This is a genomic window from Hamadaea sp. NPDC051192 (assembly GCF_040682475.1).
Taxonomy (GTDB): Bacteria; Actinomycetota; Actinomycetes; order Mycobacteriales; family Micromonosporaceae; genus Hamadaea; species Hamadaea flava.
The window spans coordinates 1-56594 of sequence record NZ_JBFBAZ010000017.1 but is presented as its reverse complement, the minus strand read 5'-3'; the positions used below and the strand labels follow the sequence as shown (position 1 = coordinate 56594).

At 69.9% G+C, this 56594-nt stretch carries 55 protein-coding genes (1 of these 55 running past the window's edge); 27 read left to right on the top strand and 28 right to left on the bottom strand.

Annotated elements, in window-relative coordinates; translation table 11 throughout:
• From AB0M47_RS10275 to AB0M47_RS10240, 8 genes are all read left to right on the top strand, one after another.
• Window positions 1-363, top strand: the 3' portion of a protein-coding gene (locus AB0M47_RS10275; RefSeq protein ID WP_363411409.1) for an ACT domain-containing protein. 129 nt of this gene lie to the left of the window's left edge; the window shows 363 of its 492 coding nt (coding positions 130-492); the start codon falls outside the window, past its left edge; it ends in the stop codon at window positions 361-363.
• A 39-nt stretch (window positions 364-402) separates the two neighbouring features.
• Window positions 403-906 carry a hypothetical protein gene (locus AB0M47_RS10270; RefSeq protein ID WP_363411407.1) on the top strand — a complete coding sequence of 168 codons (504 nt, stop codon included), beginning with the start codon at window positions 403-405 and terminating at the stop codon, window positions 904-906.
• A gap of 26 nt (window positions 907-932) precedes the next feature.
• Window positions 933-1883, top strand: a complete 951-nt coding sequence (pheA, locus tag AB0M47_RS10265) for a prephenate dehydratase (protein ID WP_363411405.1) — start codon at window positions 933-935, stop codon at window positions 1881-1883.
• Window positions 1884-1887: 4 nt separating this feature from the next.
• Entirely contained in the window at window positions 1888-2241 is a 354-nt protein-coding gene (locus AB0M47_RS10260) for a metallopeptidase family protein (protein WP_253759045.1), read from the top strand.
• A gap of 83 nt (window positions 2242-2324) precedes the next feature.
• On the top strand, window positions 2325-3062 hold the full coding sequence (locus AB0M47_RS10255) for an AIM24 family protein (protein WP_363411403.1): 738 nt from the start codon (window positions 2325-2327) through the stop codon (window positions 3060-3062).
• Between the two features lie 68 nt (window positions 3063-3130).
• Window positions 3131-3733: a hypothetical protein gene (locus AB0M47_RS10250; RefSeq protein ID WP_363411401.1), complete on the top strand. Its 603-nt coding sequence runs from the start codon at window positions 3131-3133 to the stop codon at window positions 3731-3733.
• 63 nt (window positions 3734-3796) lie between these two features.
• Complete coding sequence (serS, locus tag AB0M47_RS10245; RefSeq protein ID WP_363411399.1) at window positions 3797-5056, top strand: serine--tRNA ligase; 1260 nt, start codon at window positions 3797-3799, stop codon at window positions 5054-5056.
• A gap of 71 nt (window positions 5057-5127) precedes the next feature.
• The gene (locus tag AB0M47_RS10240) at window positions 5128-5895 is read left to right on the top strand and encodes an HAD hydrolase family protein (RefSeq protein ID WP_363411397.1); all 768 of its coding nucleotides are present in this window, start codon (window positions 5128-5130) and stop codon (window positions 5893-5895) included.
• 3 nt (window positions 5896-5898) lie between these two features.
• Here AB0M47_RS10240 and AB0M47_RS10235 read toward each other — a convergent pair whose 3' ends face one another.
• The 5 genes from AB0M47_RS10235 to AB0M47_RS10215 form a co-directional block, all read right to left on the bottom strand.
• A complete protein-coding gene (locus tag AB0M47_RS10235) occupies window positions 5899-6504 on the bottom strand; it encodes a response regulator transcription factor (protein ID WP_363411395.1) in 606 nt (201 codons plus the stop codon).
• Window positions 6501-7682 (bottom strand): sensor histidine kinase, encoded by a 1182-nt coding sequence (locus AB0M47_RS10230; RefSeq protein WP_363411393.1) that lies wholly within the window; start codon window positions 7680-7682, stop codon window positions 6501-6503. The genes AB0M47_RS10235 and AB0M47_RS10230 overlap by 4 nt, the downstream gene beginning before the upstream one ends.
• Before the next feature lie 6 nt (window positions 7683-7688).
• Window positions 7689-8417: an ABC transporter permease gene (locus AB0M47_RS10225; protein WP_253759057.1), complete on the bottom strand. Its 729-nt coding sequence runs from the start codon at window positions 8415-8417 to the stop codon at window positions 7689-7691.
• Between the two features lies 1 nt (window position 8418).
• Entirely contained in the window at window positions 8419-9330 is a 912-nt protein-coding gene (locus AB0M47_RS10220; RefSeq protein WP_363411391.1) for an ABC transporter ATP-binding protein, read from the bottom strand.
• 115 nt (window positions 9331-9445) lie between these two features.
• A complete protein-coding gene (locus AB0M47_RS10215) occupies window positions 9446-10024 on the bottom strand; it encodes a bacterial proteasome activator family protein (RefSeq protein ID WP_363411389.1) in 579 nt (192 codons plus the stop codon).
• A 192-nt stretch (window positions 10025-10216) separates the two neighbouring features.
• On the opposite strand from AB0M47_RS10215, the gene AB0M47_RS10210 reads away from it, so the two are divergent.
• Complete coding sequence (locus tag AB0M47_RS10210) at window positions 10217-11410, top strand: ABC transporter substrate-binding protein (protein WP_363411387.1); 1194 nt, start codon at window positions 10217-10219, stop codon at window positions 11408-11410.
• 4 nt (window positions 11411-11414) lie between these two features.
• Here AB0M47_RS10210 and ddaH read toward each other — a convergent pair whose 3' ends face one another.
• Window positions 11415-12200 carry a dimethylargininase gene (gene ddaH / locus AB0M47_RS10205; RefSeq protein WP_363411471.1) on the bottom strand — a complete coding sequence of 262 codons (786 nt, stop codon included), beginning with the start codon at window positions 12198-12200 and terminating at the stop codon, window positions 11415-11417.
• Window positions 12201-12280: 80 nt separating this feature from the next.
• On the opposite strand from ddaH, the gene AB0M47_RS10200 reads away from it, so the two are divergent.
• Window positions 12281-12724 carry an Lrp/AsnC family transcriptional regulator gene (locus tag AB0M47_RS10200; protein WP_253763736.1) on the top strand — a complete coding sequence of 148 codons (444 nt, stop codon included), beginning with the start codon at window positions 12281-12283 and terminating at the stop codon, window positions 12722-12724.
• 46 nt (window positions 12725-12770) lie between these two features.
• On the opposite strand, the gene AB0M47_RS10195 is transcribed toward AB0M47_RS10200, so the two are convergent.
• Window positions 12771-13790 carry a hypothetical protein gene (locus AB0M47_RS10195; protein ID WP_363411385.1) on the bottom strand — a complete coding sequence of 340 codons (1020 nt, stop codon included), beginning with the start codon at window positions 13788-13790 and terminating at the stop codon, window positions 12771-12773.
• Between the two features lie 95 nt (window positions 13791-13885).
• Here AB0M47_RS10195 and AB0M47_RS10190 point away from each other — a divergent pair, with 95 nt between their 5' ends.
• Window positions 13886-14488 (top strand): molybdenum cofactor guanylyltransferase, encoded by a 603-nt coding sequence (locus AB0M47_RS10190; protein ID WP_363411383.1) that lies wholly within the window; start codon window positions 13886-13888, stop codon window positions 14486-14488.
• On the opposite strand, the gene AB0M47_RS10185 is transcribed toward AB0M47_RS10190, so the two are convergent.
• The gene (locus AB0M47_RS10185) at window positions 14443-15324 is read right to left on the bottom strand and encodes a fructosamine kinase family protein (protein WP_363411381.1); all 882 of its coding nucleotides are present in this window, start codon (window positions 15322-15324) and stop codon (window positions 14443-14445) included. The two genes, AB0M47_RS10190 and AB0M47_RS10185, sit on opposite strands and share 46 nt — an antisense overlap.
• 10 nt (window positions 15325-15334) lie before the next feature.
• Window positions 15335-16363, bottom strand: a complete 1029-nt coding sequence (locus tag AB0M47_RS10180; protein ID WP_363411379.1) for a DUF4192 domain-containing protein — start codon at window positions 16361-16363, stop codon at window positions 15335-15337.
• 168 nt (window positions 16364-16531) lie between these two features.
• On the opposite strand from AB0M47_RS10180, the gene moaA reads away from it, so the two are divergent.
• The 5 genes from moaA to AB0M47_RS10155 all read left to right on the top strand — a co-directional run bounded on the left by moaA (window position 16532) and on the right by AB0M47_RS10155 (window position 22882).
• Window positions 16532-17527 carry a GTP 3',8-cyclase MoaA gene (gene moaA / locus AB0M47_RS10175; RefSeq protein ID WP_363411377.1) on the top strand — a complete coding sequence of 332 codons (996 nt, stop codon included), beginning with the start codon at window positions 16532-16534 and terminating at the stop codon, window positions 17525-17527.
• Complete coding sequence (locus tag AB0M47_RS10170) at window positions 17528-17758, top strand: MoaD/ThiS family protein (RefSeq protein WP_363411375.1); 231 nt, start codon at window positions 17528-17530, stop codon at window positions 17756-17758. It abuts the gene before it with no gap.
• An 11-nt stretch (window positions 17759-17769) separates the two neighbouring features.
• Window positions 17770-18987 (top strand): metallophosphoesterase, encoded by a 1218-nt coding sequence (locus AB0M47_RS10165; RefSeq protein WP_363411373.1) that lies wholly within the window; start codon window positions 17770-17772, stop codon window positions 18985-18987.
• A gap of 96 nt (window positions 18988-19083) precedes the next feature.
• Window positions 19084-22161: a UvrD-helicase domain-containing protein gene (locus tag AB0M47_RS10160; RefSeq protein ID WP_363411371.1), complete on the top strand. Its 3078-nt coding sequence runs from the start codon at window positions 19084-19086 to the stop codon at window positions 22159-22161.
• Between the two features lie 106 nt (window positions 22162-22267).
• Entirely contained in the window at window positions 22268-22882 is a 615-nt protein-coding gene (locus tag AB0M47_RS10155; protein ID WP_253759081.1) for a response regulator transcription factor, read from the top strand.
• 22 nt (window positions 22883-22904) lie between these two features.
• Here AB0M47_RS10155 and AB0M47_RS10150 read toward each other — a convergent pair whose 3' ends face one another.
• The 10 genes from AB0M47_RS10150 to AB0M47_RS10105 all read right to left on the bottom strand — a co-directional run bounded on the left by AB0M47_RS10150 (window position 22905) and on the right by AB0M47_RS10105 (window position 32356).
• Window positions 22905-23834 carry a type II secretion system F family protein gene (locus AB0M47_RS10150; RefSeq protein ID WP_363411369.1) on the bottom strand — a complete coding sequence of 310 codons (930 nt, stop codon included), beginning with the start codon at window positions 23832-23834 and terminating at the stop codon, window positions 22905-22907.
• A gap of 1 nt (window position 23835) precedes the next feature.
• Window positions 23836-25749 (bottom strand): VWA domain-containing protein, encoded by a 1914-nt coding sequence (locus AB0M47_RS10145; protein WP_363411367.1) that lies wholly within the window; start codon window positions 25747-25749, stop codon window positions 23836-23838.
• 1 nt (window position 25750) lies between these two features.
• On the bottom strand, window positions 25751-27193 hold the full coding sequence (locus AB0M47_RS10140) for a CpaF family protein (protein ID WP_363411365.1): 1443 nt from the start codon (window positions 27191-27193) through the stop codon (window positions 25751-25753).
• Between the two features lie 5 nt (window positions 27194-27198).
• A complete protein-coding gene (locus AB0M47_RS10135; protein ID WP_363411363.1) occupies window positions 27199-28404 on the bottom strand; it encodes a P-loop NTPase in 1206 nt (401 codons plus the stop codon).
• A 41-nt stretch (window positions 28405-28445) separates the two neighbouring features.
• Window positions 28446-29219, bottom strand: a complete 774-nt coding sequence (locus tag AB0M47_RS10130) for an RcpC/CpaB family pilus assembly protein (protein ID WP_363411361.1) — start codon at window positions 29217-29219, stop codon at window positions 28446-28448.
• Between the two features lie 28 nt (window positions 29220-29247).
• A complete protein-coding gene (locus AB0M47_RS10125) occupies window positions 29248-30405 on the bottom strand; it encodes a Tad domain-containing protein (RefSeq protein ID WP_363411359.1) in 1158 nt (385 codons plus the stop codon).
• Entirely contained in the window at window positions 30393-30806 is a 414-nt protein-coding gene (locus tag AB0M47_RS10120) for a TadE family protein (RefSeq protein WP_363411357.1), read from the bottom strand. Before AB0M47_RS10120 ends, AB0M47_RS10125 begins: the two co-directional genes overlap by 13 nt.
• Window positions 30803-30997: a Flp family type IVb pilin gene (locus AB0M47_RS10115; RefSeq protein WP_363411355.1), complete on the bottom strand. Its 195-nt coding sequence runs from the start codon at window positions 30995-30997 to the stop codon at window positions 30803-30805. The genes AB0M47_RS10120 and AB0M47_RS10115 overlap by 4 nt, the downstream gene beginning before the upstream one ends.
• 105 nt (window positions 30998-31102) lie before the next feature.
• On the bottom strand, window positions 31103-31291 hold the full coding sequence (locus AB0M47_RS10110) for a Flp family type IVb pilin (RefSeq protein WP_253759105.1): 189 nt from the start codon (window positions 31289-31291) through the stop codon (window positions 31103-31105).
• A 345-nt stretch (window positions 31292-31636) separates the two neighbouring features.
• Entirely contained in the window at window positions 31637-32356 is a 720-nt protein-coding gene (locus tag AB0M47_RS10105) for an A24 family peptidase (RefSeq protein WP_363411353.1), read from the bottom strand.
• A gap of 51 nt (window positions 32357-32407) precedes the next feature.
• Here AB0M47_RS10105 and AB0M47_RS10100 point away from each other — a divergent pair, with 51 nt between their 5' ends.
• The 8 genes from AB0M47_RS10100 to AB0M47_RS10065 all read left to right on the top strand — a co-directional run bounded on the left by AB0M47_RS10100 (window position 32408) and on the right by AB0M47_RS10065 (window position 41875).
• Window positions 32408-32794 (top strand): hypothetical protein, encoded by a 387-nt coding sequence (locus AB0M47_RS10100; RefSeq protein WP_363411351.1) that lies wholly within the window; start codon window positions 32408-32410, stop codon window positions 32792-32794.
• Window positions 32795-32902: 108 nt separating this feature from the next.
• On the top strand, window positions 32903-33370 hold the full coding sequence (locus AB0M47_RS10095) for a DoxX family protein (protein ID WP_363411349.1): 468 nt from the start codon (window positions 32903-32905) through the stop codon (window positions 33368-33370).
• Window positions 33371-33577: 207 nt separating this feature from the next.
• The gene (locus tag AB0M47_RS10090; protein WP_363411347.1) at window positions 33578-35104 is read left to right on the top strand and encodes a glycosyltransferase 87 family protein; all 1527 of its coding nucleotides are present in this window, start codon (window positions 33578-33580) and stop codon (window positions 35102-35104) included.
• Window positions 35105-35137: 33 nt separating this feature from the next.
• On the top strand, window positions 35138-36094 hold the full coding sequence (moaCB, locus tag AB0M47_RS10085; RefSeq protein ID WP_308197742.1) for a bifunctional molybdenum cofactor biosynthesis protein MoaC/MoaB: 957 nt from the start codon (window positions 35138-35140) through the stop codon (window positions 36092-36094).
• Between the two features lie 86 nt (window positions 36095-36180).
• Complete coding sequence (locus tag AB0M47_RS10080) at window positions 36181-37269, top strand: molybdopterin molybdotransferase MoeA (RefSeq protein ID WP_363411469.1); 1089 nt, start codon at window positions 36181-36183, stop codon at window positions 37267-37269.
• Window positions 37266-37682 carry a molybdenum cofactor biosynthesis protein MoaE gene (locus AB0M47_RS10075; RefSeq protein ID WP_363411345.1) on the top strand — a complete coding sequence of 139 codons (417 nt, stop codon included), beginning with the start codon at window positions 37266-37268 and terminating at the stop codon, window positions 37680-37682. The genes AB0M47_RS10080 and AB0M47_RS10075 overlap by 4 nt, the downstream gene beginning before the upstream one ends.
• Window positions 37683-38027: 345 nt before the next feature.
• Window positions 38028-40541, top strand: coding sequence for a bifunctional diguanylate cyclase/phosphodiesterase (locus AB0M47_RS10070; protein ID WP_363411343.1), 2514 nt, complete (start codon window positions 38028-38030; stop codon window positions 40539-40541).
• An 83-nt stretch (window positions 40542-40624) separates the two neighbouring features.
• Entirely contained in the window at window positions 40625-41875 is a 1251-nt protein-coding gene (locus tag AB0M47_RS10065) for a glycosyltransferase family 87 protein (protein ID WP_363411341.1), read from the top strand.
• Here the strand turns inward: AB0M47_RS10065 and dnaB are convergent.
• Window positions 41820-43208 carry a replicative DNA helicase gene (dnaB, locus tag AB0M47_RS10060; protein WP_253763740.1) on the bottom strand — a complete coding sequence of 463 codons (1389 nt, stop codon included), beginning with the start codon at window positions 43206-43208 and terminating at the stop codon, window positions 41820-41822. The genes AB0M47_RS10065 and dnaB overlap by 56 nt on opposite strands.
• A 510-nt stretch (window positions 43209-43718) precedes the next feature.
• On the opposite strand from dnaB, the gene AB0M47_RS10055 reads away from it, so the two are divergent.
• Window positions 43719-45206 (top strand): von Willebrand factor type A domain-containing protein, encoded by a 1488-nt coding sequence (locus AB0M47_RS10055; protein ID WP_363411339.1) that lies wholly within the window; start codon window positions 43719-43721, stop codon window positions 45204-45206.
• A gap of 50 nt (window positions 45207-45256) precedes the next feature.
• Here AB0M47_RS10055 and rplI read toward each other — a convergent pair whose 3' ends face one another.
• From rplI to AB0M47_RS10030, 5 genes are all read right to left on the bottom strand, one after another.
• The gene (rplI, locus tag AB0M47_RS10050; protein ID WP_253759123.1) at window positions 45257-45709 is read right to left on the bottom strand and encodes a 50S ribosomal protein L9; all 453 of its coding nucleotides are present in this window, start codon (window positions 45707-45709) and stop codon (window positions 45257-45259) included.
• A gap of 14 nt (window positions 45710-45723) precedes the next feature.
• The gene (rpsR, locus tag AB0M47_RS10045) at window positions 45724-45963 is read right to left on the bottom strand and encodes a 30S ribosomal protein S18 (protein ID WP_363411337.1); all 240 of its coding nucleotides are present in this window, start codon (window positions 45961-45963) and stop codon (window positions 45724-45726) included.
• A gap of 21 nt (window positions 45964-45984) precedes the next feature.
• Complete coding sequence (locus AB0M47_RS10040; RefSeq protein ID WP_253759126.1) at window positions 45985-46503, bottom strand: single-stranded DNA-binding protein; 519 nt, start codon at window positions 46501-46503, stop codon at window positions 45985-45987.
• Window positions 46504-46601: 98 nt separating this feature from the next.
• Entirely contained in the window at window positions 46602-46892 is a 291-nt protein-coding gene (gene rpsF / locus AB0M47_RS10035; protein WP_359994518.1) for a 30S ribosomal protein S6, read from the bottom strand.
• 280 nt (window positions 46893-47172) lie between these two features.
• Window positions 47173-47940, bottom strand: coding sequence for a hypothetical protein (locus AB0M47_RS10030; protein WP_363411335.1), 768 nt, complete (start codon window positions 47938-47940; stop codon window positions 47173-47175).
• A 188-nt stretch (window positions 47941-48128) separates the two neighbouring features.
• Here AB0M47_RS10030 and AB0M47_RS10025 point away from each other — a divergent pair, with 188 nt between their 5' ends.
• Both AB0M47_RS10025 and AB0M47_RS10020 read left to right on the top strand, forming a co-directional pair.
• Window positions 48129-48905, top strand: coding sequence for a deoxyribonuclease IV (locus tag AB0M47_RS10025; RefSeq protein WP_363411333.1), 777 nt, complete (start codon window positions 48129-48131; stop codon window positions 48903-48905).
• 17 nt (window positions 48906-48922) lie between these two features.
• Window positions 48923-50848, top strand: coding sequence for a hypothetical protein (locus tag AB0M47_RS10020; RefSeq protein WP_363411331.1), 1926 nt, complete (start codon window positions 48923-48925; stop codon window positions 50846-50848).
• A 40-nt stretch (window positions 50849-50888) separates the two neighbouring features.
• Here AB0M47_RS10020 and AB0M47_RS10015 read toward each other — a convergent pair whose 3' ends face one another.
• From AB0M47_RS10015 to AB0M47_RS10005, 3 genes are all read right to left on the bottom strand, one after another.
• On the bottom strand, window positions 50889-53282 hold the full coding sequence (locus tag AB0M47_RS10015; RefSeq protein ID WP_363411329.1) for a transglycosylase domain-containing protein: 2394 nt from the start codon (window positions 53280-53282) through the stop codon (window positions 50889-50891).
• A gap of 44 nt (window positions 53283-53326) precedes the next feature.
• Entirely contained in the window at window positions 53327-54751 is a 1425-nt protein-coding gene (locus AB0M47_RS10010) for a hypothetical protein (RefSeq protein ID WP_363411327.1), read from the bottom strand.
• Between the two features lie 28 nt (window positions 54752-54779).
• A partial coding sequence (locus AB0M47_RS10005; protein ID WP_363411325.1) for a transglycosylase domain-containing protein occupies window positions 54780-56594 on the bottom strand: 1815 nt, incomplete at its 5' end.

The following is a 56594-nucleotide window of genomic DNA, read 5'->3' as shown; positions in this document are numbered from 1 at the left end:
GAGCTGCTGCCGTCTGCCTCCCGGCCCGGTGCGCGCGCCCGCTCGGCGGCCGGTGGCGCCGCCGACTCCGGGGTCGTCTCGTTGACGTGGACCCCGACGGAGACCTCGGTCATCTGCCGGGCCGACCGCGTACCGGCCGGGGCGGTGGTGGAAACCGGCTGGCGCTGCTTCGAGGTGAACGGGCCGATGGCGCTGACCCTGACCGGGATACTGGCCTCGATCGCCACGCCGCTGGCCCAGGCGCGGGTGAACATCTTCGCGTTCTCCACCTTCGACACGGACTACGTCCTCGTCCCGGCGGTACGCCTGAACGCCGCCCTTGCCGCGTTGACGGGCGCGGGACATAGGATCAATACGGCCTGATCCTCCAGGCCGTAAGCCGCCCCCGAGAGGACTTCCCCGGTGCCTCGGATCCGCCCGCTCGTCGTCCTCGCCGCCACGGCCGCCGCCACCCTGCTCGCCGCAGGCTGCGGAAAGCCACCAGACCTGCGGGAACAGGGCGTTCCGGTGCCCAGCCCGTCGGTGCTGGCGGAGTCCACCAGGCCGCCGCTGCCGCAGGCCACGGCCACGCCGAGCACCGCGCCGACGTTCTCCGAGAGCTACTACGTGGCCTGCCTCGGCAATCCGAGCGGCGATCAGGTCGTGGCCACGCTGCGGTCGAAGACGAGGCTGCTGCCGAAGTCCGGGACGATCTCGGTGACCACCGGCCCGCTCTGCTCCGGCACCTGGCAGTACACGATCGTCCAGGCGCCCGGGAAGGACGCGCTCGTCGTCGTCACCAAGGCCGCCGCCACCACGGCAGCGCCGGCCGCCCTGCAGATCGTCACCGCCGGTTCCGACGTCTGCACGATCACGGTACGCACCCAGGCTCCGGCCGGGCTGCTGGCCGCTGCCCGCTGTAGCTGAGCCGTCCGCGCCGTAAGGTGGGGGTCATGCCAGGCGTACCACCGACCCGATTCGTCTATCTCGGCCCGGAGAGCACCTTCACCGAGCAGGCGCTGCTGACCATCCCGGCGGCCGAGCGCGGCACGCGTACGCCGTCGCGGTCCGTCCCGGAGGCGCTGGACGCGGTCCGCCAGGGCGAGGCGGACGCCGCGCTGGTGCCGATGGAGAACTCCGTCGGCGGCCAGGTCGGGGTGACGCTCGACGAACTGGGCGTCGGCGATCCGCTGGTGATCACCCGGGAGGTGGTGATCCCGGTCGAGTTCGTGCTGGCCGCCCGCCCCGGGACGACGATGGACCGGGTGACCTCGGTGGCCGCTCACCCGCAGGCCGGCGCGCAGTGCCGGGCGTGGCTGCGGGCGCATCTGCCGGACGCCACCGTCATCGACGTGCTCTCCAACGGCGCGGCCGCGCAGGACGCCCTGGCCGGCACGGTGGACGCGGCGATCTGTGCGCCGATCGCGGTCGACCGATTCCGGCTGGCCCTGCTCGCCGACAAGATCGCCGACCATCCCGACGCGGTGACCCGATTCGTGCTGCTCTCCCGCCCGGCTCCGCCGCCCGCGCCGACCGGCGACGACATCACCTCGCTCGCGGTCTTCATCGCCCACGACCGGGTCGGCGCGCTCCTCGCCGTCCTCACCGAGCTGGCGGTCCGGGGCGTGAACCTCATCCGCATCGAGTCGCGCCCCACCGGTGAGGCCCTCGGCCGGTACGCCTTCTTCCTGGACTGCACCGGTCACGTGGCCGACGCCCGGGTGGGGGAGGCGCTGCAAGGGCTGCGTCGGATCTGCGCCGCCGTACGCTTCCTCGGCAGCTACCCGCGTGCGGTGCCGCCCGGCGCGGTGGACCGTCCGGTGCCGCCGCCCGGCGGCCTGGCCGACGCCGATTACGCCGACTCGGCCGCCTGGCTGGCCCGCCTGCGTACCGACGGCGCGTGACGCGATGCCGGTCGAGATGTCCCGCGAACGCTTCGAGGAGCTGGTCGGCGAGGCGCTCGACGAGGTGCCGCAGGAGTTGTTGCGGCACCTCGACAACGTCGTGATCCTGGTCCAGGACGAACCTCCGCCCGGCGAAGGCAACCTGCTGGGTCTCTATGAAGGCCATGCGCTGACCGACCGCGGCTGGGACTACGCGGGCGTACTGCCTGATCGGATCCTCATCTTCCGCGGCCCGACCCTGCGGATGTGCGAGGACGAGGAGCACGTCGTGGAAGAGGTCGCCGTCACTGTCGTGCATGAGCTGGCCCACCATTTCGGCATCTCCGATGAACGGCTCCACCAGCTCGGCTGGGACTGATCCGGCAGGGCCCGCAGGTGTTGCGAGTCCGTCGTAGGCTGCGGGTCCACACCCCTGTCACCCCCCGGCCAAGGAGCCACCTCATGCGCAGTGCGCTGTTTTCCGCGGAGAACCTGGAGAAGGAGTCCACCGAACCCGGACTGCGGCTCCAGAACTCGAAGATGCTGAAGGTCGAGCTGAACGGCGAGGTCATGGCCCGCACCGGCGCCATGGTCGCGTACCAGGGCCAGATGCAGTTCCAGGCGCTCGGTTCGGGCGGCGTCGGCAAGTGGATCAAGAAGGCGATCACCGGCGAGGGTGTCCCGCTGATGAAGGTCACCGGCCGGGGCGACCTCTTCCTCGCCGACCGCGCCGCCGACATCCACCTGATCGACCTGGACCAGGGGGACGCCCTGTCCATCAACGGCGCCAACGTGCTCGCCTTCGAGCCGACCCTGAACTACGACATCAAGATGGTTCAGGGCATGGGCATGCTCTCCTCGGCGGGCCTGTTCAACTGCGTCTTCAGCGGCAAGGGCCGGATCGCGATCACCACCGCGGGCACCCCGGTCGTCCTCACCGTCGACGCGCCCACCTTCGTCGACCCCCAGGCCGCGATCTGCTGGTCGGCGAGCCTGCAGACCGGCTACCACCGCGCCGACCAGCTCGGTCTGGGCACGCTGATCGGCCGGACCACGGGTGAGGCGTTCACGATGAGCTTCACCGGTCAGGGCTTCGTCGTCGTGCAGCCGTCCGAGGAGCCGCCGCAGGGCTTGGCGGGACACGGCTCGGGTCAGCAGGCCGGCGGCGGCGGGATGCTGGGCGGCCTGCTCGGCAACTGATCCCCGCAGAACTTCGACGGCCCGCCGAGCGGACAGCGCGGCGGGCCGTTCTTCGTCAGAATGAAGTGATGTCGGAAGACGTCTTGGAGTTCGGATCGCCCGCCCACGCCGAGTCCCGGTTCGCCGGCCCCCGGTTCGCGACGCCACCGGCGGTGCCCCCGATCTTGGCCGCACTGAGCGCCGCGTTCTTCTTCGGGTCGCTGATGTACCCGTGGCAGACGACCCGTCTCATCGCGGGAGCCGACTACGCATCCCTCAACGCCACCGACATCGTCACGTACGCCGTGAACACCGCGGTCGGATCCGCGTACGTGGTCGGCATGATGGGCCTCGGCGCGATCACGGCGACCACCATCCTCGGACGGCGCCGGCAACGGCGGCCGCTGATGCTGGCCGGTGTGGGTCTGAGCACGATGCTGCTGGTCCTGCTCGTCTCGTTGATCGCGCTCGGCGGCCGGCAGATCGCGGCGACCTACATCATCGGCATTCCGGCCACCGCGGCCACCCAGGTGGAGGTCGGCCTCTACCTCGCCCTGGCCGCGCCCTTCGCGGCCATGCTGGCCATGTTCCTGAGCCCGGCCGCACGCCGTCGGCGGATCACGCCGGTCGAGGCGAGCTATGACGAGGAGGACGACGCGATCTCCGACCTCACCGTGACCCCCGTACGCTGACCGGAGCGATCAAGCATCGAAACCGAGGTGAGACAGATCAACGGCGCTCGGTAGGCTTGTCGCATGATTGATCTGCGCCTGCTCCGGGACGACCCGGACCTCTTCCGAGCCAGCCAGCGCGCCCGCGGCGAGAGCGAATCGTCCGTGGACCGGCTGCTGAGTGCGGACGAGGCGCGCAGGTCCGCGGTCCAGCGTTTCGAAGCGCTGCGGGCCGAGCAGAAGACGCTGGGCAACTCGATCCGGCATGCGCAGGGCGAGGAGAAGACCGCTCTGCTGGAGCGGACCAAGCAGCTTGCCGCGGACGTGAAGGCGGCCGAGACGGCGGCCGGGGAGGCCGAGGACGAGCTGCGCCAGGCTCAGCTCGCGGTGGCGAACCTGGTCGAGCCGGACGCCCCGCCCGGCGGCGAGGACGACTATGTCGTGCTCAAGGAGGTCGGGGTCAAGCCCGACATCGCCGACCCGAAGGATCACCTCGCGCTCGGCGAGCTGCTCGGCGCCATCGACACCCCGCGGGGGGCGAAGGTCTCGGGCGCCCGCTTCTACTACCTGACGGGGATCGGCGCGCTCCTGGAGAACGCCCTGCTCCAGCTCGGCATCCAGCAGGCCGTGGAGAACGGCTTCATCCCCATGGTGCCGCCCGTCCTGGTCAAGCCGGAGTCGATGGAGGGCACCGGTTACCTCGGTGCGCACGCCTCGGAGGTCTATCACCTCCCGGCTGACGACCTCTACCTCGTCGGCACGAGCGAGGTGCCGCTGGCGGCGTACCACAAGGACGAGATCCTGGACATCGACGGACCGCGACGCTACGTCGCGTGGTCGACCTGCTTCCGCCGCGAGGCCGGGTCCTACGGCAAGGACACCCGGGGCATCATCCGCGTGCACCAGTTCAACAAGGCCGAGATGTTCGTGTTCTGCGCTCCGGAGGACGCGCAGGCCGAGCACAAGCGCCTGCTGGCCTGGGAGGAGGAGCTCCTCGGCAAGCTGGAGCTGCCCTACCGCGTGATCGACACCGCCGCCGGCGACCTCGGTTCCAGCGCCGCCCGCAAGTACGACTGCGAGGCGTGGCTGCCCAGCCAGGGCCGCTACCGGGAGGTCACCAGCACCTCGAACTGCACGACGTTCCAGGCGCGGCGGCTCAACATCCGCTATCGCGACGCCGACGGCAAGTCGCAGACGGTGGCCACGTTGAACGGGACGCTCGCCACGACCCGGATGCTCGTGCCGCTGCTGGAGAACCACCAGCAGCCGGACGGGTCGGTCCGGGTGCCGAAGGCGTTGCAGCCCTTCCTCGGCGGCCGCGACCTGCTCGACCCGATCAAGTGACTGTTCCGTTTCGTCCGGCCCGTCTCGGCGGGCCGGACTTCGCCCCCACAGCACGGCGGCCGAAGCTCGTCGTGACGGATCTGGACGGCACGATCGTCCGGACCGACGGCACCGTCTCCGCCCGCACCGACGCCGCCTTCGACCGCGTACGCGACGCCGGCATCCCCATCGTGGGGGCCACCGGCCGAGGACCACGGCTGACCGGGATGTCCCGGGGCGACCTGCCGAGCGCGGACTACTTCGTGCTCGGCGGCGGGGGACGGGTGCTCGACCTGACCGGCGACGAGCCACGCGTACTGCGGGATCTGCGTTTTCCCGGCCGGGCACTCGCCGAGCTGATGCCGCAATTGGAAGCGGAGTTCGGCCCGTTGCAGCTGACCGTCGAGGCGCTCGACGCCGAGAACGCGCCACTGTGGAGCGAATGGGAGCAGTGGCCCTACCCGGACCCGATCGAGCTGCGTACGCGTGAGGAGATGTTCGCGGCCTCGATCATCAAGGGCTTCCTCCAGGTCGCGCCGGAGTTGGGTGCACGGCTCACGGCGGAGGCCCGCCATCCGGACGTCGAGATCATCCAGTCCTGGCCGGGGTTCGTGGAGATCCACGCGCCCGGCGTCGACAAGGCGACCGGGCTCACCGTCGTGACCGACCTGCTCGGCATCGACCCGGCCGACGTCCTCGTCTTCGGCGACCAGCTCAACGACGTGGCCAGCTTCGCCTGGGCGGGCCATCGGGTGGCGGTCGCCAACGCGCACCCGACGCTGCTCGGGATGGCAGACGAGGTGACCGCGGCCAACGACGCCGACGGGGTCGCCGAGTACCTGGAACGCCTGTTCTCGTAGGACTTACAGCCAGCCCTGGGCGCGTGCCGCCTGCACCGCTTCCATGCGGTTACGCGTACCGGTCTTGCCGATCGCGGCGGACAGGTAGTTGCGTACGGTGCTCTCCGACAGGTGCAGCCGCGTCGCGATCTCGGCGATCGTCGCGCCGTCCACCGCCGCCGACAGGACGTCGCGTTCCCGGTCGGTGAGCGGGTTCGGACCGGCCGCCAGCGCCGCGGTCGCCAACGCCGGGTCGACGACGGTCTGCCCGGCCAGCACCTTGCGGATCGCCGAGGCGAGCTCCTCGACCGGCCCGTCCTTGACGAGGAACCCCCGCGCGCCGGCGTCCATGGCCCGCCGCAGATATCCCGGCCGGCCGAAGGTCGTCAGGATGACCACCTTGCAGTCGGGCACCTCGGTCCGCAGCTCGGCCGCCGCGTCGAGGCCGGTCTGCCCGGGCATCTCGATGTCCAGCAGGGCGACGTCGGGCCGGTGTTCCCGCGCCGCCGGCACGACCAGGTCGCCGCGATCGACCTGCGCTACGACCTCGATGTCCTCCTCCAGGCCGAGGAGCAGCGCCAGCGCGCCGCGCATCATCCCCTGATCCTCGGCCAGCAGCACGCGAATCACTCGTCACTCCGTTCTCGCGGCACGTCCGCGCGCAAGGTGAATCCGGGACCGCTCACCGTCAGGGTTCCGTCTAGCGCCGCCAGCCGCTCGCGCAGCCCGCGCAGGCCGTTGCCCTCGCTCGCGGTCGTGCCGCGGCCTCGTCCGTCGTCGCGCACCGTCAGCGACCATGCGGCTGCGCTTCGGTCCAGCACCATCCGACAGGTACGCGCACCGCTGTGCCGGATGACGTTGGTCGCCGCCTCGCGTACCACCCAGGCGAAAGCCTGATCCACAGCGGACGGCAACTCGTCGGTGCGGACGGCGAGCCGGATGATCGTCTCGATCCCCGCGTCCGTGAGCGCACCGCGGGCCCCGTGCAACTCGTCGGTGAGCGGGCGTTCGCGGTAGCCGGTGACCGCCTCGCGGACCTCGGCCAGGGCCTGGCGACCGACCTCCTCGATCTCGGCGGCCTCCTTGGCCGCCGCGGCCGGGTCTCGTTCGGCGAGCCGCCGGACGACCTCCGCCTTGACCACGATGAGCGACAGCGAGTGGCCGAGCAGGTCGTGCAGGTCACGGGCGAAGCGCAGACGCTCCTGCTCGACGGCCGACCGGGCCAGCTCGGTCCGGGTCCGGTCGAGTTCCCGGATCAGCTTGACCATGTTGCGGACGACGAGCACGAGAGCGGTCGCGAGCAGCGCGTTGAGGACGACCGCGGCGATGTCGCTGAGGCTGTCGCCGACCAGTACGCCCATGCCGCCGAGGGCGAGCGAGCAGCCGCCGATCCAGTAGTACGAGATCGGCGTGGGGTAGAGGGCGACTCCGCCGACCGACACGTAGAGCATCACGATCAGCGAGCCGCCGGCGGTGTCCCGGGTGTAGAACAGCGCCATGATCACGCCGAGGACGGCGAACGCCCCCAGCGCGAGCTGGTCGCGCGTCGGCGGGAACGGCAGCCGGAGGCTGAAGCCCCGCATCACGACGTAGAGGTAGAGCCCGAGGAAGGCGGCGAAGACGACGAGCGCGAGCCACGGGAGATCCGTGGCTCGCAGCACGTCGTCGGCCAGGCTGAAGATCGGGAAGGACCAGATCAGTGCCCAGATCCCGCCGATCACCCGGCGCTTGCGGATGTGGGCGGCGTCGATCGGCTCGTTCAGCCGCCCACGTTCCTCAACCGAGGAGAACGGCGCGAAGATCTTCATCGCGGTTTATTTTGCCGCTGCCGAGCGCTTGTAGGCCAGCGCCGCGAGCGCGGCGAACACGACGGCCCACCCGGCGATGATCGCCCAGCCCGCGCCGGACTGGCTGTCCTGCTGGAGCACCGACACCCCGGCCTGGGTGAACCGGAAGCTCGGCGACCACTCCACGATCTGGCGCATGAGCTTCGGCATGTCGTCGGTGCTGATGAAGATCCCGCCGGCGAAGGCCAGGCCGAAGCTGACCAGGAAGCTGGCCGGCTGGGCCAGGTTCGGCGGCAGGACGAAGCCGACCGCCAGGCCGACCAGGGCGAACGGGACGCTGCCCAGCCACATGAAGAGCACCAGCAGGGCCAGCTGGCCGCCGCCGAAGTCGACGTCCCGGGCCATCCCGATCAGGCTCACGACGAGCACCGCCGGGATCGCCACGAGGGAGCAGGCGATCGCCTTGGTGACCACCACGACGGCGGGCGGCAACGGGGTGATGCGGAGCTGCCGCAGCCACCCCGCCGTGCGCTCGTGGGAGACCCCGACGCCGCTGGAGAAGGTGCCCAGCAACGCCCCGTACGCCGCCCACGCGACCATCAGGTACGCGAGGATGTCCTTGGTCTCCTCCGGGGTGTTGCCCTTGATCGAACCGCCCAGGGCGAGGAAGAGGATCACCGGCATGGCCACGGTCAGGATGATCAGCCGCGGTTCGCGGTACATCCGGCGCAGCTCGAACTTGAGGTAGGCGAGCATCTCAGGCCTCCGAGGCGGTGCTGGTCAGGTGGTCGTTGCTGGTCAGGGCGAGGAAGGCCTCCTCGAGGCCGGCTCCGGCCACTTCGAGGTTGGCGAACGCCCGCCCGCTGGTCACCAGGGCGCGTACGGTCGCGTCGGAGTCGTCGCTGCGGAGCAGGGCACGGTCGCCCCGGATGTCGACCGCGGTCACACCGGGGAAGCGGTCGAGTCCAACCGTCCCGTCGCCGTCGAGATCGAAGCTCACCGTACGCCCGGAGACGGCCTTCTTGATCTGCGCGCCGCTGCCGTCGGCGATGATCCGGCCGCCGGAGACCACGATCACGCGGTCGGCGAAGTCATCGGCCTCGGCGAGATAGTGCGTGGCGAACAGCACCGTCCGGCCGCCTTCGGCGTACGAGCGCATCGTCGCCCAGAACGCCTGACGGCTGGCCACGTCCATGGCCGAGGTCGGCTCGTCGAGCACCAGCAGATCGGGGTTGCCGGCGAGGGCGAAGGCGAACCGGGCGCGCTGCGCCTGGCCGCCGGACAACTTGTCGAGCCGCCGGTTCGCGATGTCGGTGAGGTCGGCCGTCTGCAGGATCTGCCCGGTGGGCAGCGGCTTCGGGTAGATCGAGCGGGCCAGCTCGACCAGCTCCCGCACGGTCGCGTTCGGCACGAAGCCCGCGTCCTGCAGCATCGCGCCGATCCGGCCGGCACGTACGGCCTTGTGCGGGTTGGTCCCGAACACCTCGATCGTGCCGGCGCTCGGCTCCAGCAGGCCGAGCATCATGTTGATCGTGGTGGACTTGCCTGCGCCGTTCGGGCCGAGCAGAGCCACCGTCTCCCCAGGGGCGATCGACAGATCGATACCGTCGACCGCCCGCACCGAGCCGAAGTCCTTCGTGACCCCGGTCAGTTTCAGTGCGTCCGTCATGAGATCGACGGTAGGCGGGCGCGAGCCCCGGTTTCAGATGCGCCGATCCTGAGTTCGACAGGACAATTGTCCTACCGTTCCTGTCGCCCGCCCGACAGCGCCGCCGATGGAACCGCTAAAGGTACTGGCCGGTGCCCCGGGCATCGCCCGTCGGCGGCTGCTGACCCGTCGCCGGCAACGTCAGGCCCGGCGGGAGCGCCCGCGGCTGCTGGCCGCCCCGCATCTGCTCCAGCTGCATGCGCGCGGCCATCTGCTGGGCGACCAGGGTCGCCTGGATGCCGTGGAACAGCCCTTCCAACCAGCCGACGAGCTGGGCCTGCGCGATGCGCAGCTCGTCCACGCTGGGCGTGTTCGCCGCGTCGAACGGCAGCGACAGCCGCTCCAGCTCGTCGCGCAGCTCCGGGGCCAGCCCGTCCTCCAGCTCGACGATCGATCGCCGGTGGATCTCCGCGAGGCGCTGCCGGCCCGCCTCGTCGAGCGGGGCGGATCGGGCCTCCTCCAGCAGCTGCTTGATCATGCTGCCGATACGCATGACCTTGGCTGGCTGCTCGACCAGTCGCGCCGGGTCTTCCTCGACCGACTCGCCGCCCTCGCCCTGGGGCACCTCGACCGTGCCGACCGGACGCCCGTCCGGCCCGACGACCACCACGGTGGCCCGGTCGTCGTTGCGGTCTTCTGCCCGTTCCTCAGCCATGAATCCTCCGTGCTCGCCGCTCGACCCCTCATGCCTATCACATCGGGGGACGCACCGTCCGAGGACGTATCGGAACCGGTCTTCGATAACGGTTCGATGATCAAGCATTGACCTAGTGGGATTTGACCGGTAGAACGCCGAAGTGGACTTTGCTCGCCGGGTCCTCTGGAGGGCACCGCGCTTGGAGGACAAGTGAGTGAGATCGGCAAGCCTCTCATCCCACGTCGCAGCGCCTTGCGTGCCTTGGGCGGCCTCGCCGTCGGCGGGTTGACCGCGGGCGCGTTGAGCGCCTGCGACAGCGCCGGTTCGGCCGGCGGCCCGACCGGGACGATCTCGGTCGGCCTGCTGATCCCGCAGACCGACGAGCTGAAGGCGATCGGCTCGGACATCTACGACGGATTCAAGCTCTACACCGACCTCAACCAGCCGTTCGGCACCTACGACATCTCGATCGTGCAGGCCGAGGAGCGGGACAAGCCGGCGGAGAGCAAGGCCGCGGTCGAGAGCCTCATCAAGAAGGGCGTCTCAGCGATCGCGGGCGTGGCGCAGCCGGAGACGCTGCTGGCCATTCGCGACACGGTGGAGAACGCGCACATCCCGCTGATCAGCGCGCACCAGAACCCCAACGCGCTGCAGAGCGTACTGTGGATCTGGAGTTCGTCCTATGTGGGCAAGGAGCCGGGCGTCGCGCTCGGCCGCTACCTGCAGGCCATCGGGGCGAGCGTCGCGATCGTCGGGTCCGCCGAACTCACCAGCACCGACGCCGTCGCCGGATTCCACGAGGGATACGCCAAGGCGATCGAGAAGAGCCGCGTCTTCAAGACCAGTACGCAGAGCGTCACCTCGATCGTGTCGGCGATCGAGGGAATCGACCCCGACGCGGTCTTCTGCGCGTTGACCGGGCCGACCGCGTTCTCGTTCATCAAGGCGCTGCGGGCGGCCGGAGTGGACGCCGAACTGTACGCACCCGGCGACCTGACCGAGGGCACGGCGCTGGACGGCGCGATCAGCAGCCTCGGCGAGAAGACGGCGACGGGCATCTACACGGCGATGAACTACTCGGCCGACCTGTCGAACGCCACCAATCAGCTGTTCGCGTCCCGCTTCCGCAGCACCGTGCGGCGGACCCCCTCGTCGTACGCCGTGGCCGGCTGGGACGCCGCACAGGCGCTCGACAAGGCGATCCGCGCGTGCGGCGAGGCGCAGCCGTCCCGCGACCTGATCAACGCCAAGCTGGGCGGGTTGGGGCAGATCACCAGTCCCCGGGGCACGATCGCCTTCAACCAGACGCGTACGCCGTTGCAGAAGTGGTATCTGCGCCGGGTGATGAAGGACGGCCCGAAGCTGGCGAACGTGACCGTCCGGAGTCTGGCGACGCTCGGCTAGGGGATCAGGCGGCGCGCAGCTCGGCCACGCAGCATTTGACGCTGCCGCCGCCCTTCTTCAGCTCGCTGAGGTCGACCGGCACCGGGTGGTACCCGGCGGCGGTCAGCTTGTCGGCGTACGCCGTCGCCTCGGTGTTGACCAGGACGTTGTGCCCGTCGCTGACCAGGTTGAGGCCGAAGGCCAGGGCGTCGGCCTCGTCCGCCGGCACCGAGTCCGGGAAGAGCTGGGCGAGCACCCGCTGGGAGCTGGCCGAGAAGGCGCCTGGGTAGTAAGTGATCCGCTGGTCGTCGAGGACCGCCAGCGCGGTGTCCAGGTGGTAGAACCGCTCGTCGACCAGGCGCAGCGAGACCACCGGGCGGCCGAGCACCTCCTGCGCCTCGGCGTGGGCGGCGGTCTCCGTCCGGAAGCCGTGCCCGGCGAGGATCAGGCCCCGCCCCGGCACGTACGCGAAGTCGCCTTCGCCCTCGTTGACCTGGGTCGGCGGGACGAACTTCCAGCCGCCGGCGGATTCGTAGAAGGCGCGGTGCGCGTCGGCCTCGGCGGCGCGCTCGGCGTACTTGAATCGGGCGCCGTAGACGATCCCGTCGACGCTGAACGCCCCGTTGGCCGCGAAGACCATGTCGGGCAGCCCGGCCACCGACGGCAGGACGTGCACGTGATGGCCCAGGCCGAGCAGCGCCGTCCGCAGGGCGTCCCACTGCCGCACCGCGCGATCACGATCGACCGGCTGGTCGGCGCGCATCCACGGGTTGATCTCGTACGCCACGAGGAAGTGCTCGGGCGGGCTCATCAGGTAGATCACGCTCACCTACAGTAAGGAGGGCTTGGGGACGCGAACAGCCGTTATTCATGCGTCTGAGAGGCGAAACGTTGCAGCTTGACGAGGTCGACAAGCGAATCATTGCGTCGCTCGTGTCAGACGCCCGAGCCTCGTACGCGGAGATCGGCGCGATCGTGTCGTTGTCCGCTCCGGCGGTGAAACGACGAGTGGACCGGCTGCGCGCGGCCGGGGTCATAAAGGGGTTCACCGCGGTGGTCGATCCGGCCGCGGTCGGCTGGACGACGGAGGCCTTCGTCGAGCTCTTCTGCACCGGCCGGACCACCCCGGCGCAGATCGCAGTGGCGGCTCGACGGCATCCCGAGGTCGTCGGGGCGTACACGATCTCCGGACGGGCCGACGCGCTCGTGCATCTGCGGGCGGCCGACATCGCTCACCTGGAGCAGGCGCTCGAACGACTGCGCGCCGAACCCTTCGTCACCAGTACGCACAGCATGATCGTGCTGTCCCGGCTGGTCGAGAACCCGGTGCCGTAGGGAACCTGTGCCGTGGGGAACCCGATGTCGTTGGGAGAGGAGAGCGCTAGAGGTACATGCCGGTGCGCTCGGGGAGCGCCGGCTTGTCGCCCTCGCTGTAGAAGCGCTTGCCGCCGAACTCGCCCTGCAGCCGGTCGTCGAGTTCGTCGGCGAGGCCGGTCATGACCTGGATCGCCAGCACGAGGTGGGTGGCCTGGAAGCGGCGGCCCATCACCGGGACCGATGCCCAGACCGTCCCGTTCGTGCAGTAGAGCCGGCCGATCGGCATCCGGTTGGTCAGCTCGGAGAGGCGTACGAACAGCTGCTCGTTCGGCTCGACCTCGGTGAGCAGGGGCGAGAACACGTCGATCAGGGGCGGGTTGTCCCGGACCTTCACGAAGACCATCGCCGAGCCCGCCCGGATGCCGATGTCGCCGTCCTGGTCGACGGTCAGCTCCTCCGGGGTGGTCTTGAGCAGCGCCGCGACCACCGTACGCACGCGCTCGCCGAGGTCGAGGCCGTCGTCGTCCGGATCCTCGCCGTCGGCGAGGTCGAGGTCGGCCTCCGAGAGGGCGAGCGAGGACTCCGGCCGGGCGGTGCCCAGGCCGGTGAGCGTGATCGACTCCTCCTCGCCGTCTCGCGCGCCGTAGACGACGAACGCCGGATGCGGGGCGCCGTAGACGTCGCGCAGCGTCCGAGTCAGCGTCACGGCCAGCTGCGGCGCGAGCTCCGACGTGGCGGTCTGGCCGAAGTGCTCGCGGGAGCCCGGGATGACGCCGGGCGGCGACCAGCCCAGCTCGATCATCGCCGCGACGGCGTTCCGGTCGAGCTTGTAGCCGGTGGGCAGCAGGCCGTTGCCGACCGCCATCGCCGAGAGGACGTTGTCCTCGCCGACGGTCACGCCGACCGAGTAGACGACGTCGCCGGTCCCATAGGCGGTCGGGTCGACCGTCAGGAAGAGCTCCGACTTCGGCGGCAGCGTCGGCAGGGCCTCCGCCAGCGCGCCGGCGAAGTCCCGCCACGCCTGGGTCACCTTCGCGGCCAGGTCGGACGTGGTGGGTTCGTCCAGCAGATGGAACTCGGTCATGACGGGCCTCCGATCCAGTCCCCGCCACCCTACCCACGCCAACATCGTCTGTGGCATCGCACGGTTGGTAATCAGATAGCCCTACTGTTGGCCACATGACATTCGCCGCGATCGTGCTCGCCGGAGGGGCCGCCCGGCGAATGGGCGGAGTCGCGAAGCCGTCGCTCACCGTCGAGGGCGATGCTCTCGTCGCCCGCGTCCTGGCCGCAGTCGCGGATGCCCAGGTCCGCATCGTGGTCGGGGCGGTACCGGACCTCCCCGCGGACGTCGTGGTCACGGTGGAGGATCCGCCGGGCAGCGGTCCGGTGCCCGCTCTCCGCGCCGGAGTCGCGCTGCTGCCCGACGACGTCGAGACCGTCGCGATCCTGGCCGCCGACCTGCCCTTCCTCACCGCGGGCACGGTCCGCACGCTCCGGACGGCGCTGGCCGACGCCGAGGCCGCCGTGCTGCTCGACGCCGAGGGCCGCCGCCAGCATCTCGTCGCGTGCTGGCGCATGGGCGCGCTGAGAACGGCGCTCACGACCACGTCGCCCCGAGTCCGTGATCTCTATCCGGTACGCACAGCGGAAGTGCCCCCCGCGCAAGCGCGGCTACCGGAGTACCTCGACTGCGACACCCCGGCGGATCTCGACCTGGCTCGGCGGCTGGCCGCTCAGAACCCGAGCTCGTCCAGCTCGGCGAGCACGGCCGAGCGATAGCCGCCCCCGAAGAGCGCGGTGTGCACCAGCATCAGGAAGAGCCGATGGCAGGGCAGCACGCCGCGCCACCCGGCGGGCAGCGGAAACTCCTCCTCGTACGCCTCCAGCACGACCCCGAGGTAGGCGACCCCGCCGAACAGCCCGAGGCAGGCGAGGTCGGTCAGCCGGTTGCCCCCGTGGGCGGCCGGATCGACGAGCCACCCGCGACCGGACTGGTCCCACAGCACGTTGCCGGGCCAGAGGTCGCCGTGCAGCCGGGCGGGCGGCTCGCCGGGGTCGAAGTCGCCGAGCCGATCGGCCAGGCGCTCGATCCGGGCCACGTCGCCGCTGTCCAGAGCGCCGCTCTCACGGGAGAGCACCGCGTACGGGAGCAGCCGGCGGGCGGCGTACCAGGTGCTCCAGGGCCCGTCGCTGGGCGTGTTGTCCATCGGCAGCGATCCGATGTAGCCCGGCCAAGGCGCGCCGAACGAATCCGCCCCGGCCGCGTGCAGCCGGGCGAGTTCGCGGCCGAACCGGGCGGCACCGGACTCCGTCGGCTCGCCCGGCTCGACCCATTCGAGCGCGAGCAGCTCGGGCAGCGCCACGATGACTTCGGGCACCGGCGTCGCGCCCGCCGCCCGCAGCCAGGTCAAACCTCGTGCCTCGGCCTCGAAGAAGCCCGGCGGTGGGCCGTCCGGGTGCGGCCAGGTCTTGGCGAACAGCGAGGTCCCGTCGTCGAGGGTGAGCCGGGAGGCGCTGCTGATCGACCCGCCGCCGACCGGCGTCTCCCGGATGCGCTGATGCGTCAGGAACGTCGGCAGCAGATGCGGATGCTCCCGGAGGAAGGCGAAGTCCACTCTGAAGACGTTAGGCTCCCGCGTCCGGTTCGGGAAACCGGCCGCGCCGAATGCTGAGGTCCCGCTGGCTGAGGTCGCGCTGGTTCGGCCAGCGGCCCAGCGTCGAGCCGGGCAACCCGCGCAGCATGGCGTCACGGATGAGCGCGGCCAGCGAGTAGTCCTCGTCGGCGGCCAGCGCACGGTCCAGGGCCACCCCGGCCAGCGGCCCGTTGCCGTCGCGCCAGGCGGCGAAGGCGAGCAGCGTCGCCGGCGGCGCGGCCAGCTCGGGATCGGCTCGCCGGGTGACGTCCGTCCACAGGCTCAGCTGCCAGGCCTCGTGATCAGTGCTCTCCCAGGCGCGGTCCCGGACCGGCAGCGACTGCAGGAGCAGCGTCAGCCAGGCGATCTGTTCGTCGGTCAGGCGTACGCCCCGGCGCCCGGCGGCGAGTGCGGCGTCGACCGCCAGGAAGCCCGCTGCGCGGATGGCCGGTACGCCGTCCCGGACGCCGTTGTCCCAGGCGCGCTGGATCAGCCGGGTCAGCCGCCGGCCGGCCCGGTCGACCGCTCGGCTCATCGTCCGCGCGGCCGGGCCGGTGACCGGGGCGACCTGCGCCCGCAGCGAATCCCGGTCGGGCAGCGCGGTCAATCCGGCCACGGTGGCCTCGGCCGGCACCGGGCTCGCCGCCGCGTCGAACGGGAAGCCGTCCGGCGGAGTGCACTGCTCACAGGAGGCGCAGAAGCAGCGGTCCCCGGTCACCCGGACCGCCGCCAGCAACGGAACCGGCAGTCGATCGCGTACGCGCTCCAGCACCGGGCCGACCGTCGCGAGTTCGCCGTACGCGGCCAGCAGCACCGCCTCGACCGGGGCTCGGTCGAGCACCTCGGTGATCGCAGCGGCCAGGCCGAGCACGTCGGCGTCGAGATCCCAGCGCTGGACCACGGCGACGGTGGCGTCCCGGAGACCGACGACCACGAGGCTGTCGGCCGGATGGAAGCCCAGCAGGTAGGGGACGGCAGCGGCCAGGTCGGCGGGGTTCCGCAGGGTCAGCGTCGGCGTCATGCGCCCAGGATCTCGGCGGGCCGGGCGAGGGTCGAGCGTTGTGGATCATGCTGTGGATAACCCGGGTTATCCACAGGGCGCGCCCGTTGTCGCTGCTCGAAGCCCACTGGGCGGACGCGCGCCGGGGCGGTGCGTCGTCCTGACACACTCTCGCGTTACCGTCGAACGGTGACCAACGGATTGCTGGACCGCTTCGGGCGGCGCGCCACCGATCTGCGCGTCTCGCTCACGGATCGCTGCAATCTGCGCTGTTCCTACTGCATGCCGGCGGAAGGGCTGCCCTGGTTGCCCCGGGCGGAGATGCTCACCGACGCCGAGATCATCCGGCTGATCACCGTGGCCGTCGAGCGGCTCGGGGTCACGGAGGTCCGCTTCACCGGCGGCGAGCCGCTGCTGCGTCCCGGCCTGACCGAGATCGTCGCCGCCGCGGCGGCGTTGCGCCCGCGGCCGCACCTGGCCCTCACCACCAACGGCATCGGGCTCGACCGGCTGGCCGGCGGGCTGGCCGCGGCCGGGCTCGACCGGGTCAACGTCTCGATCGACACGCTCCGGGCCGACCGGTTCGCCCAGATCACCCACCGGGACCGGCACGCGGCGGTGCTGGCCGGCATCGTGGGCGCGGCCGAGGCCGGGCTGACCCCGGTCAAGCTCAACGCCGTCCTGCTGCGCGGGATCAACGAGGACGAGGCGCCTGAGCTGCTCCGCTTCGCCGTCACGCACGGCTACGAGCTGCGGTTCATCGAACAGATGCCGCTCGACGCCCAGCACGGCTGGTCGCGCGAGCAGATGATCACCGCCGACGAGATCCAGGCCTCGCTCGCCGGGCAGTTCGGCCTGACCCCGGATCCGAGCCCCCGGGCAGGCGCACCGGCCGAGACCTTCCTGGTCGACGGCGGCCCGGCCAAGGTCGGCATCATCGCCAGCGTCACCCGCCCGTTCTGCGGCGACTGCGATCGCACCCGGCTCACCGCCGACGGGCAGATCCGCAACTGCCTGTTCGCGACCGAGGAGAGCGACCTGCGGAGCGCCATGCGGGGCGGGGCGGACGACGCCGAGCTGGCCGAGCGCTGGCAGCGCGCGATGTGGCTCAAACGCGCCGGGCACGGCATCGACAATCCAGACTTCTTGCAGCCCGCGCGGGGCATGTCAGCGATCGGAGGCTGAGTGATCACGGTTCGCTACTTCGCCGGGGCTCGGGCGGCGGCCGGGGTGACCCAGGCCGAGCTGCCCGACGGGAGCAGCGTCGCGGAGTTGACCGCGACGTCCGTTCCGCAGCTCGCCAAGGTCCTCTCGGCGGCGAGCTTCCTCGTGGACGGGACCGCCTGGCGAGACCGGGACGAGCCGATCCCGGCCGGATGCACGCTCGACGTGCTGCCCCCGTTCGCGGGCGGCTGAGCGTGGCCCAGATGGCGTTCTTCCTGATCTTCGCGCTCGGCGTCGCCGCCGCCATCCACTACTACCTCTGGTTCCGCCTGGTACGCAGCACCACGCGACCCGGCCGGGCGCGCCGGATCGGCACCGGACTCGTGGTGGCGGCGCTCGTCGTCCTCATCGGAGCCCTCGTGCTCACCCGGCTCGACGCCGACCTGGACTGGCTGGCCGTCATCGGCTACCTCTGGCTCGCCGTCATGTTCTACCTGCTCGTGACGCTGGCCGTGCTGGAGGTTCCGGCGTTCGTCGCCAAGCGGGTGGGATCGCGGGACCGTAGCGAGGCGCCCGACGCGGGCGCGCTCGCCGCCGCGGCCGCTCCGGCCGAAGAAGCCACCGACGACGACCGCCCCGGTGGGCGTACCCCTCAGGACGAAAGCCGGCGGTTGTTCGTGGCGCGCACGGTCGCGATCACCGCGGGGGTCGTCGCGGCCGGGACGGTGGGTTTCGGGGTGACCCAGGCGCTGGGCCGGCCGATGCTGAAGCGGCGGGAGATCGCGCTGGCCAAGCTGCCGCGCGCGATGGACGGCTACCGGGTCGCGCTGGTCTCCGACATCCATCTCGGGCCGCTGGCCGGGCGCAAGCACACCGAGCGCATCGTCGAGATGATCAACAGTCTCGACGCCGACATCGTGACCGTGGTCGGCGACCTGGTCGACGGCACGGTCGCGCAGTTGGGCGACGACGCCGCGCCGCTCCGGCTGTTGCGCAGCAAGCACGGCGCCTACTTCGTGACCGGCAACCACGAGTACTACTCCGGTTACGAGGAGTGGATTCAGGAGGTCACCGAGCTGGGGATGAAGCCGCTCCGCAACGAGCGGGTGGAGCTGCCGGGCGGTCTGGACCTGGCCGGCGTCAACGACGTGACCGGCGCCGGCTTCGACGACGGGCCGGACTTCGCGAAGGCGCTCGACGGGCGCGATCCCGCCAAACCGGTCGTGCTGCTGGCGCATCAGCCGATCCAGGTCCACGACGCGGCCAAGCACGGCGTCGACCTCCAGTTGAGCGGGCACACCCACGGCGGCCAGATGGCGCCCTTCAATCTGGCGGTGAAGTTGCAGCAACCGGTGGTGAGCGGCTATGACACCATCGACGGGACGCAGATCTATGTGACCAACGGCGCGGGATTCTGGGGGCCGCCCGTCCGGGTCGGCGCGCCGCCGGACATCACGCTCGTGGAGTTGCGCGCTCCGTGACGCTTCGCCCACGCGGTGGCTGCCGGTAAGTCAGACATCTCACGAGCCGGTGTGGCGGCGAGCGCGGCACCGCGCACGCATGCCAGGATTCACCGCGTGCCCCCGCTCGCGACAGACCCTATCGCCCCTTCGTGGGTCGCGGATCTGCACATCCACTCCCGCTACTCCCGCGCCTGCAGCCGTGACCTGGACCTGCCGAATCTTTCGTGGTGGGCCCGCCGCAAGGGGATCGCGCTGCTGGGCACCGGTGACATCACGCATCCGGCCTGGCGGGAGCATCTGCACGAGGCGCTGGTCGAGGCCGAGCCCGGCCTCTATCGGCTGAACCCCGACCTCGAGGCGGACGTCAACCGGCGGTTGCCCCCGGTGCTCGCGGCCCGCCCCAGCGCGCGATTCCTGCTCAGCGTCGAGATCTCCACGATCTACAAGGCCGGCGAGCGTACGCGCAAGGTCCACCACCTGATCTACCTGCCGTCCCTGGCGGCGGCCGAGCGGTTCGCCACTCGCCTCGGCCGGGTCGGCAACCTGGCCAGCGACGGGCGGCCCATCCTCGGGCTGCCCAGCCGCGATCTGCTGGAGATCACGCTGGAGGCCGACCCGGACGCGTACCTGGTCCCCGCGCACATCTGGACGCCGTGGTTCTCGGCGCTCGGCTCGAAGAGCGGCTACGACCAGATCGCCGACTGCTACGAGGATCTCGCCGAGCACATCTTCGCCGTCGAGACCGGGCTCAGCAGCGACCCGGAGATGAACTGGCGGGTCTCCTCGCTCGACCGGTACGCCCTCGTCTCCAATTCGGACGCTCATTCGCCGCCGGCCCTCGGCCGGGAGGCGACGCTGCTGCGTGGTCCGCTGGACTACTTCGCGGTCCGGGACGGGCTCCGCGACCGCAGCGCGCTCGTGGGGACGGTGGAGTTCTTCCCTGAGGAGGGCAAGTACCACGGGGACGGCCACCGCGCCTGCGGCGTCAACTGGACGCCGGAGCAGACCCGCGCGGCCGGGGGCGCGTGCAGCGTGTGCGGCAAGGCCGTCACCGTCGGCGTACTCGCCCGGGTGGAGGAACTGGCCGACCGGGTCGCGCCGCCGACCACGCCCGAGGTGCGGGTCGAACATCTCGTGCAGCTGCCCGAGATCCTCGGCGAGATCGCCGGGGTCGGCCCGAAGAGCCGGACGGTCGAGACGAAGGCGGCCGCGCTGGTCGCCGCGATCGGACCGGAGCTGCACATCCTCCGGGAGGCGCCGCTGGACCAGATCGGCGCGGCCGGTGGCACCGACCTCCAGGAGGCGATCCGCCGGTTGCGGGCCGGCGAGGTCCGGCGCATTCCCGGCTACGACGGGGAGTACGGCGTGATCCGGCTCTTCGATCCCGGCGAGCTGGGTGCGGCCGACGCCCTCTTCGAGGTGCCCGTCGTACCGGTCACCCGGGTGCCGGCGCCGAAGCAGCGTACGCCCCGGGCCAGTCGCGAACCGGTGTCCCGGCCGGTCTCCAGCCCGCCGCCGGTGGTGTCCCCGCCGCCACCGCCGCCGGTCTCCCCGCACGAGCCGTTCGAGCCGATGCTGGCCGGAATGGAAGAGGTCGGCACCGGACTGCTCGACCGGCTCGACGCCATGCAACGGGTGGCCGCCTCCGCACCGGGTGGTCCGCTGCTCATCGTCGCCGGTCCGGGCACTGGCAAGACGCGTACGCTGACCCACCGGATCGCGTACCTGTGCGCCGAGATGCACGTCTTCCCGGAGCAGTGCCTGGCGATCACCTTCACCCGGCGAGCCGCCGAGGAGTTGCGGGAACGCCTGAAGGCGCTGCTCGGCCCGGTGTCGGGCGACGTCACCGTCTCCACCTTCCACGCGCTGGCCCTGTCGCTGCTCCGCGAGCAGGACAAGTCGCTGGTCATCGCCGAGACGCCGGACGCACCGGGCGTGACGCTGGACGAGCTGGTGCCACGCCTCGTCAAGTTGCTGCGCGCCAAGCCCGATCTGGCCCATTCGCTGCGCAACCAATGGCGGTGGGTCTTCGTCGACGAGTATCAGGACGTCGACGAAGACCAGTACGAGCTGCTGCGGTTGCTCGTCCCGGCCGACGGCAACCTGTGCGCCATCGGCGATCCCGATCAGGCGATCTATTCCTTCCGCGGCGCGGACGTCCAGTACTTCCTGCGATTCGCCAAGGACTTCACCGACGCCCGGCTCGTCCGGCTCACCCGCAACTACCGCTCGTCCGCGCCGATCATCGCGGCGGCGGTGCAGGCGATCGCGCCGACGTCGCTGGTGCCGGGACGGCGGCTCGATCCGGCCAAGGTCGACCCCGAGGCGTCCCTCATCGGCCGGTACGCCGCCGGATCGGCCGCCGAGGAGGCCGAGTTCATCGCGCGTACGGTGGACGAACTGGTCGGCGGCGTGTCGCACCGGTCGAAGGCCGACACCCGGGGGGTGCAGTCGGTCACCGTCTCCTTCACCGACGTGGCCGTCCTCTATCGGACCGACGCGCAGGCGGCCACGATCGTCGACGCGTTGCAGCGCGCGGGAATCCCGGTGCAGAAGCGATCCCACGACCGGCTGCGGGACCGGCCCGCCGTCAGCGCCATCGCGGCCGAATTGCGCCTCGCCCAGGGCGACCAGCCGAACCTGATCAGCCGGATGAAGCAGGCGGCTCAGGTGCTCGCCGAGCGTCCCGCGCTGGACAGCACGCTCAGCCCCGAGGATCTGTGGGCGGCGGTCGACCTGCTGACGCCGCTGGCCCGACGCTGCGAGAAGGCCGGCCTGGAGACCTTCCTCACCGAGCTGGCCACCGGGGCCGAGGTCGACGCGCTGGACCCGCGAGCCGAGGCGGTCACGCTGCTCACTCTGCATGCCGCCAAGGGCCTGGAGTTCCCGGTGGTCTTCCTCGCCGGCTGCGAGAACGGATTGCTGCCGCTCCGGCTACCGGGCGCCGCCACCCGGCTGACCCCGGACGAGCAGGCCGCCGCGGAGGCGGAGGAACGCCGGTTGTTCTTCGTCGGCATCACGCGGGCGCAGCGACGCCTGTATCTGACCCACGCGGCCAAGCGATTCCGGTACGGCTCCGAACGTGAGGCCAGCCCGACGCCGTTCCTCGACACCATCGACGCCGGCCTGCTCGAATGGCTGGGCGACACCGCCCCGGTACGCCGTCGCGACCAGCAGTTGCGGTTGCTTTAGCGGAGTTGTCCGATGCGAGCAGGACTGGCGTAACCGCACCGGATGAGGCAGGGTATTCCCAGGATTTCATGATGTTCAGGGGACAACGACCTGGAGGGACGTGGGGATGTCGGTCCGACTGGTCACCGTCGACGCCGTAACGCTGGCTCGGCTCGGATACGCCGCAGCGGTCTCGGCGTACCCGGACATTTCTCTGGTGGGCCAGGCGACCAGCCCCGACGAAGCCGTCGAGCTGGTGAACGCGTTGTCGCCCAACGTCGTCGCGGTGGACACGCATCTACCGGAGGGCGACGGCGTCCAACTCGCCGTGAAGCTGCGCGCGGAGCACCCCCACCTGGGCATCGTCCTGACCGGCCCGGCCGAGGACGACTACATCTTCCGGGCGCTCGAAGCCGGGCTGTCGGCGTTCCTGCCCCGCACCGCCACCGTCGAGCTGCTGATGTCGGCGGTCCGCCACGCGGCGGTCGCACCGGCCTCGTTCACCGCGCCCAACCTGGCCGCGGCCCTGGCCCGCCGGCGCGCCCGCGCCGCCGCGCTGAGCCCGCGCGAGGAGGAGATCCTGCGGCACCTCAACACCGGCTCGTCGCTGGCCTCGATCGCCAGCCAGCTGCGGTTGACCGAGTCGACGGTGCGGACCTACGTCGCGCGGCTCTACGACAAGCTCGGCGTCCACAACCGGGCGCAGGCGCTGATCGTCGCCGCGCAGCACGACCTGCTCTGACAGCCGGCCCGCCGAGTGCGGGCTAGCCGACGAACGAGTCGAAGATCCGGATCACACCGGGCCCGATCACGACCACGAACAGGGCCGGCAGCAGGCAGAACACCAGCGGGAAGACCACCTTCACGGGGACCTTCGCCGCCGCTGCCTCCGCGTACTGCCGCCGCTTGACACGCATCTCCCGGGCCTGTTCGCGGAGCACGTCGGCGATCGGGATACCCAGCTCGGTGGCCTGCAACAGCGCGGTCGCGACGGTCCGCAGCTCCAGCACCGAAGTACGCGACCCGAGTGCCCGCAACGCGTCGGCTCGCCGCTGACCCATCTGCATCTCGTGCAGCATCCGGGCGAACTCCCGGCCGACCTCGCCGGGTAGCGTTCCGGCGACCTGGGCGACCGCCGCGTCGAAGCCCAGACCGGCCTCGACGGAGAGGGTGAGCAGGTCCAGCGCGTCCGGCAGCTGACGGCGGATCGTGGTCTGCCGCCGCACTCCGATGTCGTAGACGATGACGAACGGCAGCCAGAATCCGGCCACCGCGCCCAGGATCGTCCAGACCGCGATCCACGGAATGGAGTCGCTGACCAACAGGCCGAAGAAGAACCCGACGACCGCGCCGCCGAGCAGGCCGATGCCCTGCATCTCCATGAGCCGCTCGGCCGGCCAGCCCGGCGGGTTTCCGGCGTAGTCGAGCCACTTCTGCAGCCGGCTGATTGCGCGCTGCGGCGTCAGTGTCCGGCCGAGTCCCGCGATGCGCTGACCCAGTGGGGGCAGGTTGCGGTCGCTCGACGTGGCGGTGCTGCTGGGCGGCGCGCCGCCGGGGGCGTACATGCGGTCGATGGACTCGATCGCCTTCGCCATGTTGTCACGCCGGCTCGACGTGGAGATCAGCAGTGACACCGCCAGGACGATCGCGAGGAAGATCGCCCCCAGGCCGGACAACGCGATGACGTCGATCATCTCAGACCTCCACCTTGACGACCTTGAGCAGCCACGCGATGCCGATGCCGAGCAGCACCGCCCCGCCGACCGACATGGCGATCCCCATCGGGGTCTCCACCAGCGGCAACAGGTAGCTGCCCTTCACCGCGAGCATGTACAGCAGGACCGCGAACGGCAGCCCGATGAGCACGTACGCCGACAGCCGGCCCTCCGCCGACAGCGCCTTCACCTGTCGCTGGAGGGTCGCCCGTTCCCGCATCGTGTTGACCGTCGTGGTGAGCACCTCGGCGAGGTTGCCGCCGACCTCCCGCTGCACCTTGACGGCGACGACGGCGAAGGCCAAGTCCTTGTTGTGCATCCGCTGAGCCACCCGCTCCAGCGCGTCCTCGATCTCAGCGCCCAGCCGGACCTCGCCCAGCGCCCGACCGAACTCGGCCTGCATCGAGCCGCCGATCTCGTGCGTCATCGCTTCGACCGCCTGCGCGAGCGAGAAGCCCGAGCGCAGCGAGCCGATCACCAGTTGCAGGGCGTCCGGCAGCCCGGCGGCGAAGGCGGTGGCCCGGCGTCCGGCCCGGACGCGGTGGTAGACCGCGGTCGCACCCCATCCGGCGAGGGCGCCCAGCACCACCCCGATCCACCACGGCACGAACAGCAGCGCGAAGAGCAGCGCGCCGACGGCCACCGCGCCCAGGCGCAGCAGCAGCCACTCGTGCGGCAGCATGCGCAGCGAGGCCAGCTCGATCTGCCGCGCCAACCGGCCTTCCACATTGGTCTGGCGCATCACCTGTTGCGAGAGCTGCAACGCGGTCTGGGCGATCGCGGTGTCCGCCTCGACCGGGGGCGGCGGGGCCGGGCGGGACCTCGTCGAGAACTGCTCGACCTGAGCGAACCGGCGACGCCGGGCGTCGGCGGTCAGCAGCGGCCCGATCAGCAGCACACCCGCGATCAGCAGGCCGAGGAAGATGACGCCCAAGAGCGAGTAGAGCATCCAGTCGGGGATGCCGCCGGAGCGTACGCCGACGAGCGGGGTGGCCTTGCGGGTGTCCGGGACGAACGACAGCCGCATGTCGGTGGCGGCCGTGCCGGTCCCGGCTTTCGCCGAGATCACCAGCGTGCCGTCCTTGCCTTGCAGCTCCGGCGGAATGGTGACGCGGACCAGCAACTGCGCCGAGAAAGCGCCGGCCGCCTGGGTGAACACACCCGTGAGCGCCTGCGGATCGCCCGCCCGGTACGCCTTCCCGCCGGTCGCCTGGGACAGGTTGGCGAGAACGGCCGCGGTGGCCTCTTGCGTCTTGAAGGCGATGGTGTCGACCGGGATCGCGCCCGCGGCCTTCCGGGCGTCCTCGTAGCCCACGGAGGACGCGGTGTCCGCGCCGTCGGAGAGCACGACGATGCGCTTCTCGTCGTACTGACCGTTGAGCACGTCGGCTGCCGCGCGTACGGCGTCGTAGAGCGCGGTCTCGCCCTTCGCCTGCACCCCCGCGACGGCAGATCGGGCGCGCGTACGGTCGGCGGTCGCCCGGACGACGACCAGAGCCGGGGAACCGGCGGTGACCACGCCGACTTGGATGTCGGCGGGCAGCGCGCTGAGGAACGAGGCCGCCGCCGACTTCGCGGCCGACAGCGGCTCGCCGTTCATCGAGCCGGACGTGTCGATGACCAGCGCGACGGCCCGGCGCAGGGCGCGGCCCTGACTCTGCCCGACCGGCGCCGCGGTCAGCGGGACGGCTCGGCCGTCCACCTGGGCGGTCAGCGTGTCCTGGGACAACGCGTTGCCCGACGGCAGATCCGAACCGGTCAGGTAGAACTCGACCAGACCGGCTTCCTGCCGCACGGACGACGCGCTCAGCCGCGGCTCCGCGTACGCCGGACCGGCGGCGAGCAGCGTCAGCACGCCGGCCAGACCGCCGGTGAGGAGCGCGAGACGGCGCATGTCACATCCCTTCGGGCTCGCCGAAGATCACGGGGTCGACGACGACACCCCGATCGGCGAGCGACTCCAAGAACTTCGGGCGTACGCCGGTGGCCAGTAGCTGGCCCAGGTGACGGCCCTTCTGATCGAACCCGGCGCGGTGATCGAAGGTGAACAGGTCCTGCGTGACGACGCCTTCGCCGTCCATGCCCACGACCTCGGTGATGTGCGTGATCCGGCGCGTGCCGTCGCGCAGCCGGCTCAGGTGCACGATGACGTCGACGGCCGAGGCGATCTGCTCCCGGATCGCGCGTACCGGCAGGTCCATGCCTGCCATGAGCACCATGGTCTCCAACCGGGCGATCGAGTCGCGCGGGGAGTTCGCGTGCACCGTGGTCAGTGAGCCGTCGTGGCCGGTGTTCATGGCCTGCAGCATGTCCAGGGCCGCGCCGTCGCGGACCTCGCCGACGACGATGCGGTCCGGCCGCATACGCAGCGCGTTGCGGACGAGGTCGCGGATGGTGACCTCGCCCCGGCCCTCGAAGTTCGGCGGCCGGGCCTCCATCCGCAGCACGTGGTCCTGGGCGAGGCGCAGTTCGGCCGAGTCCTCGATGGTGATGATGCGTTCCTCGGTGGGCAGGAACGACGAGACCACGTTGAGCAGCGTGGTCTTGCCCGTGCCGGTACCGCCGGAGACGACGATGTCCAGCCGGCCCTGCACGCACGCCCGCAACAAGTCCGCGACCTGCGGATGCAAGGTCCCGAACCGCATGAGATCGGTGATGCTGAACGGTTCGGCGGAGAACTTCCGGATCGTCAGCGCCGCGCCGTCCAAGGAGATCGGCGGGACCACCGCGTTCACCCGGGAACCGTCGGGCAGCCGTGCGTCGACCATCGGGCTCGACTCGTCCACGCGCCGGCCCACGCGAGCCACGATCTTGTCGATGACACGGCGCAGGTGCTGCTCGTCCATGAACGCGACGTCCGCCTCGAAGAGCCGGCCCTCGCGCTCCATGTAGACGCGGTCCCAGGCGTTCACCATGATCTCGGTGATCGACGGGTCGCGGAGCATCGGCTCGATCGGGCCGTGGCCCAAGATCTCGTCGATGATCTGCCGGTACGCCAAAGCGCGGTCGCCCGCCGTGAGCGCCGTCTCCTCCTGGGCCAGGACGTCGGGCAGTGCCTCCCGGACCCGGCGGGCCAGTTCCTCGTCGTCGGCGACCGTCTCGTAGAGCTGTGGTCCCAGCAGTTCCAGCAGCGCCTCGTGCGCCCGCCGGCGCACCGCCGCCAACGGGTCGTACGCCCGCCGCTGGTTGCGCCGCACGTTGGAGACGACCGAGCTGATCGGCATCGATGACACCGGCGCGGCGTACGCGGCCGCCGCCTCACCCGCCGCCGCCAGCCGTTCCTGGAGTACGCCGGCACTCGATCCGTTGCGCTGGCCGAGCCGATCCTGCAGGCTCATCGGACCTAACTCCTTCCTCGGCCGAACCGGCTGCGCTTCTGCAAGTCCGCCACGTTCGGGTTCAGGAACAGCCGGGTCGCCAGGTCCTTGTACGCCTGACTCACCGGATGACTGGGGCTCGACACCGTCAGCGGAACCCCCGCGTTGGCCGCGACCGGGACGTCCCGGCTGGACGGGATCGACCCGACGATCGGCATGCGGACGATCTTCTCGACGTCGCCGCTACTCAGCCCGACCTTGGAGTCGGCCCGGTTGAGCACCAGGGTGCGGGCCGCCTTGCGGTAGTCGAGGAGGTCGAACATGTCGAGGGTGACCCGCGTGTTCTTCAGCGACGGGATCTCCGGCGTGGTGACGAGCAGGTAGTGGTGAGTGGCGTCGAGCGCGGCGAGCATCTGCTCGGAGAACGCGCTCGCGGTGTCGATGACGACGTACTCGAAGGCGTCCCGGGCGAGCTGGATGAGATCGCTGATCAGCTGCCGGCCGATGTCCTCGGCGGCGGCCGGCTGCACTGGCGCGAGCAGCACGTCCAGCCCGCTGCGATAGGGCGCGAGCAGCGAGCGCAACCCGGTCTCGTCGATCCGGTCGGCGACCGGGATGGCGTCGGCGATGGTCCGCTCCGGGCTCAGCTGGGTGAGGATCGCGACGTCGCCGAAGGCGAGATCGAGGTCCATCAGGCAGACCTTGTGCCGGCCGCCGTCGGCCAGCGCCACCGCCAGGTTGATCGCGGTCGTCGTCTTGCCCACCCCGCCCTTGGCGGCGAAGACCGTGATGACCTGCCCGCCCATCGGCTCCGGGCCGTCCTCGGGCGTACGCGCCGACGGGACGGTCTGGCCGTTGAGCTTCGGTTTGGCCTCCAGCTGCCGGGACAGATCCTGCGATCGCGCGCACGCGGCGAGGATCGCGGCGGGGTCGTTGGCGTCCACGACCTCGCGTACGCCGGCTCGGATGGCCTCGGTCATGACGTTGACGTCGAGATGCTGGCGCAGCAGCACGACGCCGAGGGTCGGCCGCCGCACCCGGCACTGTTCCGAGAAGCCGACCGCCTCGGCCAGGGGAGTGCTCGGGCCGAGCACCACCAGCTGCTCGGCCCGTTCGGTGTTCACCAGCTCGACCAGGGAATCCGCCGTGGACACGACGTGGGTCTCTTCGATGCCGAACAGGGTCGCGAGCTGTTTCGCCTGCTGCTGCCACTGTTCGTAGACGATGGTCATGGCCTGTTCGCCCTTCGCGGTCGCATGTGTCCAGGCGAGGATCAGTTCAGCGGTACGCCGTTGTCTATCGCCTTACCGACCTCAACGACCGACGAATCGGTAAGTAGAGCCAGGGTCAGCTCGCAGCCCATGTCGGTGGCATGGACGAACTTCGTGGCGTCGTCCTGGTTTGCGGAGATCGTCACGATAAGGGTGACCTTGCCGTCGGCGTCGAGCTGCGTACGCTGCTCGGCCGTCTGCGTCGAGGTCTGCCCGCCCTCGCCGTACGCACCGACCGCGAGGACCTCCATGCGCGGCAGCAGCACCATGGACCGGCGGCGGTTCTGGTCGTACTTCTTCTTGAACTCGGCGTCGAGGATGTCGCAGGTGGCGAAGACGGCGACGGTGGAGCCGGGCCGGACGAAGCCGCCGACCTCCCGTTCGACGTCGAACTTGCCGCTCAGCGCCAGCATCTTCTCCGGTACGGCGATGCCGCCCGACAGCTTCGTGGCCTGGCCGAACATCCCCTTGAGGAGCAGCTGGCGGGCCTGCACGTCGGCGGTCACCACGAGCTTGTCGAGGTCGATCGAGATGTCCTGCATGACGTCTTCGGGCAGCGAGGACTTCGGCATCACGACGTCCTCGGTCATGCCCCGGTCCCGGATGACCGCGCCGGTGGTGCCGGCCGGGATGCGTACCTTGGCGACCCGGACGTGCACGGCCTCCTGCCCGGCGGCCACGGAGTTCTTGGTCGCGATGAGGTACGCGAACACCGCGCCGGTGCCGACGACGGCGAGGACGATCGCGATCAGGATGCCAACGATGCGGCGCGTCATTGTCTGCGTTTCCAATCTCTGCCTGCGGTCAGCCGACCGTCTTGACCATGACCGCGCCGAGGCCGGTCGCCGAGTTGAACTGGCCGTTCCACGCCGACATCGGCGTGACGCCACGAGTGAAGTAGCCGAGGACGCAGTAGTCCGTCCCCGGGCACGGGGTGCCGGTCAGCCACGAGGAGGCGGAGCCCACGCCTTTGAGGTTGTAGCCGGTGATGACGAAGGCGGCGACGCCCCTCAGGACGTATCGGCCGCTGCTACCAGAGGTCCGCCGCCCGTCGTAGATGCCCACGGCGACCGGGATGTGGTTGGCGACGGCGTAGCTCAAGACGCTCGCGCATCCGTTGGGCAGGTTGTTCCGAAACGCCCCGACTGTGCTGACCCGGGTCTCGCAGCCTGTCGCGGCCGACGGTCGCAGCCAGCTCGCTTCACCCTTCGTGTCCCACCAGTCGAAAGGGCCGTTACGGCAGGAAGCGGCTCCACTCCCACTGGTGCCGAAGGTGTTGAAGCTGAAGTTCGTCTCGAACGACGAGTTGGGCAGCGTCGGCGGGGCCTGGCCGTAGCGCGTGCTGGAGTTCGTGGCCTGGTCGTACCGTTTCTCGCACACGGTCATCGCCAGCCCGGTCATCGGCGCACCCCAGGCGACCCGGGAACACGCGCCGACCGTGGTGCCGGCGCCGGAGCCGGCGACCGCCCGGGCGAACGTCGGCGACAGTACGTACCGGTCGGAGTCGCTCGTCAGCGTCCGGGTGTGCACCTCGGCGTAGCCGAGCGTGTTCGGCGGCAGCGACCGGCCCTGGCAGGCGGTCAGATTGGCCGGGTAGCCGCCCCGGCAACGCGGCAACAAGCTAGTGCCGGTGCGTATGGCGGTGTTGCCGCAGATCTCCTGAACGTCGGTGAGCCGGTCCTTGGCGTTGCCGTTGGCGTACTTGGTCTCGGCGGCGCTCGGATCGGTGCACTCGCCGGGCCGGCGGGCCGCGCAGTCGATCGCCACCGCGAGCGCGACCGCGTCCGCTCCGGACTGGAGCTCCTCGCGTTCGGCGTACAGCTGGCCGACGTCGACGGCGAGTGCGGCCCCGGCTAGCAGCACTCCGGTCGCGGTGAGCAGCGCGACGAGGACCGCCACCCCGCCCTCGTCGCGACGCAGGCGGCGGCGGAGCCGGGTACGCACGCTCGTCAGGCGCGGCATGGCATGACGCCCTTGCCGGTGACCGTCACGCCGTCGGTGAAAGGTCCGCCGAAGAGGGCGGCGATGCTGCCGACCGGGGTTATCCAGTCGAAGTCCAGTTCGGTGTGGACGGTGGCGTCCTCTTCATCGGTGTAGGGCGGATCGCAGTAGGTGCTCGGCGACACGACCCGGATCCGGGAGTCCACCTCGCGGGCGCGATTCGCGGCGGCGGCGGAGCGGGTGGTGCTGGGTCCGGCGACGGCCGCCGCCCGGGCGCCCTCGCGGGCCGCCTCGGTCGCCTTGATCTGAGCGTTGACGAGCCGGCCGAAGTCGACGGTGGCGAAGACGATCAGCAGGAGCAGCGGCGCCACGATGGCGAACTCCACCGCCGAGGCGCCGCGATCCGCCCGCCACCGGCTCACGGGAAGACGCCCTCCGCGGTCGTGAACAACCCGATGATCGATTGTCCGAAGGCGGCGACCGCCCCGACGATCACCGCCGCGACCAGGGCCATGAACAGCGCGTACTCCACCGCGGTGGCGCCGCGGTCCGCCACCCGGCGGCGTGCGGCGATCCCGGCCAGGACGCACCGTGCCATGAACTTTGTTCTCATGCTCGACTTTCTGCTCAGCCCCCACCGATCCGCCCCCCGGTTCTGGCTACGCCCGACATGGTCGTGCGGGGCGCCCCACCCCCCGCACGGTCCGTCAAGCCGGGCTTACGGCGTTCCACCCTTGATGTCGTCGGCGATGCCGTTCAGCGTGTCCCGGATCGTGTCGCCGAGTGTCGTCACGGCGACGACGATGACGGCGGCGATCAGCGCGACGATGAGGCCGTATTCGACGGCCGTCGCACCCTCGTCCCGGGTCAGCCACAGTGCGCGGGCCTTCGAGTAGAGCTTGAGCATGTGCGGGAGCACCCCCTAGGAGGTCCGGCGAGAAGGGCTGACCGGACATTGTGGAGACATCATCGGCACTGCGCCGACTGTCACGGAGCTTGCGCTTCCGGCTCCGCGCCGTCAGTCAGGCGTCCCGTTACCCGCCGACTCCGCACAGTGGGGCGTACTGGCGGAACGGCTGACCCTGGATCAACCATTGATGCCAGCCAATCAGGTGAGTAAACGTTTGCAGTGCCGCTGAATATCAGTATCAACATGGGCAAGTAGGACAGCCCGCAAAGGGACTGAGAGCAGGCTGAGCGACCGAGTCGACTTCGCGACACCGCTCCCGCGAACGGCGTAAATCCGTTGCCGCTATTGATGAGCCGCGAGCACCACGGCGACGAGCCAGCCCAGCAGAAGGGCCGGGCCGAACGGCGATCGGGCCTTGCGGCCGCGCCGAATGAGGGCCACCACGGCGAACGGCGCGTTCACCAGGAACGGCAGGATCGCCCCGAAGACCACCGCGGGCCAGCCCAGGTAGCCGAGCACCAACCCCAGTACGCCCGCCAGCTTGACGTCGCCGAGTCCCATCGGTGCGCCGGGCAACACCGCGAACACCAGGTACGCCAGCAGCAGCGCGAGGCCGCCGAGCCAGCCCCGGGCGTACTCGGGCCAGGTGCCCGTGGCCAGGGCGTGCAGGGTGAGCAGAACGGCGGTGCCGACGAACGTCACGAGCATGAGGGGATCGGGCAGCCGCTGCACCTTCAGGTCCACCACGGACATCAGTACGCCCATCGCCGCCACGAAGAGGCAGGCGAGCAGCAGGAACGACACCGGAAGCGCCCAGGCGAGCAGGGCGAAGGCGGCCGCGCCCGCCAATGCCGTCCACACCGGATGGACCGCCGACGCCGTGCCGCAGCCGGCGCACCGATGCTTCAGGCGTACCCAACTGGTGATGCCGGACCCGCAGCCGGCGCAGGCGGTGCGGGACGGCTCGCCCCACGGCACGCTGAACCGGTACGCGGGCCAGGCGGTGAGCAGACCGCCGACGCCGCCGGCGAGACCGCTCAGCGCGACCGAGGTGGTGGACACGGCGGCACGATACTGTCTGCGCGACGGCGTGCCTAGTGAGGAGGAGCGGCCGTGAACGGACCGAACCGGCCGCTGATGATCGTGGCGGGGGTACTCGCGGCGCTGGGAGCGGCTGCGCTCACGGTGGTGGCGCTGACGCCGGACGGCCGGCCCACCCCGCCGATCGGCGTCACCGGTACGCATGCCGTCACCGCCGGCGCGGTCGGCGCCCGATTCGCCCGCGCGGGGGACTGCCTCATCAACGACGGCACCGAGGCCGAGCCTGTCCTGCGCCTGGTGAGCTGCGGGGCCGGGGCCTATGCCGTCCTCGCCCGGTTCGAAGGCGTGACCGATGCCGACAAGGTGTGCGCCCAGATCGAGGGCTACGAGTACAACTACTCCTACGACAGCCCGCTCGACACCGAGCTGGACTTCGTCCTCTGCCTCAAGCCGGTCTGACCCCCGAAGCCCGCCTGACCGCCGACGCCCGCCTGACCGCCGCAGCAAGGTCGAGGCCAGGCCGCCGTTAGCCGCGCGCGAATGCCCGAATTGGGGCAAGATAACCCCATGGCACCCGTACGCGGTATCGCCCGAGCCCTGCTGGGCGGAGTCTTCATCTTCTCCGGCGCGAAGGCAGTCCTGCGGCCGGAGCGTCTCGTGCAGCGGGCGCGCCCGGTGACCGATCGGGTGACGCCTCTACTCAACAAGGTCGACGAACGTATCCCCGCCAATGCGGAGACGCTCATCCGGGTCAACGGCGCCGCACAGGTGACCGCCGGCCTCCTGCTGGCCTCGGGCGCCGCCCCACGGCCGGCCGCGGCGCTGCTCGCCGGGACGCTGATCCCGACGACGGTCGCCGGCCATCCGTTCTGGGCGGCCCAGACCAAGGCCCAGTACGACACCGACATCGTGCAGTTCGCCAAGAACCTGGCGATCTTCGGCGGCCTGCTGCTGGCCGCGGTCGACACCGCCGGCTCGCCGAGCGTTGGCTGGCGAGTCCGGCACTATCTGGACAGCCGCAGGTCCGACGACTGAGGGGCCCGACAAGGCCGCCATAACCATCGATGAGTGGCGGGAATCACCTTATCCGGCCAGGCCCCGTTAACCAGCTAGAAATGTCGCTAAACGGCGTGGGATCGGACACAGGCTGATAACGCGGGAGGTACGGGAGTGGCTCGGGGTTTTAGGCTGCTCTACGGACCTGGGAAGAACGTGCCATCACCGGACGGGAGAGCCGCCGCCATGCCTAACGGCCTGCGCGACCGCCTCCGCCTGTTCCAGGGCCACCGGAGCTTGATCCCGGACCGCCGGAACCTTCCGGCGCGACACGTCACGGGGACGCTCGTCCGACTCGGCATCGTCGCCGCCGCCTTCGTCGCGGCCTGGTACGCGGTGCAGGAGTTCGGACGGCCGTATGTGTTCTTCGATCTGAAGATCTATCACGGCGCGGTGGCCTATTGGGCCAACGGCGGAAGCCTGTACGACTACCTCGACCCCGACGTGCCGCTCGGCTTCACGTATCCGCCGTTCGCGGCGCTCGTGATGCTGCCCATGGGCTATCTGCCCATGCTGGACGCGGCGTGGGTCAACGTGGGAGCAAGCCTGCTCGTGCTGACCGCGGTCATGGCCGCGCTGCTGGCCCCGATCGCCGAACGCTGCGGCTGGAAACACCGCTGGTTCGCGGTGGCGCTGGCGGTGCCGATCGCGGCCGCGCTGGAGCCGATGCGGGAGACCTTCGGCTACGGCCAGGTCAACATCCTGCTCTTCGGCCTGATCATGGCCGACCTGGTGGCGCTGCGCTGGATCAGCCGGCCGAAGGACACCTCCGGCCGCTCGCCGCTCGTGCAGCGGTTCCTCAGCGGCAAGTGGGCCGGCGTCGGCATCGGCCTGGCCGCCGCGATCAAGCTGACCCCCGCGCTGTTCATCGTCTACCTGCTGATCAGCCGGCAGTGGCGGGCGGCGTGGACGGCGATCGGCACGCTCGTCGGCGTCACCGCCGTCGGCTTCCTGTTCGCCCGCACGGAGTCGGTGGCGTACTGGACGCGGGTGATCTTCGAGACGAACCGGGTCGGTCAGGCCGACCAGACCCCGAACGCGTCGCTGGCCGGCCTGTTGGCCCGGCTCTACGACCAGTTCACCGCGCCGTCGCTGCTGTGGATCACGTTCACGCTGGTCATCCTGGTCGTCGGGCTGTCGCGGGCGACGCACGCCCACGGCGAGGGCGACGAGCTGACCGCGTTCACCCTGATCGGCCTGACCGCCAACGTGGTCAGCCCGATCTCCTGGACCCACCACCTGGTCTTCGTGATCCCGGCGATCATCGTCCTCGGCGACGCCGCGTTGCGCCGTCGAGCCGCGAGCCGGGGAATGAAACGCCGCAACGGGTTCGCGCCGTCCGGCCTGGCCGCGACGCGGCTCCGGGAACCGATCTGGTTCCCGACCATGGTCGGCTTCCGGCACGCGGCCGCGGCGATCGGGCTCTACGTGCTCTTCCTGGTCTCGCCGATCTGGCCCTACGAGCACCAGCTCCCGGCCGTCTCGCACTACGCCGACGGGCTGATCGGCGTACTGGCCGAGAACTCGTTCGCCATCGCGCTGATCGTGCTGGTCGCGGCGCTGCCGTGGCGGCCCGGCGCGGAGCCGGTCTACCCAGGCGAAGCACTCGCGGTACCGGCGGCCCGCCGGCCGGTCACGACCGCGACTCGTCCGGCTCAGGTCGAAGGGATACGCCAGGAGCCCGTTTCGGCGCATGTCGACGACCACGCCTGAGATCCGTCAGACGTGGCCCGATAGGCTCGGAACGTGGACAGCCAGCCGCAGTTGACGCACGTGGACGCCGCCGGGTCGGCGCGCATGGTCGACGTCTCCGCCAAGGAGATCTCGGTCCGGAGCGCCACCGCGGCGGGCCACGTGCGGACCACCCCGGAAGTGCTGGCCCTGCTGAGCCAGGGCGGGCTGCCGAAGGGTGACGCGCTCGGGGTGGCCCGGCTGGCCGGGATCATGGCCGCGAAGCGTACGCCTGACCTGGTCCCGTTGTGCCACCCGATCGCGATCCACGGCGTCGCCGTCGAGGTGACCCCGGCGGACGACCGCGTCGAGATCAGCGCGACCGTACGCACGGCCGATCGGACCGGCGTCGAAATGGAGGCGTTGACCTGTGTCGCCGTCGCCGGACTGGCGCTGATCGACATGATCAAGGCGGTTGATCCCGGCGCGAGCATCGAGAACGTCCGCGTCCTGCGCAAGGAGGGCGGCAAGACCGGGCTCTGGAGCCGGGAGCGACCGCTGGCCGGGGTGGCCGTGACCGTCGTCGTCGCCTCCACGCGCGCCGCCACCGGGGTGTACGCCGACCGCAGCGGCCCGATCCTCACCGACGGACTGCGTGAGCTGGGCGCGGAGGTGTCCGATCCGGTCGTCGTGGCCGATGGCGAGCCGCTGCGTGCCGCACTCGTCGAAGCCCTCGCGGCCCGACCGGAGGTGATCGTGACGAGCGGCGGCACCGGCATCTCGCCCACCGATCGCACCCCCGAGATCACCCGCGAGCTGATCGACCGGGAGATCCCCGGGCTGGCCCAAGCCGTCCGGGCCAATCCGGCCGTGCCGACAGCCGCCCTGTCGCGGGGGATCGCCGGCGTCGCCGGTCAGACCCTCGTCGTGAACCTGCCCGGCTCCACCGGCGGGGCCAAGGACGGCCTCGCGGTGCTCGGCCGGGTGCTGCGCCACGCCGTCGACCAGATCCAGGGAGGTGACCACGGGTGACCGCACTTCCCGTCGACTGGGCATCCGCCCGGCGTACCGTCTATGCCCGCGCCGCCGCCCGGTCGGCCGCCGTCGCCGAGGTCGGCCTGGCCGACGCCGACGGACTGACGCTGGCCGAGCCGCTCGTCGCGCGTACCCCTTTGCCGGCCTTCACCACCGCGAGCGTCGACGGGTGGGTGCTGCGCGGCGACGGGCCCTGGCGGGTAGCCGGCCGCGTACTCGCCGGCCAGCGCGCCCCGGAACTGGCCGTGGACGGCACCGCGATGGAGATCGCGACCGGCGCGATGGTGCCGGTCGGCGCGACCACGATCCTGCGCCTGGAGCACGGCGAGCTGCGCGACGACGTGGTGAGCGGGACCCCGAAGGCCGAGCCGGAGTGGCGCGTACCGGGGGAGGAGTGCGCGCAGGGCGACGAGCTGCTGCCCGCCGGTACGCCGATCACCCCGGGCGTGGTCGGGCTGGCAGCCAGCTGCGGCTACGACACGCTGCTGGCCCGGCGGGCGCCGCGCGCGGCGTTGCTCGTGTTCGGCGATGAACTGCTCGACGCCGGTCTGCCCGGCGACGGCCGCGTACGCGACGCGCTGGGCCCCTCGCTGCCCGCCGCGCTGCGGCGGCTCGGCGCCCACATCGACGGGTTCACCCGCGTGCCTGACACGTTGGAGGCGCATGTGGACGGTCTGCGCCGTGCGGCCGACGCCGGCAACGACCTGATCTGCACGACCGGCGGGACGATGCACGGCCCAGTCGACTACCTGCACGGCGCGCTGCGCGAGCTGGGCGCCGAGTACGCCGTGAACACCGTCGCGGTCCGCCCCGGCTTCCCGATGCTGATCGCGCAGCTGCCCGGCGGCCAGTTCGTCGCCGGCCTGCCCGGGAATCCGCAGTCGGCCCTGGTGGCGTTGGTGTCGCTGGTCGTGCCCCTGCTCGCCGGGCTGACCGGGCGGCCGTTCCCGACCCCGGCCCAGGCGGTGCTCGCCGAGGGCATCCCGGGGCGGGGTGACTTCACCCACCTCGCCCTGGTACGCCAGGACCATCCGGGCGGACCGGCGCATCCGGTGTCTCATGTGGGCTCGGCGATGCTCCGCGGGTTGGCACAGTCCGCGGGTTTCGCCGTCGTGCCGCCCGGGGAAACCGGCCACCGTGGCGACCAGGTCGAGCTGGTGGAGTTGCCGTGATCAGGCTCATCGCCGTGAGCGACAGCCCGTTGAGCATCGCCGAGCACGAGGCGGCGGTCGCCGATCCGCGGGCGGGCGCTGTCGTGTCCTTCGTCGGCGTCGTCCGCGATCACGACGATGGCAGGGCCGTGGTTCGACTCGATTACGAGGGCCATCCGTCCGCTGAGGACGTGCTGCGCGAGGTGGCCGCGGAGATCGCCGCGGACCCCGATGTCATCGCCGTCGCGGTGTCCCATCGGGTCGGTCCGCTGGAGATCGGGGACGTGGCTCTGGCCGCCGCCGTGTCCACCGCGCATCGGGCGGCCGCCTTCGCGGCGTGTGCCCGCCTGGTGGACCGGGTCAAGGAGAAGCTTCCTATCTGGAAGCACCAGGTCTTCCTCGACGGTTCGGACGAGTGGGTCAACTGTCCGTAGGTCAACCGTCGGGTCACTACTCTGCGTCATTAAGGTCGAGCGTGTTGAGCGTACCGAGGTGCGCGTTGCACGATGAAAGATGCACAGCGCGTGATGATCGACTCACATATGGTGATATTTCGGACTATCCCTGTCTAATTTGGCCTTCACCCCTTTTCCCGAGAACTGCCGGAGAATACAGTCGCTTCAACAGCAAGACAAGAGCGACGCGAAGTAGCAGTTACTCATAGCGGAGGTGAACCCGATGTTCCGGACCAAGAAGAACATGCGCGGCTTCGACTGGGGCTGATCCCTGGTTTTCAGTACGCTGGCCTCACCCTTCCGCATCCGGATTCGGAGACCAGCGTGACGCCCACCCCGACTCGTGAGACCGACTGGCGGCTTAGGCCGATCGTCGGTCTCCTGTCGTTTCTGGCGGCAATCAGCGTCTTCACCGCGGCGCTGCACCTCAGCCCGGTCACCCCGTCCGCCTGGCTGACCCTGGTGACCCTGATCGTCCTTATCGGACTGTCGAACCTGCTGACGCTGCGCATTCGCTCCAACTTCTTCGTCCACTGGACCGACGCCGCGACCCTGGTGGCCGCCGTCGCCCTCCCGGTTCCCTGGCTCGTCGTCCTGGTGGCCGGAACAGTGACGCTGGCGAAGATCATTCAGCGCCGGGAGCCGATCAAGGCGATCTTCGCCGTGGCCAAGGAGACGTTGGTGGCCACGACGGCCGGCCTGATCCTCTCCTCGGCCGACATCGAGACGCTCACCACCACGAGCCAGCTCGGCAACTTCCCGCCGATCCAGACGGTGGCGCTGGCCTTCCTGGCGATGATCGTGATCGACGACCTGGTGTCGGTGCCGGTCATCGCCATCTCCATGGGGACGCCGGTGCTCAAGATGTACCGGGAGAGCCTCAGGCGGCACCTGTCGCTGTCCGTCGTCCGGTTCGTCATCGCCCTCGCCGCGCTCGTCCTGCTGCTCTGGGACTCGCGGCTGCTCATCGCCATCCCGCCGCTCGTGCTCAGCCTGCACGTCATGCACATGAACCGGCTGCGTCAGGAGGCCGAGCGGGAGGCCTGGCAGCGGCTGGCCCGCGCGACCGACGCGCTGAACGAGGTCGACCTCGACAAGGTTCTGCACGCCGCCATCGACACCGGGGTGAACATGTTCGGCGCGGCCTGGGTCGAAGTGGACTTCCGGGCGCCCGCCGAGCCGGGGCAGTCGGCCGGCGTACGGCACATCTTCGGGGACCGGTCCGGCCTGCTCACACAGCGGCCCGACCTCGAGGACTCGGAAGGCGAGCCGACCGTGGTGGCGCTGGAGGGTCAGCGAGACACCGAGGACGTGGGCGAGCTCCGGCTGTACTTCGACCGCCCGACCATCCTCCCCGAACGCGAGGGCTTCCTGCTGCGTACGTTCGCCGCGGCGCTCGCCACCGCGATCCGCAACGCTTCGGCGTACGGGCTGCTCATCAACGTGGCCGACCAGCACGCGCACGAGGCTCAGCACGACCCGCTGACCGGGCTGGCCAACCGCCGATGCCTGGTGGATGAGGGCAAAGCAGCCCTGGAACACCGCCCCACCACGGGGGCGATCGCGCTGCTGACCCTGGACATGGTGCAGTTCAAGGAGATCAACGACGGCCTGGGCTACAAGGCCGGCGACGATGTCCTGGTCGAGATCGGCCGCCGGATGCTGGCCACGGCGGGCACGGACGCCACGGTGGCCCGGCAGGACGGCGACGAGTTCGCGGTGCTCTTCACCGCGTTGCCCACCCCGGCGCTCGCGATGCACCGATCACGGGACATCCTGCAGAAGGTCGCCGAGGAGTACGAAGTGGACGGCGTACCGATCACGCTGGTCCCCCGGGCCGGGCTCGCGGTCGCCCCCGCCGACGGCGACATGACCGAGTTGCTGCGCCGAGCCAGCCTGGCCCTCACCGAGGCCAAGCGCACCGGCCAGCGCATCGTGCCGTACTCGCGCAGCCTCGACATCACCGACCTGGACCGGCTGGAACTCGGCGGCCAGATCTCCCGCGCCGTCGCCGCCAGCGAGTTCACCCTGGAGTTCCAGCCCATCGTCGACCTCGCGACCGGTGAGATCGTCTCGGCCGAGGCGCTGGCCCGGTGGCACCACCCCGACCGGGGCAACCTCGATCCCCGCCGGTTCCTCGACGCCGTGGAGCGGTCCGGGCAGCTGACCGCGTTCACCGAGGCCATCCTCGACCAGGCCCTGCAAGCGGCCGGAACCTGGGCCGCCGCCGGCCATCCGATCCCCGTCGCGGTCAACATCTCCCCGCGCAGCCTGCTCGACCGCCGGTTCCCCGCCCTGGTGGAGCAATTGCTCGATGAGCGTGGGATGAAGTCGGAATCGCTGGTGCTGGAACTGACCGAATCGCTCACGCTCTCCTCGATGGAGATCGTCGACCAGGTGCTCGCCGGGCTCGGCCGGCTCGGCGTCGCCATCGCGCTGGACGACTTCGGCACGGGGTTCTCCTCACTGAGCGCGCTGGCTCGCGTACCGGTGCGGGAGCTCAAGATCGACCGCAGCTTCGTCACCGACATGGACGCCTCGGCCGAGGCGATGGCGGTGGTCCGGTCGACCATCGAACTCGGCCGCGCGCTCGGGCTGGCCGTGGTCGCCGAGGGCATCGAACGGGTCGACCAGCGGCAGACGCTCTGGAACCTCGGCTGCGGCCTCGGCCAGGGGCATCTGTTCGCGCGACCGTTGTCGCAGCAGCGTTTCCTCGCCTCGCTGGGCAAGGGAGCCTTCGGCGACATGATCGAAGGCCGCCCGGCCCCGGTCGTCCGGCTCCCTCGGCCGGGTGACCATTTCGGGCTGCGACGGCGGCCTCGGTCGAGCAACGAGTAGGCGAGTTTACCGGTCCGAAGTCCGAGATGTACTAAGTCGGCGATTCGCCCGAATTCGAGTGATTTTCCGGTCAAACTTCGGATGTGTTCGTTCGGCGGATCAGCATCCGCGTGCTCAGCATCGGGCGCCCCGTCGACGTGGCGGCGTACGCGCTCGCCGCGCTCTTCTGCGCGTACACGTGGCATTGGTCGGCCCTGGCCCCACACCGGGCGTGGGCGGCCGTCGCGATCTGGGGCTACCTAGCCGCCGCGAGCATCGCTCTCCTCCTGCGCGGCCGGCTCGCCCGGACCTGGCTGGCCGCGGCGGCCTGGGCCGCGACCGCCTTGCTCCCGCTGATCCTCCAAGCCCGCGAGCGGGCCGCCGGACGGCTGGACCGAGCCCAGGAAGAAGTCCTGGTCATCGAGGCCGCCGGAGCCCGGATGCTCCACACTGGAACGCCCTACCTCGACCGCGACGCGATCGCCGCCGTCCCAAGCCCGCTGCGGCTGCTCGACTACCTGCCCTACCAGCCCGGCATGGCGATCGCCGGACTGCCCCGCGCCCTCGGCGGCATCGCCTGGTGGACCGACGCCCGGATCATCATGGCCCTGCTCAGCAGCGCGGCCGTGGTAGCCGCCTGGCTGCTGCTCGACCGGGCGGGCATCACCCGCTTCGGATCGGAGGCCCCCCTGCGGGCGCTGCAAGCGGTCACGATCCTTCCGCTCGCCACGCTCACCCTGGCCACCGGCGGAGACGACGTCCCCGTCCTCGCCCTGTCACTGCTCGCCTGCGCGCTGGCTTCCCGCAACCGCTGGACCGCCGCCGGACTGGCGATCGGCTGCGCGGGCGCCCTCAAACTCACCGCCTGGCCGGTCGCCATCGTCCTCGGCCTCGTCGCCCTGGTCCGCCATCGCCGATCCCTCGCCCGGTACGCACTCGGCGCGGCCGGCATACCGGTGCTGGTCCTGGTGCCCACCGTGCTCATCAACGGCCGCGCCGTCGTGGAGAACGTCATCCGATTCCCGCTCGGCCACGGCCTGGTACGCAGCCCGGCAGCCTCCCCGCTACCCGGTCACCTGCTGACGGCGTACCTGCCGGACGGACGCCAGATCGCCGTCGGACTGCTCCTCGGCGTGGCCGCCGTGATCGCGATCTCGCTGATCCGGCAGCCCCCGGTCAGCGTCCCGAGAGCAGCGCTCATCAGCGCGACCGGACTCCTGCTGGCGATCCTGCTGCTCCCGGCGACCCGATTCGGCTACCTGCTCTATCCGGTGGCTCTAGCGGCCTGGGCGCCGGTGCTCAGCTCACCGCCATATCGACGAAGCGCGACATATGCAGCTGCGCCGCGACCGTGACGGTGTCGGTCGGACCATTACGGTGCTTGGCCACGATGAAGTCAGCCTCACCCGCGCGCGGCGATTCCTTGTCGTAGTAGTCGTCACGATGCAACAGGATGACGACGTCGGCGTCCTGCTCGATCGAGCCGGACTCACGCAGGTCGGACAACTGCGGCCGCTTGTCGGTCCGCTGCTCGGGACCACGGTTCAGCTGACTGACCGCGATCACCGGGCACTCGACCTCCTTGGCCAGCAGCTTCAAGCCTCGCGAAAGGTCGGCGACCTCCTGCTGACGGCTCTCGACCCGCTTCGGTGACGTCATCAGCTGGAGATAGTCGACCACGATCAACTTCAGATCGTTCCGCTGCTTGAGCCGCCGCGCCTTCGCCCGGATCTCCATCAGGTTCATGTTGGGCGTGTCGTCGACGAAGATCGGCGCCTCGCTGATCTCACCCATGCGCCGCGCCAGCTTCGTCCAGTCGTCGTCGGACAACTGCCCGGACCGCAGGACATGCATCGGTACGCGCGCCTCGGCGCTGAGCAGACGGGTGACGATCTCGACCTTGGACATTTCCAGGGAGAAGATGGCGCTGGCCATGTTGTGCCGGATGGCGGCGTTGCGAGCGAAGTCCATTCCCGCAGTCGACTTGCCCAAGCCGGGCCGTCCGGCCACGATGATCAACTGGCCGGCGTGGAGTCCGTTGAGCAGCCGGTCCAGGTCGGAGAAGCCGGTCGGCACACCCGACATGACGCCGCCCTGGGCGCCGACCGCCTCGATCTCGTCGAGCGTGGGCTGCAGCAGGTCGCCGAGGATGGAGAAGTCTTCGCTTACGCGCCGTTCGGTGACGTCGTAGATGGCCTGCTGGGCCAGGTCGACGATGTCGTCGACGTCGCGCCCGCCGCCGCCGTTGGTGCCGTAGCCGAGCTGCACGATCTTGGTGCCCGCCTCCACCAGCCGCCGGAGGATGGCGCGCTCGCTGACGATGCGGGCGTAGTACGCGGCGTTGGCCGCGGTAGGCACCGAGTTGAGCAGGGTGTGCAGGTAGGGCGCGCCGCCGACGCGGCTCAGCTCGCCCGCGCCGTCGAGGGCGGCCGCGACCGTGACGGCGTCGGCGGGTTCGCCTCGGCCGAACAGGTCGACGACGGCTTCGAAGATGGTGGCGTGGGCCGGCCGGTAGAAGTCACTCGACCGGAGGATCTCGACGACGTCGGCGATGGCGTCCTTGCTGAGGAGCATGCCGCCGATGACGCTCTGCTCCGCCGCGACGTCTTGTGGGGGAGTCCGTTCGTAGGCGGGGGGACCGTCGGCCGACGGTTGCCCGGAGACCGGGAACCGCGCCTGGTCGCGCACCTCGCCGACGGACACCGCACCCCACCCCAAGCACGCTCGATCGTCCCCACCGAACCCCAGGGATACCACCGGGGTCCGACAACTGTGCCGGACGGTTCCAGGGTGATATCGAGGCCGGAGGCTTGACGTTACGAAGCCTGGCCCGGATTCTCAAACACCCCGGTGGACAGACCTGCGGACAACCTGTGGACAACTTGCCTCTGCCTGTGGGTAACCGTGTGCACAGCCTGTGGATAACACGCGGACTGTTGTCCACAGACTTGCTCTGAGCTGCGCAGACGTAAATCACAGGCTGTGCGCGAAAGAAATTTCGTTCGGCGTGTCGATCTTGGCGGGCCGGGTCCGCTGTGGACGTCGGAGACGGCCTGCCGGTTCCCGCCCGCCGGTCACGGGCTCAGCTCGAATCGGTCACCAAGGTTCACGGTCCGATTTCGGTCAGGCAACGGTGGGAGCGCACCTGTCGCTGGGCCGGTCGGATCGGCAACTGAATGTTCTAGGTCAGGAGAAATCATGACGAAGCTCATGACCCGATCGGCCGGAGCGGCCTTCCTGGTGGTGCTGCTGGCGCTCGCCGGGTGCAGTGCCAGTGACAAGAGCAGCTCGTCGGACCAGCCGCAGATCGGTGGCGGTCAGGGGCCCGGGGTGTCCATCCCCGGCGGCGAGACGTCCGTGGACGAGCAGGCTCAGTCGACCTTCGCGCTCGACGTCGACACCGCCTCGTACGCGTACTCGGTGCGCCAGTTGCAGGACGGGCGCTGGCCGGACCGGTCGACGGTGCGGCCGGAGGAGTTCGTCAACTCGTTCGACATGGACTACGGGCAGCCGAAGGGCGACGGGTTCGCGTTGCATGTCGACGGTGCGGGGATGCCGTCCACCCACCGATCGCAGTACAGCGACCGGCTCCGGCTCCTGCGGGTCGGGCTGCAGACGCGGGCGGACGATTCGGAGACGCGGCCGGACGTGGCGCTGACCTTCGTGATCGACGTCTCGGGTTCGATGGCCGACACCGATCGGCTCGATCTGGTGCAGGACGCGTTGCACTATCTCGTACGCCAACTGCGCCGGACCGACTCGGTCGCGCTGGTGACGTTCAACGAGCGGGCGAAGATCGTGCTGCCGATGACCCGGCTGTCGCAGGTGGAGGATCTCGATCGGGCGATCGACTCGCTCGCCGCCGGTGGCTCCACCAACTTGGAGTCCGGGCTGGTCACGGGGTACCAGGTGGCTCGGGACGGGTTCCGTCAGGGCTCCTCCAACCGAGTGATCCTGCTGTCCGACGGGCTGGCCAACGTGGGCAACACCGAGTCGTCGCCGATCCTGCGCCGGGTGAAGGCCGAGGCGGACAAGGAGATCTCGCTGCTCGGCGTCGGCGTGGGCAGCAGCTACGGCGACGAGCTGATGGAGAAGCTGGCCGACCAGGGTGACGGGTTCGCCGTCTACGTGGCCGATCGCGAGCAGGCTCGGGATGTCTTCGTGCACCGGCTGCCGACGAACCTGTCGGTCCGTGCACTGGATGCCAAGGCGCAGGTGACCTTCGACGAGTCGGTCGTCGAGGCGTACCGGCTCGTGGGGTATGACGATCGGCTGCTGAGCGCTTCCGCCTTCCGCGACGATCGCGTCGACGGCGGCGAGGTCGGGCCCGGCCACGCTGTCACGGCGCTCTACATCGTGCGGCTGCGGCCGGAGGTCCGGTCGTCGGCCAAGGTCGCCGACGTCCGCGTACGCTGGCAGGACCCCACGTCGCGGGCGGCCTCCGAGGCGTACGAGTCGGTGGTGGTGAACGATCTCGCGGGCGGTTTCCGGTCGGCGGATCCGCACCTGCGCCTGGCCTATGCCGCGGCCTTCTTCGCCGAGGCGCTCAAGTCCTCGACGTACGCCGCCGAGGTGCAGCTGGACCAGCTGGGGCAGATCGCGGCCGACGCCGGGGAGCAGTTGCGCGACCCTAAGGTCGCCGAGCTGACGCAGGCCATCCGGGCGGCGGGCCGGCTGCGCGGCTGACCGTACGCGAAAGGGCCGGCGCGAAGCTCGCGCCGGCCCTTTCGGGTGCCTTACTTGGCGGCCGGAACCACGTTCACGGAGAACTTGGCGACGACCTCGGGGTGCAGCTTGACCTGCACGTTGTACGCCCCGAGCGACTTGATGACGCTCGGCAGCTCCACCCGGCGGCGGTCGAGGCTGGGGCCGCCCGCGGCCTTGACCGCGACGACGACCTCACCAGCGGTGACCGAGCCGAACAGGCGGCCGCCGTCGCCGGCGCGCGCGCCGAGCTTGACGGACAGCCCTTCGAGCTGGGCCTTGATCTCCTTGGCGTGGTCCAGGTCCCGGATCTCCCGGGCGTCCCGCGCCCGCTTGATCGTCGCGACCTGCTTCTCGGCGCCCTTGGTGTGCGAGATCGCGAGGCCCTGCGGGAGCAGGTAGTTACGGCCGTAGCCGTCCTTGACCTCGACGATGTCGCCCGGCGTGCCGAGACCCGGCACCTCCTGAGTCAGAATGATCTTCATAGGAGTGCCTCCTCTCAGCGTCCGGTGCTCGTGTACGGCAGGAGCGCCATCTCACGGGCGTTCTTGACCGCACGGGCGATCTGACGCTGCTGCTGGGTGGTCACACCCGTCACCCGGCGGGCGCGGATCTTGCCGCGGTCCGAGATGAACTTGCGCAGCAGCGCGGTGTCCTTGTAGTCGATGTAGGTGATCCCCTCCTTCTCGAGCGGGTTCACCTTCTTCTTCGGCTTGCGAAGAGCGGCAGCCTTAGCCATTGCTCAGTGCTCCAGTGATCTTTAGAAAGGTGGCTCGTCGTCGAAGTTGCCACCCGAACCGCCGCCTGCGGGAGCAGCCGTGGCCCACGGGTCGTCGGCGAAACCGCCGCCGCCACCGCTGTTGCCACCGCCGCCGCCACCGCCGAAGCCGCCACCACCGCCGCCACCGTTGGACCGCGACATCTTCTGGACCTTCGCCGTCGCGTAGCGCAGCGAAGGACCGATCTCGTCGACTTCCAGTTCGATGACGGTGCGCTTCTCGCCCTCACGCGTCTCGTACGACCGCTGACGCAGCCGGCCGGACACGATGACGCGGCTGCCCCGCTGCAGCGACTCGGCGACGTTCTCCGCCACCTGCCGCCACACCGAGCAGTTCAGGAACAGCGGCTCGCCGTCCTTCCACTCGCCGGAAGCCCGGTCGAGCGTCCGCGGCGTCGAGGCGACGCTGAACTTGGCGACCGCAGCGCCAGACGGGGTGAAGCGCAACTCTGGGTCATTGGTGAGGTTACCGATGACCGTGATGGTGGTTTCTCCAGCCATGACCTACTCCTCAGGCATTCGCTAGTTCTGACGCACAGGTTGTCACAGCCGTACGACAGCTGCGCGAAAGCGGGTCGGGCGTGCCTTGTGCTCGCGCGTCAGCGAACTTCCGGCCGGATGACCTTGGTACGCAGCACGGACTCGTTGAGTCGCAGCTGACGGTCCAGTTCGGCCACGGCCGCAGGCTCAGCCTGCAGGTCGATGACGGCGTAGATGCCTTCGGCCTTCTTGTTGATCTCGAACGACAGGCGCCGGCGGCCCCAGACGTCGAGCTTCTCCACCGAACCACCCGACGTCCGGATCACGTTGAGGTACGTGTCGAGCGACGGGGCGACGGTGCGCTCCTCGAGAGACGGGTCGAGGATCACCATGATCTCGTAATGACGCAAGACGTGCTCACCTCCTCTGGGCTAGCGGCCACGGTCCTTCCGTGACAGGAGGTCGTGCGTCGTTCAGACGGACGCCGTGGATGCCTTCACCCACGGCGAGACCCGCAAGAACCTGACCAGGATACCGGGTAGGGGCATCAGGGCCAAAAAGAGCCGCGAGGCGCACTCTCATCCAGTTCTGCTGGGTGGGACCTGGGGAGGAACGACCACACCGACGAGGTTGGATGAAAGGCGCCTCGCGGAGCCTGTTATAACCACATCATACGCCGTGGTTTGCGTCTTAGGCGAACTCAGTCCGAGTTGCGCGCTGGCTAACAATAGCGCGGATTGCCCCAACCGTTACGCCTACGACACACACTGTAGCAATAATGGCGAGAAGTCCGATTGGTCCCTTGTCCCTCGGCGTGTCGTTCGCGAGATCGGTCATCCCGATCACCGACTCGCCGCTGGGCGTGACCACGGTCGAACCTGGTTCCAAGCTATCTCCGGCGGCCGCGACGCTGCCACTCGGATCCGGCTCCAACGGGAACAACGGTGCTTCCTCGGACGAGGATGCGCTCGCCGAGGGGACAGGAGTCCCCGAGGGTTTCGGCTTCGGCGTACGCGTCTTGACGACCCGGGGCGCCCCGGTGGAGTTGCCGCTGGAACTCGGCGACGACGCGTTGACGTTCACCGTGACGGGTTCGTATGACCCGTTACCACCCAGATTGAGCAGGCAGTCGGGGACCATCGCGATGGCCACCGGCCCCTTGTGGAACTGAACCTCGACGGCTTGGCCGTCGCTGATCGGGCCGCCGTTCTCCCCGTCGATCTGCAGGGTGGCGCCCTGTCCGAGGTTGTTGACGAAGACGACCTTCTGCTCGGACTTGATCGTCACGGCGGGGCGGTCCGGTTTCGAACCGCACAACAGCAGGCCGAGCCCGCCCCCGTCGAATTCGACCTGCGTACCGGCCTCAGGCTCGGCGAATGCGGGCTGGGCGGCCAGCGGCACTCCCAGCAACGCACCGAGACCGACTCCGGCCAGCGCCCGGCAAACGGACATCTTCATACGAACTCCCAGACGGTGTGCCCCCGCGGGGGTGCGACGGGCGGACGGCGCCCCTTCGAGGGCGGTCGACGGACAGTTACCCGGTCACATGGACTTCGGAGGAATCCGGTGGGTCCAACGGATGAGTGCAAGGACGGTGACGCGTGCATGTCCGGTCTTCGTCAGGCCGAGGGACTACGCTCTCCGGCATGCGTATCGGTGCCCATGTCGATCCCGGCGACCCGTTGGCCGAGGCGCACGCCCGCGACGCCGCGGTCGTGCAGTTCTTCCTGGCCGACCCGCAGGGCTGGAAGGATCCGGCGCCACGCGCCGACGCCGAGCAGATCAAAGCCTCGGACGTGCAGGTGTTCGTCCACGCGCCGTATGTCATCAATGTCGCCACGACGAACAACCGCATCCGCATCCCCAGCCGCAAGCTCCTCCTGAGCCACGCGAACGCGGCGGCCACGGTGGGCGCCAGCGGGCTGATCGTCCATGGTGGACACATGCTCAAGGATGATGATCTGTCGACCGGCTTCGACAACTGGCGCAAGACCTTCGCGTACGCGGCGGAACAGGGCGGTTTCGCCACCCAGGTGCTCATCGAGAACACCGCCAGCGGAGACAAGGCCTGCGCCCGGCGGTTCGACGCGCTCGCCCGGCTCTGGGACGCCGTCGGCGAGTTCGGCGTCGGGTTCTGCCTGGACACCTGCCACGCCCACGCCGGCGGCGAGGATCTGATCGACGTCGTGGACCGGGTGATGGCCATCACCGGCCGGATCGACCTCATCCACGCCAACGGCTCCCGGGACGGATTCGACTCCGGTCGCGACCGCCACGACAACCTCCAGTCCGGGATGATCGATCCGAAACTCGTCGTGGCGGCCATCCGGGCGAGCGGGGCGCCCGCGGTGGTGGAGACGCCGGGCGGGGCCGAGGGCCAGTCCGCCGACATCGCGTACTTGCGGTCCGAGCTGGCCGACTAGGGAACGGTGCTACGAGGATGACGGAGCCGACCACGATGAGTGACCAGCCCGCCGACGACGCCCCGGCAACGACGGCGTCCGACCGACCAGCGGACGAGACACCCGACAAGCCCGCGGAGGACGCGCCGACCGAGGCGTCGCCGAAAGACGACACGGCCGACCCGTTCGGGAAGTTCGCCCCCGAAGCGGTCCGGCAGCCCGGCCGGCTGCGCCGGATGGCCGGCGGCCTCGGCCGGACGCTGATCCACGAATGGTCCCTGGCCGCGTTCTCGGCGCTGGTCATCGCGGCCGCCATGACCTGGCCGGCCCTGGAGTACCCGCTCTACACGATCCCGAAGGACATCTGGGACCCCACGCTCCAGGCCTGGCAGATGGCCTGGGCCGGGCACGCGGTCGCCACCAACCCGCTCGGCATCTGGGACTCCAACTCCTTCTACCCCGAGGCCTACAGCTACGCGTTCTCCGACACGCTCCTCGGCTACTTCCCGACCGGGCTCATCGGCACCGGACCGGGCGCGGCGCTGCTCCGCTACAACATCGTCTTCGTGCTCGCCTTCGCGCTCGCGTTCTTCGGCGCGTACGCCCTGGCGCGGCAGCTCGGGTCCCGCATCCCGGGTGCGGCCGTGGCCGGCGCCGCGTTCGCGTACGCGCCGTGGCGCTGGGAGCAGGCCGGTCACCTGCACGTCCTGTCCTCCGGCGGCATCGTGCTCTGCCTGGCCATGCTGGCGCGCGGCCACGGCTATTCGTTCCGCCACGGCTACCGGCCGGAATTGCGGCGCCCCGGCTGGGCGCTGACGGGCTGGCTCGTCGGCGCTTGGCAGATCAGCCTCGGGTTCGGCATCGGCCTGCCGTTCGCCTACGTGCTCGCCGGCATCGCGGTCGTCAGCGTCATCGCGTACGTGTCGGCGCGGCTGTTCTTCTGGAGCGAGCCCAAGCCGTTCGGCTGGAAGCTGCTGGGCGCGGACACCCTCGGCGGGCTCGTCTTCGCCGCGGTCGGCGTGCTGATGGCGATTCCCTACTTCAAGGTGCTCGACCTCCACCCGTACGCCGAGCGCTCGATCGAGGAGGTCAACTGGTACTCGCCGCCGATCATCGGGTTCTTCACCGCCCCGGAGACGGACGTGGTGTGGGGCGACGCCCACTCGGTGGCCCGGCAGACGATGTTCGGCCAGTGGGGGAGCGGTGAGAAGACGCTGCTGATCGGATTCGCCGTGTACGGCTTGGCGGCGGCGGGCCTGATCTACTCGACCTGGCGCTGGTGGCAGCGGATTCTGCTCGCCCTGGGCGTGGTCGTCAGCGGCGGGCTGGCCATGGGCACCCAGTTCCTCGACGGCAAGGTCTACGAGGTCCTTTACGACCACCTGCCCGGGTGGAGCGCCATCCGGACGCCGGGCCGCCTCGTCATCTGGACGACGTTGTTCATCGGACTGCTGGCGGCCGGCGCGATCAGCGCCTTCGGCGACCGCGCCCGGGATCTGACCCGCGAGCGGGTGCCGGCCCGGCCGCACGTCGCCCTGACGCTGGCGATGTTCCTGCCGGTGCTCCTCGTCCTCGCCGAAGGCATGCAGCGGATGGACTTCCCGACCGTGCCCCAGCGGCCGGCCGCGATGGCGAACCTGACCGGCCCGGCCATGATCCTGCCCAGCAACCAGCTCAACGACGAGAACGTGATGCTCTGGTCGACCGACGGCTTCGTACAGATGGTCAACGGCGGCAGCGGTTTCACGCCGCGGTCGCAGGACGAGATCCGCAAGCTCATGGAGAACTTCCCGGACCAGGCCAGCGTCGAGAAGCTGCGGTCGATCGGCGTACGGGACGTGCTGGTCCTCAAGCACCCGAGCTACGGCGACGTCCCGCCCAACGCGCTGACCGCCGACGGGCAGCAGTTCGGGATGACCCGCGAGGACTTCGACGACGGCGTCATCTTCCACCTGAACCAGTGAGTGTTCGGGGGCGAGGGTTTCGCACCCTCGCCCCCGAGTCTCAGCCGCGACCGCGACGAGTGGGTTCGGTCGACGGGCAGAAGAAGATCCACTTGCACTTGCGCGGTTCCCGCAAGCCGGGCTCCTGCTTGGTCGGGTCGCCCACGCCGGCCTTGTCGGCGAAGCGCTGCTCGCTCATTCCCTTGCTGGCGGCGTTCATGAACTTCTCCCAGATGTTCCCGGGCAGTCCCGCGCCGCTGACGTCCTTGCCGGTCTTCTCGTAGACCGCCTGTTCCTTGCCGACGTTGCCGACCCAGACGGCCGCGGCGATCTGCTTGGTCGAGCCGACGAACCAGGCATGGCAGTTGTGCTTGGTCTGCTGGCACTGCCACGTGCCGGTCTTGCCGGTGACCGGGCGGCTGCCGCTGAGCGTGTGCCCGCCCGCGCCCGGGATCTTCTGCAGGACGTAGTTCACGTCGTCGGCGATGCCCTGGTCGATCGTCTGCTTTGGGCTGAGCTTCTCCCCGTTGACCGGGGTGAACTTGTCGGTGCCCGCGATCGGCCGCTCGACCTTCAGGACGAAGTGCGGCTTGTTGTACAGGCCGCGGTTGGCGAAGGTCGCGACGCCGCTGGCGTGGTCGATCACCGTGATCGGGTATTGCCCGAACCCGGCGTGGTAGTAGAACGGCGCGTTGTCGGTCTGCTTGAAGGTCTTGCTGGTCAGGTCGTACGCCTTGCCGTCGCCGGTGTTCCACATGGTGGTGATGCCGGCCGACTTGGCCATCGCGACGACCTTGTCCACGCCCATCAGCTTGGTGACCTTGTAGAACGGCACGTTGTACGAGTGCACCGTGGCCCATTCGAGGGTGCAGTAGTTCCCGCAGGACTCGTCGACGTCCCGGCCGGCGTTCTCGATCTCGAAGTCGCCGTCCTTGAAGGCGGCGGGGTCGAAGTGCGAGTCGAGCGAGTAGCCGTCCTTGAGCGCGGCCGCCAAGGTGTACATCTTGAACGACGAACCGGCCGGATGGCCGCCCGTGAGCTGGCCGTTCTCGAAGTTCTTGCCGGCGTAGTCGTGGCCGGTCGCGTCGTCGCCGCCGTAGTACGCCAGCACCCGGCCCGTCTTGGGTTCGATGGCCACGATCGCCGCCATCACGTTGGCCTTCTGACCGGTCATGAGCGATCCAGGCGCTCCGCGCCGCGCCGCACTCTCGGCGGCCGCCTGTGCCTTGGAGTCGATCGTGGTGGTGATCCGGTAGCCGCCCGTCTTCAGGTCGGTGATGTTGTAGGGCGCGGCCTTCAGCTCTTCCGAGATGTAGTTCACGACGTTGCCGGTGACCAGCCCGGTCTGGCCGGCGCCTTTGAGGCCCCACTGCGCGTTGCCGGCGTCCTTGCGGATCGGCAGGATCGTCTTGGGGTACTGCTGCGCGGCCCGATCGGTGTCGCTCAGCCAGTCCGCGTCCTTCATGTTGTTCAGCACGTACGCCCACCGGTCCTGCGCGGCCGACGGATTCAGCTGCGGGTCGTATCCGGCGAAGGTGGCCGTCTCCTCCGGCTGCCGGACGACCGCGCCGAGCACCGCCGCCTCCGCGACCGTCAGGTCTTTGGCGTTCTTGTTGAAGTACGTCCGGGCAGCCACCTGTACGCCGATCGCCCCGCGTCCGAAGTAGACGTTGTTCAGGTAGAACCCGAGGATCGTCTCCTTGTCGTACTCGTCTTCCAGTTTGCGGGCGAGGACCGCCTCGCGAGCCTTCCGGAAGATCGACATCTCGACGTCCTGCGTCGCGATCTTCACGTACTGCTGCGTGATCGTCGACGCGCCCTGGGTGTCGCCACCGGTGACGTTGTTCCAGGCGGCCCGCACGATGCCGCTGATGGACACCCCGTGGTGGTTGTAGAAGTCCTTGTCCTCACCTGCGATCAGGGCGTGCTTGACCTGATCGGGGAGGATGCCCATCGGGATGGTCTCGCGGTTCTCGGTGCCGAGCTGGGCCAGCTGCGTCTTGCCGTCGTCGGCGAAGATCTTGGTGACCTGAGCGTTCGGCAGGTTCTTCGGGTCCAGCATCGCCACGTTGTCGACGAAGTACGTGACGACGATGGTGGTGCTGCCGAACAACATGATGAACGCCGCGAAGGCGATCGTCAGCGCCTTGCGCTTACGGCTCTTGCCCAGCCGTCGGAGGAAGTCGAGCCCGGGGAGCGGTCGGCGCGTGGGCGCGACCGGACGCTCCGGTCGCGGCTCGGCGGGCGCTCCTTCCCGGAGGGGCACCCGGGCGCGCCCCGACGGCGGTGGTGGCGCGGAGGCGGTATATCGATCCCGCATACCGCGCACGTATTCGTCATCGTCGACGCGCCCCTGGCGGTGCCGGCCTTGCCCGGGTCCGCCCTGAGGGTGGTATGCCTCGTCGCGGACCGTGGCCGGGCCCTCGCCGGAGGGGTAGTCACCGTACGAACTCATGCCCAACAAGGTAAGCGTTCGGCGGCGATAACGCAGGTCTGGGCTCAGACCGCCAGTGGATCGGACTGCCGGACGACGTCCAGCCGTGGATTCCGGATGTCCCGGATGACCAGGCAACACAGCACGGCGACGGTCACCCAGCGGGCGATCGAGGCGAAGATGAACACGCCTTCCGGCATCACGGACTTACCGGACGCCCCCAGCAGCTCGCCGTAGAACGACAGGAAGTACGCCACTTCCGCCACTTGCCAGACGAGGAAGGCGCCCCAGCGAGGCCGCGCCAGGATCGCCAGCGGCAGCAGCCACAGCGTGAACTGCTGCGACCAGACCTTGTTGAACAGCAGGAAGGCGGCGACGGTGAGGAAGGCCAGTTGAGTCAGCCGTGGCGGCACCGGCGCACGCATCGCCAGGTAGATGATCCCCAGACAGGCGACCGCGAACAGCGCCAGGCTGATCCCGTTCAGCAGACTGCGATTCTCATCCCGGGACAGCCACTGGAACAGCCCCGAGTCGCCTTCGCCGCCACTCCAGAACTTCGCGTCGACGTACCGGCCGATGTAATAGAGCACGCCCCAGTCCACGCCGCGCTCGTTGTTGAGGTCGATGAACCGGCGCCAATTGTCGAAGTTCAGCACCATCACCGGCACGTTGACCGCTAGCCAGGTGACGGCCGCCGTCCCCGCCGCCACGAGGAACGGCACCCACCGCCAGGTCCGCAGGGCGATCGCGAGCAACCCGACGAACAGGAAGCCCGGCCACAACTTCGCGGCGGTGCCGAGGCCCAGCAGGACGCCGGTCAACGCCGGCGCCCAATAGCCGGGCCATTTGCGGCTCCAGGCGTACACGCCGCCGACCGCGAGGACGATGGCCAGGAAGTCCCAGTTCACCGAGGCTGTCACGAGCAAGGCTGGGGACAGCGCGAACATCGCGACGTCCCACGGTCTTGTTCGTCGGATCGCGAGGATCATCGCGGCGGTGCCGAGCGCGAACAGGAACAGCACCAGCGCGGTGATGTCGTAGAACGCCTGGCCCTGGTTGAAGTCCGGGTGGGTCTGCCCGTACGCGTGGACGGGCAGCCCGATGACCCCCATCATCACGCCGGTGAGTACCGGGTACTCGACGGCGTGGTCGATGTAGGGGACCTGGCCCTCGCTCAGCCCTTCGGCGTAGTAGAGCGCGAGGACGTCGGTGTAGCAGAAGTTGGTGTACTGCTTGTTATCCGTCCACGCGCCGTCGCGGCACGGAGACTTCTGGACGAAATGCAGCGCGAGCGTGAGGCAGGTCAGGGCCAGCACGATCAACGAGACGAACTTGACCGACCGCCGGGCGACCGGGGCGTGCTCGCCCAGCCGCCCGCCGATGAGTTCGGCGAGACCGCCGACGAAGCCGTCGGAACGCGACGGCGCGTCGATGCGCGGGGACGCCGGACGATCGCGGTCGTCCTGATCCTGACCCACCTCAGCCTGCACGGCTACCGTCCTTCACTCATCGATTGCCTCAGTTGCCGAAACGGCTGCGGGTCACTGTCGGTGTCGGTGTCGGAGACTTGGACTGGTTGCCCCCGCCGTTGCCCGGGTCGGTCGTCTGGGTCGGGCAGGTCACCAGCGGAATGCACTCGCCGCCCTGGCCCGGCAGCGTCGGCTGGGTCGGCGACGGCGAGACGCCGTTGGCGAAACCGACCTCGTCGTCGCCGATGTGCGAGGCGTCGGCGAGCTTTTCCTTCTTGAAGTTCTTCGAGTCGTTGTAGTCCTTGATGAACTCCGACCAGATCCGGTATGGCGTCGAACCGGAGGTGATCGTGCTCTTCGTCTTCGGGTCGATCACCGGGTAAGCCCCGGCGGCGTTGCCGGTCCAGATCGCCACCGAGAACTGCTTGGTGAAGCCGACGACCCAGGCGTGCGCGTTCTTGTCGCTCGGGACGGCCTTGCCGTTCTTGTCGACCGTGGCGCCTTCCCAGGTACCGGTCTTCGCGGCGACCTCACGGCCGCTCATCGACCAGCCGTGGTCGGTGAAGACCTTCTGCATCGCGTACGTGACGTCGTTGGCGACCCGGCGTTGGATGACCTGCTTCGGGTCGCCCTTGTGCCCGACGCCCTTCACGATCTCGTACTTGCCGGTGACGGGGTCCTTCTTCTCGACCTTGGTCACGAAGTACGGCTTGTTGTAGACCCCGCCGTTGGCCAGCGTCGCCACACCGGTGGCGTGGTCGAGCACCGTGATGCCGTACTGGCCGAAGCCGACCTGGCGGTCGAACGGCGTACGCAGGGTATCGCCCTGGACGCCCTTGGCGGACAGGCTCTCGATGTTGTCGTTGTTCCACATGTAGCGGACACCGGCCTGGCTCGCCATCTTCACGACCTTGCCGGGGCCGATCTGCCGGGCGACCCAGTAGAACGGCACGTTGTACGACTTCATGAAGCTGTACTCGAGCGTGCAGTAGTCCTTGCAGCTGGTGTTGGCGGCACCGGCGTTGCCGACCTTGATCTTGTCGTCGGTCGTGAACGGCATCGCCTTCCAGCGCGACTGCAACGACGCGCCCGCGTCCAGCGCCGCGGCCAGCGTGTAGATCTTCATCGACGAGCCCGGCGGGTGCCCGCCGACCAGCGCGCCACCTTGGGTGTTCACGCCGGCCAGGTCGATCGCCGTGCCGTCGAGGCCGCCGTAGTACGCGATCACGGCGCCGGACGTGTGGTCGATGACGACGCCGGCCGACTCCAGATCCTGTTTCTTCTTCGGATCGGTGACGATCTTGCGGCCGTAGAGCTCGGAGCCCTTGATGTCCGGCCGGGACGCCTCCTCCAGCTCCTTCTGCGCGGTGGGGTCGATCGTGGTGTAGACCTTGTAACCGCCGGTACGCAGCTCCTTGGGCTCGATGCCCTGCTCCTTGAGCTCCTCGTACACGTAGTTCACGACGTTGCCGGTGGCCTTGCCGACGTTGGTGCCCTCGGCGGTCTTGATGCCCCACTCGGCCGAGGTCGACACGGTCGAGTACTTGATGACCTCGGGGAACTGCGCCGAGGCGCGCTCCTCCGCGGTGATCCAGCCCTTTTCCTTCATGTTGTCGAGCACGTAGCCCCAGCGGCCCTTGGCCGTGTCCGGGTGCGCCTCGGGGTCGTAGATGCTCAGCTTGCCGCCGTCGTCGTACGGGTCACGGATGACCGAACCCAGGACGGCCGCCTGCGAGAAGGTCAGGTCCTTGGCGCTCTTGCCGAAGTAAGCCTGCGCCGCCTTCTCCACCCCGACGGCGCCCCGGCCGAAGTCGATGGTGTTCAGGTAGAAGCCCATGATCGTGTTCTTGTCGTACTTGTCCTC

Excerpts from the sequence above, each read along its gene's own strand:
- pheA (WP_363411405.1), top strand. The coding sequence starts at position 933 with ATGCCAGGCGTACCACCGACCCGATTCGTCTATCTCGGCCCGGAGAGC.
- AB0M47_RS10260 (WP_253759045.1), top strand. The coding sequence starts at position 1,888 with ATGCCGGTCGAGATGTCCCGCGAACGCTTCGAGGAGCTGGTCGGCGAG.
- AB0M47_RS10255 (WP_363411403.1), top strand. The coding sequence starts at position 2,325 with ATGCGCAGTGCGCTGTTTTCCGCGGAGAACCTGGAGAAGGAGTCCACC.
- AB0M47_RS10250 (WP_363411401.1), top strand. The coding sequence starts at position 3,131 with ATGTCGGAAGACGTCTTGGAGTTCGGATCGCCCGCCCACGCCGAGTCC.
- serS (WP_363411399.1), top strand. The coding sequence starts at position 3,797 with ATGATTGATCTGCGCCTGCTCCGGGACGACCCGGACCTCTTCCGAGCC.
- AB0M47_RS10230 (WP_363411393.1), bottom strand. The coding sequence starts at position 7,682 with ATGAAGATCTTCGCGCCGTTCTCCTCGGTTGAGGAACGTGGGCGGCTG.
- AB0M47_RS10225 (WP_253759057.1), bottom strand. The coding sequence starts at position 8,417 with ATGCTCGCCTACCTCAAGTTCGAGCTGCGCCGGATGTACCGCGAACCG.
- AB0M47_RS10220 (WP_363411391.1), bottom strand. The coding sequence starts at position 9,330 with ATGACGGACGCACTGAAACTGACCGGGGTCACGAAGGACTTCGGCTCG.
- AB0M47_RS10215 (WP_363411389.1), bottom strand. The coding sequence starts at position 10,024 with ATGGCTGAGGAACGGGCAGAAGACCGCAACGACGACCGGGCCACCGTG.
- ddaH (WP_363411471.1), bottom strand. The coding sequence starts at position 12,200 with ATGAGCCCGCCCGAGCACTTCCTCGTGGCGTACGAGATCAACCCGTGG.
- AB0M47_RS10195 (WP_363411385.1), bottom strand. The coding sequence starts at position 13,790 with ATGACCGAGTTCCATCTGCTGGACGAACCCACCACGTCCGACCTGGCC.
- AB0M47_RS10190 (WP_363411383.1), top strand. The coding sequence starts at position 13,886 with ATGACATTCGCCGCGATCGTGCTCGCCGGAGGGGCCGCCCGGCGAATG.
- AB0M47_RS10180 (WP_363411379.1), bottom strand. The coding sequence starts at position 16,363 with ATGACGCCGACGCTGACCCTGCGGAACCCCGCCGACCTGGCCGCTGCC.
- AB0M47_RS10165 (WP_363411373.1), top strand. The coding sequence starts at position 17,770 with ATGGCGTTCTTCCTGATCTTCGCGCTCGGCGTCGCCGCCGCCATCCAC.
- AB0M47_RS10155 (WP_253759081.1), top strand. The coding sequence starts at position 22,268 with ATGTCGGTCCGACTGGTCACCGTCGACGCCGTAACGCTGGCTCGGCTC.
- AB0M47_RS10150 (WP_363411369.1), bottom strand. The coding sequence starts at position 23,834 with ATGATCGACGTCATCGCGTTGTCCGGCCTGGGGGCGATCTTCCTCGCG.
- AB0M47_RS10145 (WP_363411367.1), bottom strand. The coding sequence starts at position 25,749 with ATGCGCCGTCTCGCGCTCCTCACCGGCGGTCTGGCCGGCGTGCTGACG.
- AB0M47_RS10140 (WP_363411365.1), bottom strand. The coding sequence starts at position 27,193 with ATGAGCCTGCAGGATCGGCTCGGCCAGCGCAACGGATCGAGTGCCGGC.
- AB0M47_RS10135 (WP_363411363.1), bottom strand. The coding sequence starts at position 28,404 with ATGACCATCGTCTACGAACAGTGGCAGCAGCAGGCGAAACAGCTCGCG.
- AB0M47_RS10130 (WP_363411361.1), bottom strand. The coding sequence starts at position 29,219 with ATGACGCGCCGCATCGTTGGCATCCTGATCGCGATCGTCCTCGCCGTC.
- AB0M47_RS10125 (WP_363411359.1), bottom strand. The coding sequence starts at position 30,405 with ATGCCGCGCCTGACGAGCGTGCGTACCCGGCTCCGCCGCCGCCTGCGT.
- AB0M47_RS10115 (WP_363411355.1), bottom strand. The coding sequence starts at position 30,997 with ATGAGAACAAAGTTCATGGCACGGTGCGTCCTGGCCGGGATCGCCGCA.
- AB0M47_RS10110 (WP_253759105.1), bottom strand. The coding sequence starts at position 31,291 with ATGCTCAAGCTCTACTCGAAGGCCCGCGCACTGTGGCTGACCCGGGAC.
- AB0M47_RS10095 (WP_363411349.1), top strand. The coding sequence starts at position 32,903 with ATGGCACCCGTACGCGGTATCGCCCGAGCCCTGCTGGGCGGAGTCTTC.
- AB0M47_RS10090 (WP_363411347.1), top strand. The coding sequence starts at position 33,578 with ATGCCTAACGGCCTGCGCGACCGCCTCCGCCTGTTCCAGGGCCACCGG.
- AB0M47_RS10055 (WP_363411339.1), top strand. The coding sequence starts at position 43,719 with ATGACGAAGCTCATGACCCGATCGGCCGGAGCGGCCTTCCTGGTGGTG.
- rplI (WP_253759123.1), bottom strand. The coding sequence starts at position 45,709 with ATGAAGATCATTCTGACTCAGGAGGTGCCGGGTCTCGGCACGCCGGGC.
- rpsR (WP_363411337.1), bottom strand. The coding sequence starts at position 45,963 with ATGGCTAAGGCTGCCGCTCTTCGCAAGCCGAAGAAGAAGGTGAACCCG.
- AB0M47_RS10040 (WP_253759126.1), bottom strand. The coding sequence starts at position 46,503 with ATGGCTGGAGAAACCACCATCACGGTCATCGGTAACCTCACCAATGAC.
- AB0M47_RS10030 (WP_363411335.1), bottom strand. The coding sequence starts at position 47,940 with ATGAAGATGTCCGTTTGCCGGGCGCTGGCCGGAGTCGGTCTCGGTGCG.
- AB0M47_RS10025 (WP_363411333.1), top strand. The coding sequence starts at position 48,129 with ATGCGTATCGGTGCCCATGTCGATCCCGGCGACCCGTTGGCCGAGGCG.
- AB0M47_RS10020 (WP_363411331.1), top strand. The coding sequence starts at position 48,923 with ATGACGGAGCCGACCACGATGAGTGACCAGCCCGCCGACGACGCCCCG.
- AB0M47_RS10015 (WP_363411329.1), bottom strand. The coding sequence starts at position 53,282 with ATGAGTTCGTACGGTGACTACCCCTCCGGCGAGGGCCCGGCCACGGTC.